This is a genomic window from Phormidesmis sp. 146-33, from assembly GCF_052939515.1.
The window spans coordinates 1-56,027 of sequence record NZ_JBJPHU010000030.1 but is presented as its reverse complement, the minus strand read 5'-3'; the positions used below and the strand labels follow the sequence as shown (position 1 = coordinate 56,027).

The 56,027-nt window shown below is 47.6% G+C and carries 58 protein-coding genes (1 of these 58 running past the window's edge); 24 read left to right on the top strand and 34 right to left on the bottom strand.

What is annotated here, in order from left to right:
* Nucleotides 1-896, bottom strand: the 5' portion of a protein-coding gene (locus tag ACJ2PR_RS14330) for an o-succinylbenzoate synthase (protein ID WP_446877498.1). 31 nt of this gene lie to the left of the window's left edge; 896 of the gene's 927 nt are visible here — the first part of the coding sequence; its start codon is at nt 894-896; its stop codon lies beyond the left edge, outside the window.
* Nucleotides 893-1,795, bottom strand: coding sequence for a 2-carboxy-1,4-naphthoquinone phytyltransferase (gene menA / locus ACJ2PR_RS14325; protein ID WP_446877497.1), 903 nt, complete (start codon nt 1,793-1,795; stop codon nt 893-895). Before menA ends, ACJ2PR_RS14330 begins: the two co-directional genes overlap by 4 nt.
* A gap of 212 nt (nt 1,796-2,007) precedes the next feature.
* On the opposite strand from menA, the gene ACJ2PR_RS14320 reads away from it, so the two are divergent.
* Complete coding sequence (locus ACJ2PR_RS14320; protein WP_446867114.1) at nt 2,008-3,591, top strand: glucose-6-phosphate isomerase; 1,584 nt, start codon at nt 2,008-2,010, stop codon at nt 3,589-3,591.
* Nucleotides 3,592-3,733: 142 nt separating this feature from the next.
* On the opposite strand, the gene ACJ2PR_RS14315 is transcribed toward ACJ2PR_RS14320, so the two are convergent.
* Entirely contained in the window at nt 3,734-4,549 is an 816-nt protein-coding gene (locus ACJ2PR_RS14315; RefSeq protein WP_446856556.1) for a C39 family peptidase, read from the bottom strand.
* A 286-nt stretch (nt 4,550-4,835) separates the two neighbouring features.
* Between ACJ2PR_RS14315 and ACJ2PR_RS14310 the strand changes: the two genes are divergently transcribed.
* Nucleotides 4,836-5,258, top strand: a complete 423-nt coding sequence (locus ACJ2PR_RS14310) for a hypothetical protein (RefSeq protein ID WP_446877496.1) — start codon at nt 4,836-4,838, stop codon at nt 5,256-5,258.
* A gap of 111 nt (nt 5,259-5,369) precedes the next feature.
* Here the strand turns inward: ACJ2PR_RS14310 and ACJ2PR_RS14305 are convergent, their stop codons facing one another.
* Entirely contained in the window at nt 5,370-6,278 is a 909-nt protein-coding gene (locus ACJ2PR_RS14305; RefSeq protein WP_446856554.1) for an AAA family ATPase, read from the bottom strand.
* Nucleotides 6,279-6,435: 157 nt separating this feature from the next.
* Nucleotides 6,436-7,353, bottom strand: coding sequence for a bifunctional riboflavin kinase/FAD synthetase (locus ACJ2PR_RS14300; RefSeq protein WP_446877495.1), 918 nt, complete (start codon nt 7,351-7,353; stop codon nt 6,436-6,438).
* A 250-nt stretch (nt 7,354-7,603) separates the two neighbouring features.
* Here ACJ2PR_RS14300 and ACJ2PR_RS14295 point away from each other — a divergent pair, with 250 nt between their 5' ends.
* On the top strand, nt 7,604-8,530 hold the full coding sequence (locus ACJ2PR_RS14295) for a ChaN family lipoprotein (protein WP_446877494.1): 927 nt from the start codon (nt 7,604-7,606) through the stop codon (nt 8,528-8,530).
* Here ACJ2PR_RS14295 and pgsA read toward each other — a convergent pair.
* From pgsA to ACJ2PR_RS14280, 3 genes are all read right to left on the bottom strand, one after another.
* Nucleotides 8,527-9,048 (bottom strand): CDP-diacylglycerol--glycerol-3-phosphate 3-phosphatidyltransferase, encoded by a 522-nt coding sequence (gene pgsA, locus ACJ2PR_RS14290; RefSeq protein ID WP_446877493.1) that lies wholly within the window; start codon nt 9,046-9,048, stop codon nt 8,527-8,529. The genes ACJ2PR_RS14295 and pgsA overlap by 4 nt on opposite strands.
* Before the next feature lie 101 nt (nt 9,049-9,149).
* Nucleotides 9,150-9,926 carry a sugar transferase gene (locus tag ACJ2PR_RS14285; protein WP_446877492.1) on the bottom strand — a complete coding sequence of 259 codons (777 nt, stop codon included), beginning with the start codon at nt 9,924-9,926 and terminating at the stop codon, nt 9,150-9,152.
* 270 nt (nt 9,927-10,196) lie between these two features.
* Complete coding sequence (locus tag ACJ2PR_RS14280) at nt 10,197-11,492, bottom strand: hypothetical protein (protein ID WP_446877491.1); 1,296 nt, start codon at nt 11,490-11,492, stop codon at nt 10,197-10,199.
* Nucleotides 11,493-12,432: 940 nt separating this feature from the next.
* Here ACJ2PR_RS14280 and ACJ2PR_RS14275 point away from each other — a divergent pair.
* Nucleotides 12,433-13,134, top strand: a complete 702-nt coding sequence (locus tag ACJ2PR_RS14275) for a Crp/Fnr family transcriptional regulator (protein WP_446867106.1) — start codon at nt 12,433-12,435, stop codon at nt 13,132-13,134.
* Nucleotides 13,135-13,160: 26 nt separating this feature from the next.
* On the opposite strand, the gene ACJ2PR_RS14270 is transcribed toward ACJ2PR_RS14275, so the two are convergent.
* Nucleotides 13,161-13,928: an MBL fold metallo-hydrolase gene (locus ACJ2PR_RS14270; RefSeq protein WP_446877490.1), complete on the bottom strand. Its 768-nt coding sequence runs from the start codon at nt 13,926-13,928 to the stop codon at nt 13,161-13,163.
* 219 nt (nt 13,929-14,147) lie between these two features.
* On the opposite strand from ACJ2PR_RS14270, the gene ACJ2PR_RS14265 reads away from it, so the two are divergent.
* Genes ACJ2PR_RS14265 through ACJ2PR_RS14255 form a run of 3 tightly spaced genes read left to right on the top strand, consistent with a single transcriptional unit; the run spans nt 14,148 to nt 17,382 of the window.
* Nucleotides 14,148-15,644, top strand: coding sequence for a site-2 protease family protein (locus tag ACJ2PR_RS14265; RefSeq protein ID WP_446877489.1), 1,497 nt, complete (start codon nt 14,148-14,150; stop codon nt 15,642-15,644).
* A 7-nt stretch (nt 15,645-15,651) separates the two neighbouring features.
* On the top strand, nt 15,652-16,974 hold the full coding sequence (locus tag ACJ2PR_RS14260; protein WP_446877488.1) for an ATP-binding protein: 1,323 nt from the start codon (nt 15,652-15,654) through the stop codon (nt 16,972-16,974).
* A complete protein-coding gene (locus ACJ2PR_RS14255; protein ID WP_446877487.1) occupies nt 16,975-17,382 on the top strand; it encodes an acyl-CoA thioesterase in 408 nt (135 codons plus the stop codon).
* 160 nt (nt 17,383-17,542) lie between these two features.
* Here ACJ2PR_RS14255 and ACJ2PR_RS14250 read toward each other — a convergent pair whose 3' ends face one another.
* Both ACJ2PR_RS14250 and ACJ2PR_RS14245 read right to left on the bottom strand, forming a co-directional pair.
* Nucleotides 17,543-19,003, bottom strand: a complete 1,461-nt coding sequence (locus ACJ2PR_RS14250; protein WP_446877486.1) for an isochorismate synthase — start codon at nt 19,001-19,003, stop codon at nt 17,543-17,545.
* 78 nt (nt 19,004-19,081) lie between these two features.
* Nucleotides 19,082-20,494: a cytochrome P450 gene (locus ACJ2PR_RS14245; RefSeq protein ID WP_446877485.1), complete on the bottom strand. Its 1,413-nt coding sequence runs from the start codon at nt 20,492-20,494 to the stop codon at nt 19,082-19,084.
* A gap of 179 nt (nt 20,495-20,673) precedes the next feature.
* Between ACJ2PR_RS14245 and ACJ2PR_RS14240 the strand changes: the two genes are divergently transcribed.
* Both ACJ2PR_RS14240 and ACJ2PR_RS14235 read left to right on the top strand, forming a co-directional pair.
* Nucleotides 20,674-21,168 (top strand): hypothetical protein, encoded by a 495-nt coding sequence (locus tag ACJ2PR_RS14240; RefSeq protein ID WP_446877484.1) that lies wholly within the window; start codon nt 20,674-20,676, stop codon nt 21,166-21,168.
* 18 nt (nt 21,169-21,186) lie between these two features.
* Nucleotides 21,187-22,104: a toll/interleukin-1 receptor domain-containing protein gene (locus ACJ2PR_RS14235; RefSeq protein WP_446877483.1), complete on the top strand. Its 918-nt coding sequence runs from the start codon at nt 21,187-21,189 to the stop codon at nt 22,102-22,104.
* A gap of 136 nt (nt 22,105-22,240) precedes the next feature.
* Here ACJ2PR_RS14235 and ACJ2PR_RS14230 read toward each other — a convergent pair whose 3' ends face one another.
* Both ACJ2PR_RS14230 and ACJ2PR_RS14225 read right to left on the bottom strand, forming a co-directional pair.
* The gene (locus ACJ2PR_RS14230) at nt 22,241-22,387 is read right to left on the bottom strand and encodes a hypothetical protein (protein WP_446877482.1); all 147 of its coding nucleotides are present in this window, start codon (nt 22,385-22,387) and stop codon (nt 22,241-22,243) included.
* A 131-nt stretch (nt 22,388-22,518) separates the two neighbouring features.
* Nucleotides 22,519-22,725, bottom strand: coding sequence for a hypothetical protein (locus tag ACJ2PR_RS14225; protein ID WP_446877481.1), 207 nt, complete (start codon nt 22,723-22,725; stop codon nt 22,519-22,521).
* 482 nt (nt 22,726-23,207) lie between these two features.
* On the opposite strand from ACJ2PR_RS14225, the gene ACJ2PR_RS14220 reads away from it, so the two are divergent.
* Nucleotides 23,208-23,432 carry a hypothetical protein gene (locus ACJ2PR_RS14220; RefSeq protein WP_446877480.1) on the top strand — a complete coding sequence of 75 codons (225 nt, stop codon included), beginning with the start codon at nt 23,208-23,210 and terminating at the stop codon, nt 23,430-23,432.
* Entirely contained in the window at nt 23,429-23,797 is a 369-nt protein-coding gene (locus ACJ2PR_RS14215; protein ID WP_446877479.1) for a PIN domain-containing protein, read from the top strand. The genes ACJ2PR_RS14220 and ACJ2PR_RS14215 overlap by 4 nt, the downstream gene beginning before the upstream one ends.
* A 78-nt stretch (nt 23,798-23,875) precedes the next feature.
* Here the strand turns inward: ACJ2PR_RS14215 and ACJ2PR_RS14210 are convergent, their stop codons facing one another.
* Nucleotides 23,876-24,142, bottom strand: coding sequence for a cytotoxic translational repressor of toxin-antitoxin stability system (locus ACJ2PR_RS14210; RefSeq protein WP_446877478.1), 267 nt, complete (start codon nt 24,140-24,142; stop codon nt 23,876-23,878).
* Nucleotides 24,143-24,292: 150 nt separating this feature from the next.
* Between ACJ2PR_RS14210 and ACJ2PR_RS14205 the strand changes: the two genes are divergently transcribed.
* The 3 genes from ACJ2PR_RS14205 to ACJ2PR_RS14195 all read left to right on the top strand — a co-directional run bounded on the left by ACJ2PR_RS14205 (nt 24,293) and on the right by ACJ2PR_RS14195 (nt 25,167).
* On the top strand, nt 24,293-24,511 hold the full coding sequence (locus ACJ2PR_RS14205) for a hypothetical protein (RefSeq protein WP_446867090.1): 219 nt from the start codon (nt 24,293-24,295) through the stop codon (nt 24,509-24,511).
* Nucleotides 24,508-24,777: a ParE family toxin-like protein gene (locus ACJ2PR_RS14200; RefSeq protein ID WP_446867088.1), complete on the top strand. Its 270-nt coding sequence runs from the start codon at nt 24,508-24,510 to the stop codon at nt 24,775-24,777. Before ACJ2PR_RS14205 ends, ACJ2PR_RS14200 begins: the two co-directional genes overlap by 4 nt.
* 72 nt (nt 24,778-24,849) lie before the next feature.
* Nucleotides 24,850-25,167 (top strand): type II toxin-antitoxin system Phd/YefM family antitoxin, encoded by a 318-nt coding sequence (locus tag ACJ2PR_RS14195; RefSeq protein WP_446877477.1) that lies wholly within the window; start codon nt 24,850-24,852, stop codon nt 25,165-25,167.
* Nucleotides 25,168-25,178: 11 nt separating this feature from the next.
* Here the strand turns inward: ACJ2PR_RS14195 and ACJ2PR_RS14190 are convergent, their stop codons facing one another.
* Together ACJ2PR_RS14190 and ACJ2PR_RS14185 are read right to left on the bottom strand one after the other, a co-directional pair.
* The gene (locus ACJ2PR_RS14190; RefSeq protein ID WP_446856540.1) at nt 25,179-25,481 is read right to left on the bottom strand and encodes a cytotoxic translational repressor of toxin-antitoxin stability system; all 303 of its coding nucleotides are present in this window, start codon (nt 25,479-25,481) and stop codon (nt 25,179-25,181) included.
* Nucleotides 25,478-25,696: a hypothetical protein gene (locus tag ACJ2PR_RS14185; RefSeq protein ID WP_446856539.1), complete on the bottom strand. Its 219-nt coding sequence runs from the start codon at nt 25,694-25,696 to the stop codon at nt 25,478-25,480. The genes ACJ2PR_RS14190 and ACJ2PR_RS14185 overlap by 4 nt, the downstream gene beginning before the upstream one ends.
* Nucleotides 25,697-26,115: 419 nt before the next feature.
* Here ACJ2PR_RS14185 and ACJ2PR_RS14180 point away from each other — a divergent pair, with 419 nt between their 5' ends.
* The gene (locus ACJ2PR_RS14180; RefSeq protein ID WP_446877476.1) at nt 26,116-27,429 is read left to right on the top strand and encodes a branched-chain amino acid ABC transporter permease; all 1,314 of its coding nucleotides are present in this window, start codon (nt 26,116-26,118) and stop codon (nt 27,427-27,429) included.
* A 42-nt stretch (nt 27,430-27,471) separates the two neighbouring features.
* Entirely contained in the window at nt 27,472-28,239 is a 768-nt protein-coding gene (locus ACJ2PR_RS14175) for an ABC transporter ATP-binding protein (protein WP_446877475.1), read from the top strand.
* Nucleotides 28,240-28,292: 53 nt separating this feature from the next.
* Here ACJ2PR_RS14175 and ACJ2PR_RS14170 read toward each other — a convergent pair whose 3' ends face one another.
* Nucleotides 28,293-28,664, bottom strand: coding sequence for a hypothetical protein (locus tag ACJ2PR_RS14170; protein WP_446877474.1), 372 nt, complete (start codon nt 28,662-28,664; stop codon nt 28,293-28,295).
* A gap of 617 nt (nt 28,665-29,281) precedes the next feature.
* Here ACJ2PR_RS14170 and ACJ2PR_RS14165 point away from each other — a divergent pair.
* The 3 genes from ACJ2PR_RS14165 (at nt 29,282) to ACJ2PR_RS14155 (ending at nt 31,486) form a co-directional block, all read left to right on the top strand.
* Nucleotides 29,282-29,440, top strand: a complete 159-nt coding sequence (locus tag ACJ2PR_RS14165; protein ID WP_446867080.1) for a hypothetical protein — start codon at nt 29,282-29,284, stop codon at nt 29,438-29,440.
* Nucleotides 29,437-30,597, top strand: coding sequence for a Shedu immune nuclease family protein (locus ACJ2PR_RS14160; protein ID WP_446877473.1), 1,161 nt, complete (start codon nt 29,437-29,439; stop codon nt 30,595-30,597). Before ACJ2PR_RS14165 ends, ACJ2PR_RS14160 begins: the two co-directional genes overlap by 4 nt.
* Before the next feature lie 193 nt (nt 30,598-30,790).
* Nucleotides 30,791-31,486, top strand: coding sequence for a Uma2 family endonuclease (locus ACJ2PR_RS14155; protein WP_446877472.1), 696 nt, complete (start codon nt 30,791-30,793; stop codon nt 31,484-31,486).
* A 4-nt stretch (nt 31,487-31,490) separates the two neighbouring features.
* Here the strand turns inward: ACJ2PR_RS14155 and ACJ2PR_RS14150 are convergent, their stop codons facing one another.
* From ACJ2PR_RS14150 to glpX, 3 genes are all read right to left on the bottom strand, one after another.
* Nucleotides 31,491-34,361 (bottom strand): UPF0182 family protein, encoded by a 2,871-nt coding sequence (locus ACJ2PR_RS14150; RefSeq protein ID WP_446877471.1) that lies wholly within the window; start codon nt 34,359-34,361, stop codon nt 31,491-31,493.
* 265 nt (nt 34,362-34,626) lie between these two features.
* Complete coding sequence (locus ACJ2PR_RS14145) at nt 34,627-35,919, bottom strand: glutamyl-tRNA reductase (RefSeq protein WP_446877470.1); 1,293 nt, start codon at nt 35,917-35,919, stop codon at nt 34,627-34,629.
* A gap of 114 nt (nt 35,920-36,033) precedes the next feature.
* On the bottom strand, nt 36,034-37,071 hold the full coding sequence (gene glpX, locus ACJ2PR_RS14140; RefSeq protein WP_446877469.1) for a class II fructose-bisphosphatase: 1,038 nt from the start codon (nt 37,069-37,071) through the stop codon (nt 36,034-36,036).
* Nucleotides 37,072-37,563: 492 nt separating this feature from the next.
* Between glpX and ribBA the strand changes: the two genes are divergently transcribed.
* On the top strand, nt 37,564-39,267 hold the full coding sequence (gene ribBA / locus ACJ2PR_RS14135) for a bifunctional 3,4-dihydroxy-2-butanone-4-phosphate synthase/GTP cyclohydrolase II (RefSeq protein WP_446877468.1): 1,704 nt from the start codon (nt 37,564-37,566) through the stop codon (nt 39,265-39,267).
* Nucleotides 39,268-39,454: 187 nt separating this feature from the next.
* Here the strand turns inward: ribBA and nblS are convergent, their stop codons facing one another.
* Nucleotides 39,455-41,365 carry a two-component system sensor histidine kinase NblS gene (gene nblS, locus ACJ2PR_RS14130; protein WP_446867168.1) on the bottom strand — a complete coding sequence of 637 codons (1,911 nt, stop codon included), beginning with the start codon at nt 41,363-41,365 and terminating at the stop codon, nt 39,455-39,457.
* A gap of 123 nt (nt 41,366-41,488) precedes the next feature.
* The gene (purD, locus tag ACJ2PR_RS14125; RefSeq protein WP_446867073.1) at nt 41,489-42,802 is read right to left on the bottom strand and encodes a phosphoribosylamine--glycine ligase; all 1,314 of its coding nucleotides are present in this window, start codon (nt 42,800-42,802) and stop codon (nt 41,489-41,491) included.
* Nucleotides 42,803-43,345: 543 nt separating this feature from the next.
* On the opposite strand from purD, the gene ACJ2PR_RS14120 reads away from it, so the two are divergent.
* A complete protein-coding gene (locus tag ACJ2PR_RS14120; protein WP_446877467.1) occupies nt 43,346-44,629 on the top strand; it encodes a tetratricopeptide repeat protein in 1,284 nt (427 codons plus the stop codon).
* Between the two features lie 28 nt (nt 44,630-44,657).
* Here the strand turns inward: ACJ2PR_RS14120 and ACJ2PR_RS14115 are convergent, their stop codons facing one another.
* The 3 genes from ACJ2PR_RS14115 to ACJ2PR_RS14105 all read right to left on the bottom strand — a co-directional run bounded on the left by ACJ2PR_RS14115 (nt 44,658) and on the right by ACJ2PR_RS14105 (nt 46,549).
* Nucleotides 44,658-45,308, bottom strand: a complete 651-nt coding sequence (locus ACJ2PR_RS14115; RefSeq protein WP_446856528.1) for a response regulator transcription factor — start codon at nt 45,306-45,308, stop codon at nt 44,658-44,660.
* A 389-nt stretch (nt 45,309-45,697) separates the two neighbouring features.
* Nucleotides 45,698-46,138: a (2Fe-2S) ferredoxin domain-containing protein gene (locus ACJ2PR_RS14110; RefSeq protein WP_446877466.1), complete on the bottom strand. Its 441-nt coding sequence runs from the start codon at nt 46,136-46,138 to the stop codon at nt 45,698-45,700.
* Nucleotides 46,139-46,234: 96 nt separating this feature from the next.
* A complete protein-coding gene (locus tag ACJ2PR_RS14105; RefSeq protein ID WP_446856526.1) occupies nt 46,235-46,549 on the bottom strand; it encodes a helix-turn-helix domain-containing protein in 315 nt (104 codons plus the stop codon).
* Nucleotides 46,550-46,799: 250 nt separating this feature from the next.
* On the opposite strand from ACJ2PR_RS14105, the gene ACJ2PR_RS14100 reads away from it, so the two are divergent.
* From ACJ2PR_RS14100 to rpoD, 3 genes are all read left to right on the top strand, one after another.
* Complete coding sequence (locus ACJ2PR_RS14100) at nt 46,800-48,008, top strand: M20 metallopeptidase family protein (RefSeq protein WP_446877465.1); 1,209 nt, start codon at nt 46,800-46,802, stop codon at nt 48,006-48,008.
* A gap of 52 nt (nt 48,009-48,060) precedes the next feature.
* A complete protein-coding gene (locus ACJ2PR_RS14095) occupies nt 48,061-48,288 on the top strand; it encodes a hypothetical protein (protein ID WP_446877464.1) in 228 nt (75 codons plus the stop codon).
* A 206-nt stretch (nt 48,289-48,494) separates the two neighbouring features.
* Nucleotides 48,495-50,477 carry an RNA polymerase sigma factor RpoD gene (gene rpoD, locus ACJ2PR_RS14090; RefSeq protein ID WP_446877463.1) on the top strand — a complete coding sequence of 661 codons (1,983 nt, stop codon included), beginning with the start codon at nt 48,495-48,497 and terminating at the stop codon, nt 50,475-50,477.
* A 53-nt stretch (nt 50,478-50,530) separates the two neighbouring features.
* On the opposite strand, the gene ACJ2PR_RS14085 is transcribed toward rpoD, so the two are convergent.
* From ACJ2PR_RS14085 to ACJ2PR_RS14045, 9 genes are all read right to left on the bottom strand, one after another.
* Nucleotides 50,531-50,725, bottom strand: coding sequence for a hypothetical protein (locus ACJ2PR_RS14085; RefSeq protein ID WP_446867063.1), 195 nt, complete (start codon nt 50,723-50,725; stop codon nt 50,531-50,533).
* A gap of 78 nt (nt 50,726-50,803) precedes the next feature.
* Nucleotides 50,804-51,766, bottom strand: a complete 963-nt coding sequence (locus ACJ2PR_RS14080) for an ABC transporter ATP-binding protein (RefSeq protein WP_446877462.1) — start codon at nt 51,764-51,766, stop codon at nt 50,804-50,806.
* The gene (locus ACJ2PR_RS14075) at nt 51,767-52,570 is read right to left on the bottom strand and encodes an ABC transporter permease (RefSeq protein WP_446877461.1); all 804 of its coding nucleotides are present in this window, start codon (nt 52,568-52,570) and stop codon (nt 51,767-51,769) included.
* A 50-nt stretch (nt 52,571-52,620) separates the two neighbouring features.
* Nucleotides 52,621-52,884, bottom strand: coding sequence for a GNAT family N-acetyltransferase (locus ACJ2PR_RS14070; protein ID WP_446877460.1), 264 nt, complete (start codon nt 52,882-52,884; stop codon nt 52,621-52,623).
* 54 nt (nt 52,885-52,938) lie between these two features.
* Nucleotides 52,939-53,145, bottom strand: coding sequence for a hypothetical protein (locus ACJ2PR_RS14065; protein WP_446856520.1), 207 nt, complete (start codon nt 53,143-53,145; stop codon nt 52,939-52,941).
* 29 nt (nt 53,146-53,174) lie between these two features.
* Nucleotides 53,175-53,630: a DUF2141 domain-containing protein gene (locus tag ACJ2PR_RS14060; protein WP_446877459.1), complete on the bottom strand. Its 456-nt coding sequence runs from the start codon at nt 53,628-53,630 to the stop codon at nt 53,175-53,177.
* A gap of 232 nt (nt 53,631-53,862) precedes the next feature.
* Nucleotides 53,863-54,024: a hypothetical protein gene (locus ACJ2PR_RS14055; RefSeq protein WP_446867057.1), complete on the bottom strand. Its 162-nt coding sequence runs from the start codon at nt 54,022-54,024 to the stop codon at nt 53,863-53,865.
* Between the two features lie 519 nt (nt 54,025-54,543).
* Nucleotides 54,544-54,897: a phage holin family protein gene (locus tag ACJ2PR_RS14050; protein WP_446856517.1), complete on the bottom strand. Its 354-nt coding sequence runs from the start codon at nt 54,895-54,897 to the stop codon at nt 54,544-54,546.
* A gap of 52 nt (nt 54,898-54,949) precedes the next feature.
* The coding region (locus tag ACJ2PR_RS14045) for a PQQ-dependent sugar dehydrogenase (protein WP_446877458.1) at nt 54,950-56,027 on the bottom strand (1,078 nt) is incomplete at its 5' end.

Sequence of the window (56,027 nt, the reverse complement as noted above, 5' to 3'; positions counted from 1 at the left end):
TCCATCAAGCTATCAAACCAGTAATCTGTTCCATATCCAAAAGCACGATTCTTGACGGAGAGTTCTGCTGCAAGGCTTAATCCAGCTTGTCGTCCGATCGCCGTTTCAAACACTGAAGAAAATACCGCCTCGATCGAGTGTTCTTGACAAAACTGACGAAGGCGAGAAGGTGAACCAGCAATTGCGGGTTTGACGACAAAAATTCCGCGCCAACCTTTTTGATAGCAATCTTTGAGTTGATTAAGTGTGGCAATGGACTCGTCGATCGCTAGAGGCGTACTATATTTCTGGCTCAGTTTTAACATTGCGTCGAATTGATGAATTGAAAGTGGCTGTTCTAAAAATTCGATGTTAGTTGAATCACAAATTTGTAGCCATTTCTCAGCTTCTAAATCGCTCAAACCTCCGTTAGCATCTAGTCTCAAAAGCGCGTCAGATGGTAAGTTTTGAATGAGTTGGTCAAAGAGATCGAGTTCTTCTGAAATCGGTGTAACGCCAATCTTCCACTTGAAAGTTTGATAGCCTTGTTGCCAAAGATTTTGCCAAGATGCCAGGGCTTTTTTTCCGGTGGGAAGCAGGGCAGCCATTGACGATCGCGCCACAGATTTTCTTGACCAATCGCTAACTAAAGACTCAAATCCAAACTGGCAGGCAGGGAGACGATCGGGAATATTCAAAATTGTCTCTACATCGACTTCACCTGATAGCTGATTACAAAAATCTAAAGCTTGATCAAAACTTTCTGAACCAAACCATTCCAGAGGCGCAATTTCACCAAAGCTGACCTTTTCACCCTCAAGCCGCAAAATAATCCCTTCCCGCACCCGCCACAAGCCATGACTCGTTAGCAACGGTTGCCGAAAGGGACGACGGTAGGTGCGAAACTCAAACTTCATCCCGGTAGCACAAAGCCCAAACCCAACATCAAACCTGCCCAAAAGTGAAGCTCGACCGCGATCAATCGACAGAATGTGAGCTTGTGGGGTTGGTCGTGCTGCGATCGAATAAATCGACACAACCTCCGAGCCGCGGGCACACTAGCAAAAATCAGCAGCGTCCAGATTGGAAACAGATGCAACATGACAAACAAAGCGGTCAGCGCATAGAGACTGCCACAAATCCAGGGCAACAGATCCGCTGATCGCTTCGTACCCAACCGCACTACGGGAGATTTTTTGCCGATCGCGCTGTCATCCTTAACCTGATTGAAGTGTGAACAAAACAAAATCAAACTGGTCGCAATGCCAACAATAATCGACGCTGCAAAATTTGTACTTGACCAGGCTTTTGTCTGACTGTAGTAGGAAGCGGCAAATGCCAGCGGCCCAAACGCAAAGAAGCAGAGAATTTCACCCACGCCTTTGTAGCTGAGACGAAAGGGCGGCCCCTGGTAGATATAGCCGATCGCACAGCACAGCAAAATCAGTCCGATTACCGTAAAGTCTTGTTGTTGAGCGGCGATCGACCCAATCCCAAACAAGCCCAACGCCAGACAAAAATTACTGATCCAAAAAATCAGCGACTTATTGCCCGTCATGTTGACAAGGGAATTTTTCTTATTGACATCAACGCCTGTTTCCGAGTCAAACACGTCATTGCTGAAATTTTCCCAGGCCAGGATCAAAATAGCAGATATTAAAAATGTTAAGAAAATTGAAAGGTTAAACCGGGTGGTTTCAGCGAAAGCAACGGCAGACCCGACCCAAATCGGCATGATCGCCACACTGTACATGGGAGGCTTAATCGCCGCAAACCAGAGCTTTCTGTTGACACGCTCGATCGTCCTGGTTGTCATTAAAAAAACTCCTGTAATTGCCAGAAAGCTTACAAACACTGTGTTTCCCAGTTTCCCATCTGATCCGAAGCAACCGCAGTCTGTTATAGAAACGTTACACGCTTTCCGGTTTCGCTTTACTAACCTTAAATTTCCCCCTTCAGTTTCACGCCCCTTGACGATTGCCTCGATACACTGTTCAGTGGCAGATAACACGCGGGGAGAAGATTTTTATGAATGCTGCTGCACTCTGGCAACGCTATCAAGACTGGCTTTACTATCACAAAGGTCTAGAATTTTATCTTGATGTCAGTCGGATGCGGTTTGATGATGACTTTGTAGACCAGCTAAAACCTAAGTTTGAAAAGGCTTTCAAGGATATGGCTGCCCTAGAAGGGGGCGCGATCGCCAACCCCGACGAAAACCGCATGGTTGGTCACTATTGGCTGCGTGATCCCGATTTGGCCCCGACGGATGACCTCAAACAAGACATTGTAGGAACGCTGGAAGACATTGAGACCTTTGTTGAAAAAGTCCATTCTGGCGAAGTGGCTCCCCCCAATGCTGAGAGATTTACAGATATTTTGTCGATCGGCATCGGTGGTTCTGCTCTGGGCCCCGAATTTGTCGCCGAAGCACTTTCTCCAGACTTTCCGCCGCTAAACATTCACTTTATTGACAACACTGATCCCGCAGGCATCGATCGCACCCTGGCAAAAATGGGTGATCGGCTCAACAGCACCCTCGTTCTGGTCATCTCCAAATCCGGCGGCACTCCCGAACCTCGCAACGGCATGATCGAGGTGCAACATGCTTTTGCAGCCCACAATCTGGACTTTGGCAAACAGGCGATCGCCATCACAGGCAGAGGCAGCAATCTGGACAAAGTGGCCGAGTCTCAAGGCTGGCTGGCTCGTTTCCCGATGCACGACTGGGTGGGAGGACGCACTTCTGAATTTTCAGCCGTTGGGTTAGTGCCTGCTGCGCTGCAAGGGATTGATATTCGGGCGATGTTGGCTGGGGCAAAAGAAATGGATGCCGCCACTCGTCAACCTCAGATCAAAGGCAACCCCGCGGCACTGTTGGCGCTGGCCTGGTACTTTTCGGGCAACGGTAAAGGCGAAAAAGATATGGTGGTGCTGCCCTACAAAGACAGTCTGCTGTTGTTTAGTCGCTATCTTCAGCAATTGGTGATGGAATCGTTGGGCAAAGAAAAAGACCTCGACGGCAACACGGTTTATCAGGGCATCGCCGTTTACGGCAACAAAGGTTCGACCGACCAACACGCCTATGTTCAACAACTGCGCGAAGGTGTGCCCAATTTCTTTCTGACGTTTATCGAAGTGCTGCGCGATCGCTACTCCCAACCCGTCGAAGTCGAACCGGGAGTCACGTCGGGCGATTATCTGTCTGGACTGCTTCAAGGTACTCGTCAGGCGCTCTACGAAAATCATCGCGACTCTGTGACCGTCACCATTCCCGAAGTCACGCCTCACAACGTTGGGGCCTTGATTGCCCTGTACGAACGCGCTGTCGGCTTTTATGGCTTTCTCGTCAACGTCAATGCCTATCACCAACCTGGAGTAGAAGCGGGCAAGAAAGCAGCAGCCGCTATTCTCGATCTCCAGCGCAAAGTAATGGAGGTTTTACAGCAAGAAAAGACTCCCATCCCATTAGGAACTCTAGCAATTAAAGCGAATGCTTCTGATCAGGTCGAAGCGATTTACAAAATCGTCCGTCATCTCGAAGCCAATCACCGCGGGGTCAAAGTAGAAGGTAGTTTAGGTGATCCTGGCAGCCTGACGGTGAGCCTCTAACAGTTTGGGTTATTTTCAACAAAAGCGGAGAAGCTACCTTGAAGTTCAATATTGCAAGATCTTCATTGCCAGATCTTTGAGGTAGCGTCTTTAGTAAAGTCAAAAGTAAAGTCAAAGTTTACTGCGCCTTCAGCAATGATCGTTACGCTTTGGAGAGTCGGTGCAGCCACATAAAATTGGGCCCTTCGGGTGAGCAGACACGCTGAATTAAACCGTAAGAATAGTGTAGATTTTCGCCGGACAAGTCTTTGCGGTATCCATACTGTGTCCATTCGCCGTAAGGATCGTTGACAAAGCAGCCCGATCGGTCATATCCCCGCAGCACAATAATGTGACCAAAGCTGGTGAAATAGCCGTGAATAATACAGGGACGACCTTCAGCGATCGCTTTTTGAATGTCAAACATGCGACCTTGCAGCGTCAAGTCATCCCTTAACCCATAGTCAGCGGCCATTTTTGCTAAGTCTCCGGGGTCGTGACGGCTCAACCCTTTATTATCCATGTAGCGATAAAGCTCATCCTCAAATTGGACGGCGTTCGTCTTGCGAGGAATTTTGAAGTAGCGCATCACCATCGCAAAACAGGTGACATTGCAAGCCCCACCCGGATTCTCTGAGTTGTTTAATTGATTGTGGTAAGGCACTCCCAGAGACTTTGTAGCAGGCAGACGAGCAGGCAGACGAATGGGAAGAGACGGCGTTCGTGCGGTTGAAATGACCTTCCCCTGACTGTTGAGCACTTGGACATGCGGCATAAACACAAACCAGGTATTGCGGGGAGGAACGCCCAAAAAACCATCGACGATCGCGATTTTGAGATGATTTCTGCCGACAGGCTTCCACGAGTGAATGTTCAATACTTTGCCCGCTTCGACAGTGACTTTATCTTGAGGCGGCAGTTTTGAAGAATCATCTGCGGATTGCTTGAAAAACGTCGTCTGAAGAACTTTGATTCGCATAGAATTTCTCCAATTCCTGATTCTGCTGAGTTTTAGGCTTTTCAATTTTGATTGACGGCGATCGACAGAAAACTACTCATGCGCGATTGCTCATTCCTGATTTCCCGAACCTAGTGTACCTACCCGCACAAAGAGTAGCTTTGCCTCAAGGGAATAACTCTCCGTTAATTCCGATCGAGTTGCCTGCTTTGACTCAAGGTTTTGTAAAGGAGTTCCGTTAATTTACGCAGGGAGATATTTCGGTTGTCCAGCCAAAATAAAGGCGCACCAGGGATTTTACTCAAAAATGCGTCTACTTAACTTTTGCTTTACGATCGCTCTCATCACACTCGGAGCCAAATCTTTTGAGTTGCTGCCTGCCAACTCTCAAGGCGAAACTTCTCCCCTCAGTCAGGCGTTTGTCTCAGTTCCCATCCCTAACGAAGCGGTCAAAAAGCCTTATCAAGTGCTGATTTATAGCGCCACTGGCGTACAGACTCAAACATTAGTTGATCGACTTGCTACGCTCAAAATTCCCTATCAACTCACGTCCTCGATTTCTCAAACCCTGGACGCAGACGACCATCAGGGACTCGATCGCTTTCAACAACTCAAGCATGAAAAGCAGCCGATCGTATTCATCTACGGCAAGGCTAAGTCAAATCCACGCGTCGAAGAAGTGATCACCGAATATCAAAAAATGACGGGTGAATCGCTGATTCAAAAGTGAGTTCGACTTTAATCAAGGACTTCCAGAACTCTTATCTGAAAATCCTCCCAAATTGAGACGCTGGCGGGCAGAAGACCCAAACAACGCGAAAAACCTGCATCGTATCCACTTCTAAGGAATTGAGACAGACCGAAGAAGGCGATCGACAATTCCTCTGGCTCTGCGTCCCCCCGCCGGAATTAGGCGATGAGCCAACACATGAGGCGCAAGCTCCTTCACATCATCGGGGATTACGTATTCTCTGCCTTCTAAAAACGCTAACGCCTGCGCTCCTTTTTGCAACGCAACCGTTCCTCTAGGACTCACGCCCAACGTCACTTCTTCATCCTGACGAGTTGCCCTTACCAGATTGAGAATGTATTGCTGTAGAGAAGTATCAATTTTTACTTGACGACAAAGGCGCTGTAACTCCTGGACTTCTGCTAGTGAAATGCAAGGTTTGAGTTCTTGAATCGTATGCCCTTCTTGAAGGCGCTGTAACATCTGCATTTCTTCCGATTCGGTCGGGTAGCCCAGCGACAGCGACAGCGCAAATCGATCCATCTGCGCCTCTGGTAGCGGAAAGGTGCCCTGATACTCGATCGGGTTCTGAGTCGCGATTACAAAAAACGGACTGGGAACTTTACGAGAATTGCCATCCACCGTCACCTGCTGTTCTTCCATGACTTCGAGAAGGGCAGATTGGGTGCGAGGAGTCGCCCGATTAATTTCATCAGCCAACAAAACGTTCGCAAAAACTGGCCCTGACAGAAACTCGAACTCACCCGATCGCGGATTCCAAATATTCGTGCCTGTCACATCCGTCGGCAACAGATCAGGCGTACACTGCAATCGCTGAAACCGACCGTCGATCGACTTGGCCAAAGACTTCGCCAGCAACGTCTTTCCAACGCCCGGAACGTCTTCTAACAAAGCATGACCGCCTGAGAGTAAGGCAACCAGGACAAGCCGAATCGCCTCAGACTTGCCGACGATCGTTTGGCTCAAATTTTGGGTTAGTTGCTCAATGCGCTCTCTCATGTGCAGGTTTTCGCCCCTAGAAGACTTTCGTTCATCATACTCAGGATGCCCAAAAATGGAGTTGAACGCTGAACTATAGAAGACTTTGGACTCTGAACTCTGACTGTCATTTGCGTTTTCAGTCTAGGGTCTCTGATTTAATGCCTTTGCCTCGATACTAGGAGACAGGAACGCACATCGTTCTAGCGGTTTCACAATCGGCTTTAATTTGGGCTTTTAGGTCATCTAGCGAGGCAAACTTTTGCTCAGGGCGAATAAATTGCTCTAGCTCAACGGTGAGTGTCTGCCCATACAGGTCGCCTGACCAATCCAACAAGTGAACTTCGATCGTTTGCTTAGTTCCATTCACAGTTGGACGGTTGCCAATATTCATCACGCCCAGCTTGTGATCGAGGCCCACTCCCGAAACCCTCACACTGTAAACACCCTGCTTGGGAATAAATTTTTCGGGGGGCGGCTGCAAATTAGCGGTCGGGAAGTCGATCGTTCGTCCCAACTGCTGACCCTGTACAACTTCGCCAACAAGACTGTAAGCCCGTCCCAACATTCGATTTGCGCCCTGCAAGTTTCCGTTCTCAAGCGCCTCACGAATGGCAGAGCTACTAATCCGCTCTCCGTGAAAAGTCAGCAGCGGCACGATCGTGACATCGATCCCAAACTCAGCCGCAATCGCTTGCAAATCTGCTGCTGTCCCCGATCGCTTGTAGCCAAATCGAAAATCTTGCCCAACGCTCACGCACCTTGCTTGCAGGTGATGGATCAGAATTTCCTCGACAAACTGCTGAGGAGTCAAAGCTGCCAGTTCGCGATTAAACGGCAAGAGAACCAATTGCTCAACGCCGATCGCGCTCAGTTGCAGGGCTTTTTCAGAATGAGGAGTCAGCAGTTTGCGCGGTTGCCCTGTAAAAAACTCTTTGGGATGGGGCCAAAAACTAACAACTGTAGAGCGAATTTGAGGATCGTTACTGATGACAGGCGAAATTACCTGGTGATGCCCTTGATGAATGCCATCAAAATTGCCCAGGGCAACCACAGTCGGAGTCAGCGCGTTAGTGAGAGAAGAAGTTATCCACACGCTTTACATTTTGACATACATTACTCAGCGATCTGCAAAAGCCCATCTAAGCGAGTTGGCTGAATTTTGTAGTTTTCACGGGCAAACTGTCACTTTAGGAGACAAATTGGGCGCAACGAGAGGCGATCGCCCCCATCCCAACTCTTTCAACTTAAGGTAGGCTTCCCACGTTCAGAAAGGCTTTCTAACTTTCGCCGCCTCTTCTCTCAGTCAAATCCTGGCAAAATAGAGTCAGGCTGTAGCGTAAAGCATGACAAACCACTTTCTCTCAAAGTTTCGGACAACCCTCTGGGCATGGTCATTGGGGTTGACTTTGCTGTGGATATTGCCAGCCTATGCTGAGACAACTTCTGTTTCTCTGACTGCCTCCAGGGTGTCGGTATCAAGTCCCAAAAAACAGAGCTATGATCCCCAGGCAGTTCTCACTCAACTGTCCCAGTCTTCAGTCGTCTATCTGGGCGAAACCCACGACAGCCCAGACGATCATCGTGCCCAACTTGAGATTATTCAATCCCTGCATCGCTCAAATCCCAATATCGCGATCGCACTGGAGATGTTTCAGCGCCCTTATCAGTCGGTGATCGATCGCTATCTAGCGGGTGAGATTACAGAACCCCAACTTCAAGAACTCAGCCAATTTCAGAAACGCTGGGGCTTCCCGTGGGAGTACTACGCCCCCATTCTCAGATTTGCCAAAGCGAACCGTTTGCCCGTGATTGCGCTCAACACGCCTTCTGAAGTAACGCGCAAAGTGGCTCGTGGGGGGTTAAAAAGTTTGACGTTGAGCGATCGTCGCTTTATTCCGCCCCTTTCTGAGATTCGCGCCGAGCCAGAGGCTTATCGTCAGAGAATGCGCCAGATTTATGAGCAAATTCACCAAGGTAAAGGAAGCAGCGATCGGTTTGAGTCGTTCTTTTTGGCGCAAATTCTTTGGGATGAAACGATGGCCGATCGCATCAGTCAGTTTCTTAAGGCAACTCCCAAAACTCAGGTGATCGTGCTGGCAGGTCAGGGACACATTCTCTATGGCGACGGGATTCCCAGCCGAGTTGCGAGACGAATGCTCAACAATCCCCAGTTTTCTCAATCACTGGTCTTGCTCAACCCACCTACTGAATTCACCACCCCACAAGACCGTCCCATTGCTGACTTTTTTTGGAATCAGTCCACTCCTTAGCTCGTCAACTTTTTGGGAAACAAGTAGATTACGCCTGAAATCCAGGTCAGAGCAACAGATACCCAAAAGGCTCCCAGAGGCAACATCCAATCACTAGGCAAAGGTGCGATGAGAAGGGCGATCGCCACAATTTGACTCACTGTTTTTAGCTTGCCCCACAGATTTGCGCCTTGAATACTCTCTCCCTGCAAACTCGAATCAACGCGCCAGCCTGCGATCGTCAGTTCTCTCGCCAAGATCATAAACACCCCCCAAGCGGGAACTTGCCCCAACTCAACCAGAGACATCAGGGGAGCCAAAACCAGCAGTTTGTCAACCAGGGGATCAAGAAATTTTCCTAAGTCTGTCACTTGGTTAAGCTTTCGAGCCAGGTAGCCGTCGAGCCAGTCTGTCCCGGCTGCCAATAGAAAGATCGCCACCATGATCCAGCGAGTCTCCGAAGTGGGATGGTGCAAGCCGTAGAGCAAAAAAGGAACTCCGAATAGGCGCGAGACGGTGATCCAGGTGGGCAGATTCATAAGATTTGAGCAAAGGGCACTCGTTAAGCATAAAAAAATAGGGCCAATCCGAATAGGATCAACCCTAAAATTCAACAACTCCAGGAGATAAACTCTGGCTTTTAGCAAGCCCCATGCTTATTGAGAACTACCCAGATGGTTTTAAAGATCAGGCGCAGGTCATACGCGATCGACCACTTTTTCTGATACTCCAAGTCAAGTTTGACGACATCTTCAAAATCGGTGACATTCGATCGACCGTTGGCCTGCCATTCTCCTGTGATTCCAGGTTTGACGTTGAGACGTTGCCAGTGGTGCGGCTTGTATTTGCTGACTTCATCCGCCGTAGGGGGACGGGTGCCAACCATGCTCATGTCGCCCTTCAGCACATTCCAAAATTGGGGAAGCTCATCTAGACTGGTACGCCGCAAAAAGGCCCCGATCCGCGTGATTCGAGGGTCGTTCTTGCTTTTGAAGATGTTGCCCTTGGCTTGATTTTGCACCAGATGTTTGCGCTGGTCAGCATCGATCACCATCGAGCGAAACTTCCAGATGCGAAAAGGCTGCCCCTTGACTCCACAGCGAATCTGACTGTAAAAGATTGGGCCGGGATCATCGCGCTGAATGGCGATCGCCACTGGAATAGCCACCATGGCCGTAATCACCAGACCTACCAGGGCACCCGCAATGTCGATCAGTCGTTTGAGCTTGCTGTTGACGGAGGGGTGAAAAGGTTCGGATTCGATTGGGGTCAACAGGTCTGAAGCAGAAATATTTGCTTCTTTGGCGCGTTCAAGCAAGGCGAAATAGAGAGATGAAGGAATGTCAGAAGTCGTAATCACAGGTTGCAGCCGGTTTTTCTTAAAGGTTGACCTCACTCGACCACTATATTCAGCCACACCTACCTATCGTTAGGGAATTGAAGGACGTTTGCTTAATCTTTGAACTGCCTTAGACTTTTATGAAGATCTGGTATGTTGTCCGAAATGTAGACCAAATGAGGGTTGTGCGCCAAAGGTTCTGTCGCGTGAGATGGACAGGAGTGGGGCAAATCCAGGTCTTGTGCAGCCCTCGATCGCTCAGTTAATGAAAATCCCTGAGACTCTTGTTATGTCTGAGCTTCATCAGCTTTTTCATTTGATTCAGCAATTCGTCTGTACTGTTCTGAACTACGATTCTGATTCGGGAGGAGCATCTTCTACAAACAAGTCATCCATCCCCTCCAGATTAAAGACTGAGTTGATTTTGGCAGGCGAATCTGAGGAGGTGCTGCTTTTTATCGGAGGAGCAGTTGGTGAGGAGATTTCACGCGTTTTGTCTAGATTTGAGAGATCCTGACTAAGTTGGTGCAGGGTAGTCGAGTCAAGCGTTAGCTCTAAGTCTGGATTTTCGGAGACTGGCGGTGTGGGCAATAAATTTTCTTCTGGCGTGTAGGTGGCTTCGGCGAGCGATCGCACATCTGAGGCCGCAGACTCGATCGCAGGCGGACTCACGGACACGACATTCAACGGCTGGCTGGCATCCGCAGATAACTGCTCCAAAAGATCGGTCAGTGCATTGATAGTGTCACGGTGAGGCGGTGTCTCTAGAGGCGGTGGGGCTGGATTAGTAGAAATCGCAGTCTCTTCAGGGGGTAAGGCAGGACTGGCAAGACCTGTGGCTGCTTCGAGGGGTTGTGCAGGGCCGCTGGGAATTTCGGTGCCGGGATAGGGGAGTGAAATGGGAGTAGACGCGACCCCTTGCGGGTATCTCACAGCGATCGACTCGGATTGGACGGGCTTTCCGGGTTGAGGCGCGGCTTCTGAGTTTGTAGATTCTAAGTTTGTAGGCTCTCCTTCCTGGGCATGGAGATAAGAAGACGCTTCTCGTCCCAACTGCTCGGCTAATCGATTGACCAGCGTCGAGAACATGACTTCTCCCTGCTCACCCAAATGATGAAGCTTATCTAGCCCTTGAGCCAGCGAATCCTGGTAAGCATTGATATCTTGTTGCAGGGATTCAAACACGACTTTTAGCGTAGTGTCTAGCGTTGTGAGCGCCTGATCGGTTTGATCTTGTATTTTCTGGATCTGCTCAACACTTGGCGAGGGAGAAGCTGATTGCTCTGTCTGGTAGCTTTGGCGGTGCGCCTCTAGCCTGCGAATTTCCCGAATCAGGGCATTTCTCTGCTGGGTCAAGGTCGCAACTTCAGACTGCAAAGGGCGAAGTAACCCCGATCGCAGCTCGTTCATTTCTTGCACAACGGATTGCATCACCTGCTGCGCGTCGGCTTGTGAGGAGTCTGAAGTCTGGCTAACAGGGGTCGATCGCTGTTGCATCATCAAATAGATGCGAAGTCTCTGTAAGAGTTGACGCTGTTGAGCCACTTGCCCACTTGCCGCCCAGGGAAGGCGAGAGGCTGCTTTTTGCAGCACCGCATCAATTTCGTGAATGAGCGTCTGAATTTGATCCTTCTGAGAAGTCACGATCGAATCCTTGATGAAGATTTTGCAAAATGGATGAGACCAATTCAACTGATTGCTAGGTTGCCCATAAGAGCATACTCTCACCCAGCGTTTATGAAGCGGATACCCCTGACTTAGAAAACAACAAATGGATTGTTTACTCAGGATAGTTTATGGGCTGCGTTGTCGAGGCAGCAGGCAGGTCTTAGTCCAAGTTTCTCAACAGAGCGTAGAAAACTGCAAGGTGGTTAAGGTTGGTAGTTAAGGTTGATCAAGTCGTCGCCGACGTAGGAGCCGTGAAGGCGATTAAAATCCAATAAAATCTAAGGGCAGCGATCAAGTTTTTCCTAAACCCTGAGCTAAAAAATGACGAACTCCTTTCTTTTTTAAATGCGGGTGGCGCTACAAATTTTTGTCTCAAAAACTTTCAAGAACTTAAAAATTCGCAGGATCAAGAAAACGACAGATAGAAATATGACCGTCCAAAAGTCTAAGTGTTAAAAAGCTATAGTCTAAAATAATACCTGTTTGTGAAGCTTGTAATGGGATACTAGTCAATAGATCACCAGATCTTGAATTGGCTCGATCGCTGAGGCTTTACGAAAGGCGATCGTAAGTTCATCAGTTTTATCTAGCATTTGTTAAGCTTTAGGCTATGATGGCGATTGGTTTTGGCGATTAACCAAGTTTGAGGCTTATCAGTTTATAACCTCAACCCTGTTTTGGCCTGCGCCTGTCAAGTGGATTAATACTGAAATCAAAATTCTGAGACTAAAGTATAAATTAACCTAGAAGAAGCCAACAATTTAATTGCAAACTGGGATCGTGCGCTCGTCTTGTGCACGTCATATTACTGAGACTGACGAATAGACTTTGGTCACTAAATTACAACTCCACTACGTTTTATAAAATTTAATTCTTCACCTCAGATGGCTTAAACCTCCCTCAAAACAAAACCTCAATGGAAGATTGGTATAACCTACGCGACCAGAATTCTGATGTATCGATTCGTTCGGCTCCTTTCTTTGAAGGATTGCCAGAAGCAGTGGTCGAAAAGGCAATTTCTCATGTTGTTACGCGGAGTCATCCGGCCAATCAGGTGATCTTGCTCGAAAACGACTGGGGCAGTTCGGTCTATTTTATTTTGAATGGCTGGGTGAAGATTCGCACCTACAACCTGGATGGCAAAGAGGTTACGCTAAACATTTTGGGCAAAGGAGAACTGTTTGGCGAGATGGCTCCGCTAGATGAAGTGCCCCGATCGACGGATGTGATTACGCTGGCTCCGACGACGATCGGCAACATGCCTGCTCAAGATTTTGTGCAACTGCTTAGTTCAGAACCGCAAGCGGGAATCCGGTTAGCTCAACTGATGGCGCGTCGTCTGCGTCAGGTCAATCGTCGTCTGCGGCTGCGCGAGTCTGATAGCACGTCACGAGTGGCTGACATTCTTTTATTTTTGGCAGATGGGCAGGGCAAACGTGGCCCCAATGGCACCGAAATCCCCAATTTGCCGCATCGAGAACTGAGCAGTCTGAGTGGGCTGGCGCGAGAAACGGTAACGAGAGTCTTGAGCAAACTCGAAAAGAAAGGGCTGATTGTGCGCGATCGTGACACACTTTGCATCCCTGATCCCCATGCCCTAGAACGAATGATGATCTAGCGTTTAGCCAAAGACTTACTAGAAACTTAGAGAAGAGGTTGAGTGGTCAAGCAGGCAGCCAGATCGAGTTGAGCGAGTTTTGTGTAAGCGTCATCGATCGTCTGTTTGCCGCGTAAAAACCCCAGACTGGCACCCGGACAGATAAACCGCAGCGTTTCGGGTGTGAACTGATCCAACAACTTTTGCACGTTGCGGATTTGACGTGGCCAATGAAAGGTTTTAGCTGTTCTCAAGGGCGCGGGATGGGCAGAGCGATCGGGCAACAAATGCCGCCCGGTAAACAAGATTCCACCGAATGGACGATAGAGACAAGACGCTCCGGGAGAATGACCGGATGTCCAAATCAGGTGATGAGACGCGACCCCATGCGGGTCACTCGAAGAGATTGTACAGTCCTGGTGAAACGAACTCACCTTCAGATTAGGCAAAAGGTACGCTTCCTGCTCTTGAATCACCACCTCACAGCCCATCTTCTGCTGAATTTCTCGCACTTTTCCCAGTCCGCCTCGATGCGTTATGACCAGCCAGCGCACGCCCATTTTTTGCAGAAACTGCTGATTGGTCTCATCCCAGGCGGGACAGTCCACTAGAATGTTGCCTTCTGGCTCGACGATTAGATAAGCCGTGCCGCCCAAGGTGTCTCGGTTGGGAGGGAATGCAAAAATAGAGTCAGCACCCGGAACATCGTATCCATCCAGAACAAGACGAGGGAGTTTGAGCGTTCCCTTGTGGCTGGTTGAGATAGGCTGAGAGAGTGAGGAGTTTGTCGATCGCTCGGATGGAGTTTGAGTCATTACACGCAGGTAAGCAGAACGAGAGGCGGAGTCATTCAATCTTCGATGATCTTGGCAGATTGAAACCATGACCCGCGAATGCCAATAAAATGTTATGTCTCGGTACTGCTTTTTTTCGCGCTTCAAGCAAGAATCAACGCTGCGATTGCTCCAAGATTCCTCAAAAAGTCTGAGTTTGCGATCGCCCACCCCTGCATCGTCAACCCCAAAATTTAGCGCATGATCTGGCTACTCTTACTCGGACTGATTACCTACTTTATTGTGCAAAGGGTGACTGGCATCACTCGCACTCCCATCTGGGCGCTGTGGTTTGTAGCGATGCTTCCCGCATTCTCGCTGGTCGGGTGGACTTTAGCCTTCCGGGGACAACGGCCCATGCCGCCTGAGTTGGTGATTTTGATGTTTGTGCTGTGTTTGTCGCTCTACCTGTATTTGATTCAGCGCGGACGGATTTCTCCCACTTCGCCGATCGATGCCGTTCCTCAAGGTCAAACGCTGGGCACCGAAACGCCTGCTGATCCCCAAAGTGAGCCGCCCGTCTCACGACCGATCAACAAGGACGAAGAGAGCAGCCTACAAACCTGTTTTCCCTGGTCGGTGTATTACTTACAAAATCTGGAGTATCGTCCCCAGGCGGTGATTTGTCGGGGACAGTTGCGAACGACTCCTGAAGTGGCTTACCAGACGATTCGAGAAAATGTGGAGTCTAAGTTTGGCGATCGCTTCTACGTGGTTTTTCAGGAGGGCCTGAACGATAAGCCATTTTTTGCGCTGGTGCCCAACCCACAAGCCAGTGGAGAAGAAAAGCAAACGCGCAAATCGCTGGCTCGTCCTGGAATTGCGATCGGACTGGCGGTGATGACGCTGTTTACAACGACGCTGGCAGGTTTGCAAATTATTGGCAAAGAGTTGGACACAGATTTGTCTGTTTTGCCTCAAGGGTTGCCCTATGCGATTGCGTTGATGACATTTTTTAGCGTTCGGGCGGCTGGGCATTATCTAACAACTCGTCGCCATCAGATTGCGGCCACGTTGCCTTATTTTATTCCCGTGATTCCTTTGCCGTTGTTGCCTGTGGGCACGGTGGGAGCCTTTATTCAGATTCGATCGCCGATTCCTAGCCGCAAAGCTTTGTTTGATTTTGGTGTGGTGGGGGCGATCGCGGGTTTGGTGATTGCGCTGCCGCTGTTGTTGTGGGGATTGGATCATTCCACTGTTGTAAACTTGCCGCAGCGCCCCGGATTGTTTGACTTTCAGGCGTTAAGTCCTCGGTTTTCTCTATTGCTGGCTGTGTTTAGCAAGCTGGCCTTGGGCGGTGAACTGGTGGCTGAACGAGCAATTCGTCTGCATCCTGTGGCGGTGGCGGGCTGGATTGGGCTGATGTTTACGGCGTTTAATCTGATGCCTGTGGGCCAGTTGGATGGTGGGCGAATGGTTCACGCGATGTTTGGGCAACGGACAGGGGCGGCGATCGGGCAAATTTCTCGCTTGTTGTTGCTGGCGCTGGCGTTTGCTCAACAGATGGCGTCTTCTCAACAGCACTTGCTGGTTTGGGCGATTTTGCTGTTGTTGCTGCCTGTGACGGATGAGCCTGCTTTGAATGATGTGACGGAGTTGAATAATGCTCGTGACGTGATTGGGCTGATCATTCTGGCGATGTTGCTGATGATTGTTTTACCCGCTCCTAAAGTTGTCCTGGCATGGTTAAATCTCTAGAAACACGATGTCGAAACGGTCTCAGCCCAGTCCAGCCTACGTTTTGTATCGCGATCTGCAATCTTTGCTGATCTATCGAGAGATTTTTGGCGATTCTGTGGGGCAGGCGTTTCTAGAAGTGCTGCAAGCGATCGCCCTCTCCGACTCGCTACACATTCTTAAAGCCTATGGCGGCTGGTTTGCAGCGTTGGCAACTCAAAATCGGGGCTGGCAAGATTATCTGCTCGATCGCCTTCTGACCGCTGACAATCCTTTCTCACGTCAGGTTCAAAAAACGGCTTTAGAAGAGTTGCCTGTTGCCTTGATTCAAGCGGTGAAACGGGACTTGCGATCGCTTCAATCCCTCTACGCTTGCAGGGCTGAGAAAATTTGCGACTGGATCACTCAGCAGGTTGATTCTTCGGAAGGGTTGATCCCCTGGGCGGATCAGTTGCCTGCAAACGCAGAAAGTCCTGCTAAAAAAGCGGCTTCGCAGTTGAGAATTCGGTTAGAAGGGCTGACAGATTGGGCCGATGCGCTGGCGGATTTAGCTGATTATTATCGCCAATTTGGAACGGGGATTTTTGCTGAATATCAGGCGTTTCGCTGGCAGGGTGGGCAGCTAGTAACGATCGCTCATCCTGATCCCGTCCAGACTGGGGATTTGTTTGGCTATGAGTCTCAGCGTGAGACACTGCTCAAAAATACAGAATTCTTGTTGTCAGGCAATTCGGCGCTGCATGTCTTGCTGTATGGCAGTCGGGGATCAGGGAAATCTTCGTTAGTCAAGTCACTGCTGCATGAATATGGCGATCGTCATCTGCGGTTGATTGAGGTTGCCAAATCTGAGTTGACAAATTTGCCGATCATCGTGGAGCAGCTTCGCGGTCTGCCTCAAAAGTTCATCATTTTTGTGGATGACCTGTCGTTTGAGGAAGATGAAGACGCTTATAAGGCGCTCAAAGTCGTTCTCGAAGGCAATCTCACCGCTCGTCCGCAGAATGTGGTGGTGTATGCCACTTCCAATCGTCGCCATCTGATTCGTGAATTTTTTGGCGATCGTCCCCGTCCCAGAGATGCTGATGAGGTTCACAATTGGGATACGGTGCAGGAAAAACTCTCTTTTAGCGATCGCTTTGGACTCACTCTAACTTTTGAGCCGCCCGACCAAACCACGTATCTCAAGGTCATCCATCATTTAGCGAGTCAAGCTGGGATCGCCCTCAGTTCAGAGGATTTAGAATTTCGGGCGTTGCAGTGGGCGACTCGTCACAATGGGCGATCGGGCAGAACGGCGCGTCAGTTTGTTGATTTTTTGCGATCCGATTTGAGCGTTTTTGGACAGGCTTAGATGTCATTCACTCATGAGAAAATTGTTCGATTTCAAGACACCGATGCGGCGGGAGTCGTCTACTTTGCTAACGTTCTAACTATCTGCCACGAGGCTTACGAAGCGTCTCTAATGGCGGTTGAAATTAACTTAAAGGAATTTTTTAGCGGCTCCAAAACGGCAGTTCCGATCGTTCACGCTGACGTAGATTTTTTTCGTCCGATGTACTGCGGCGATCACTTGTCGATTCAACTCACGCCTCGCGCAATTAGTGACAGTGAATTTGAGATCTTCTATGAAATTCGCTTAACGAATCAGGAACGATCTACCTGCAAAGCGCACACCCGCCACGTTTGCATTCATTTGGAAAGCCGATCGCGCCACCCGTTACTGTCTGACCTAAATTCCTGGCTAAAGGCTTTTGCGTGACGATCGTTCCAAAACAGGGATAACGCAATGTGCGATTTCTCTAAGTTCCCTTTTCAAGGCTACTTTGCTTCGTTGTTTGGCGCTTCTGCCCCCAACCCCCCAATTCTGGGGGACTTTGAAGCACCGCCTACAAAAACGCGGGATCGTTTGATCCAGAATTCTAAACTAAGGCCTGTAAGAGTGCCTGGAGCTTGAGTTGGACTTCGGTGAGTTCTTTTTCGGGAGTTGAGCCAGCGACGATTCCGGCACCCGCAAAGAGGCGAGCATGACAGCCATTGAGCAAGGCAGACCGAATGCCAACCGCAAATTCTCCATTGCCCTGGCGATCGACCCAGCCGATCGGAGCCGCATACAGCGATCGCTCAAACTGCTCAAAATGACGAATCTGATCACAGGCAAGCGATCGAGGTGCCCCCGCAACGGCAGGCGTAGGATGAAGCTTTGCAACCACATCTAACAAATGCACACTCGACGGAACATTTGCCTGAATTGGAGTGTGTAAATGCTGAATATTGGGAAGCTGTAAAAGTCGAGCCGACGACCTTTTTGAGTTACCCGCAAGGAGCCGCTTTGAATTATCTGCCAGAGGCTGCCGCGCCTTTAATCCCAGTTGTGACAAATGTTGAGTAATCGAATCAATCACAACTTGATGTTCGTGCAGTTCTTTAACACTTGATAACAGATCATTGGCTAATCGGACATCCTCACTAGCCGTTTTGCCACGAGGCGCAGAACCCGCCAGCGCATCCGTTTCTAATTGGCGATCGTGAATGCTCACTAATCGTTCTGGACTTGCACCGATAAATGTCTGCCCTTTGCCGCTGCTGGCTGAAAAAATATAGCAGCTTGAATAGAGTTTTCGTAAATTGTTGAGGGAGGCAATCAGATTAAAAGGAATCGGGGAAGTCACATCCAAAGCATGAGCCAAAACAACTTTGTGAAGATGTTTTTTTTGAATTAAATCAAGAACTGAAGAAACAGAATTTTTGAAATGATTAGTGTGAGAAACGTTTTGTTTTTTAAGTAAGTTTCTGTGACCGATCGCCAGATCAATCGCCTCATGTCTCACCGATCGAATCATATCAAACCGTCGCCAAACCAAGCTTGCCGCAGCGTCTGGGTCAAACTGCTGATCGATCACTAAGTTAGCAACAAGGGTTGAACGATCGCCCTGACGACAGACCTGCCAGCGAGGTAAAAAGATCGAAGCAGACGGGAAAAAATCAGTTTCAGAAATGTCGTCAAAGAATGAAAAATTACAGAAAAAATGTGCCCCAGAAAATGGAGCCTCTAATTCACCAATTTGAGTTGTTTTTGACAGCGTATCTTGAATGAATTCTTTAGCTTGAATAAATCGATTTTTCCCTTTCGTTTCTAACTGAATGGCTGCCCCGATCGCCAACACTGCTTCTTGCTGACCCTTCTCAAAATAGAAATGTCGCTGGTTAGATCGAACAATTGATTGTAAAACTGCAAGCGGATCGATTGGATCAATTTCTAAAGAAATGCTGGCAATTTGTAGCGGAGAATTTCTAAAATTAGCGGGTCGAAACGTACGGAGAAACTGAGCGAGATCTTTCTGATTTTGCAAGCGATCGAGACGGTACGGGATAACAGGCATGAGTACGCAAGTATCGAGGTTTGTTTGAAACAGACATTTTGAAATGACAAAAGCTGGAACCTAGTCCCTTAGCTGATTTTAGTAGACTTTGGGAGATGAAGGACGCGACAACTCCGATCTCTTTGGGTCAGGTCGCCGTCCCACGACCTTTAGGCGAAAGTCATCTGGCGGTACAAACGTGATGCCTCGACGAGACGGCCGCACCGGGCGATTTTCATTAGTCTCAAATTGATAATGAGCCAGAACGGTTGCCAAAATCAGCTTCATCTCAAACAGCGACAACGCCATGCCCACACAGCTTCGACTGCCGCCGCCAAATGGGAAAAATTCATAGGGTGAAAACTTTTGCGTCATAAAGCGATCGGGATTAAATTGCCCCGGTTCTACATAAGTCTCGGCTCGACGATGCGCCAGATAAATGCAAGGAACGAGAATGGTCCCCGGTTCAAACGTGTAACCTTCTAGTTCAGTCGTCTGCTTGACTTTGCGCGGTTGGGAAATGAGGGCGATCGGATACACCCGCAGCGCTTCTTTACAAACGGCAGTCAGGTAAGGCTGTTGAGAAAGGGCGGTCGGATCGAGGCTTTGATTTTGAATTTCTGGCAGCAGGCGATCGAGTGAGTTCTGATTTCGATGAATCCAATAAAACGCCCACGCCAAACCAGAGGCCGTCGTTTCGTGACCGAGCAGCAAGAGCGTCATTAACTGATCGCGCAATTCTTGAGTGTCCATCGATTCGCCCTGGTCGTCACGGGCAGACATCAACACCGAGAGAATGTCCGATCGCTGGCTGAGATTCTGTGTTCGGCGCTCTTCAATTTCGGCGTAGATCAGAGCATCAATTTGCTGTTGTTGATCTAAAAAGCTGCCCCAGGGACTCCAGCGCCCCAAATTTTGTTGAAGCGGCGGAAAGAAAAACTGAGTCGAATAAAGCGGAGACGTAATCGATTCCAACAATTTGCCCAATAGCTGTCTGAGCCGTTGATAGCGGTCACCCGGCACCATGCCAAAGACGACCTGCAAAATCACCTGAAGCGAAATCTGAGACATTTCCTCCCGCATATTCAGCGACTGTCCGGGCTGCCATTGTTGCATCTGTTCGCTGGCTAGATCGCAGATCAGTTGACCTTGACGATAAAGCTGTTCTCGATGCAAAGCAGGCATTAACAACTGGCGCGATCGCAAGTGACGCTGACCTTCCTGCATAATCAACGAGCGATCGCCCACCAACGGCCGAAACACATGAGTCACTTTGCCCAACTCCAGCGAGTCTGCCAGCGTCGTAAAAATCGCCTGAATCGCATCCGGATGACTAAAAAACACCACAGGCGGCGAATTTACGCCCAACACTCTCAAGGTAAAGGTGTCGCCATACTTCTGAGCGCAGGCTTCGAGAAAATTGATCGGTTGAGCGACGATCGATAAGGTTTGGAGCAGGGAGGGCGATCGCGATCCATCAGGCAGTTTCATCAGACTTGCTTGTGTAGACACTTCTCGCTCTAGTTTAGAAGGCAGAGCCAGCAGAAGTCATAAATGGACAGGCATAGTGTGACACATCTCACCACAGTAAATACTGAGACATCGGTATAATTTTTGTGTCCCTTCAACCTAACCTGACACCCAACTGAGATTTCGCCTCTACCCAGTCCAAATAGGAATTAAAGGTTTTTATGGCAAAGCAAGATGCTGTTTTGAGAGAAGTATCCGTCAGTCTGCCGTTTGGCATTGGCTCTGCCAGATGGGAAGCTGACCCGACCGAGCAAAATGCGGCATGGTCACTGTACGTGGAGTTGGTGACTCGGATCGCGGTGCAATCTTTAGGATCAGAGCAGGGCTTGCTGCGGGAGGCGCTCAACTCGCTGTATACCTTATTTGGTACAACGAGAGAGATACTGAAATTAGCAGGGCCGAAAGTAGGTGCATCACGGCATTCGGTGGGAGGAATCGCGATCGCGGTTTTGAACGATGGCTTGCGTCCATTTATGACCCGTTGGCACCCAGCGCTAGAGGAATGGGAAGTGCAGCGCCCCGACAACATGAGCAAAAGAGTGCATGAGCAGCATTGGTCGGAAGTCGTCCAGATGCGTCAGGAGTTAACGCGATTGCGGAATGATTTGGAGCAATATGCGATTGCATTAGCCAAGATCGCGGGCGTTGAACAGTAACCCAGGGGTGATTGAATAATGGAACAGAATCCATCCAAATTCGATGTTTTCCTATGTCACAATAGCAAGGACAAACCAGAAATAAGAGAAATTAGAGATCGCCTAAAGCAAGTTGGGCTAAATCCTTGGTTAGACGAGGAAGAGCTTCTTGCAGGTGGACGTTGGCTAGAGTTGCTACAAGAGGAGATTGTAAAAGTTCATTCAGCGGCGATCTTTTTTGGAAGTCATGGTATTGGTCGTGTTCAAAAGCAGGAAATAGAAATTCTTTCAAATGCAGCTATGGAGAGAGATTTTCCACTCATCCCAGTGTTTCTCACCAATAGCGTGATGGATAGGTCAGAACTCAGCCCTATTTTGAAACTACGGGGATGGGTGGATTTTCGTGAGCCTGATCCAATTAAAAAGCTTTTTTCGGGAATTAAAGAAAAATCAGTTAGTGTTTATCTTCAAGAGCTTGGTACAAAGAGGAAACTACTAGAGCAGCGGCTTCGAGAAGTTGAAATAGAGATTGAAAAGGTAACGCACTCGTTGAGTAGAGACATTGACCCAAGTTTAAATGCAGTTTTAGAGTGGCTGAAAGGAAGAGAGGATCTAGCAAAAAAATATGGAAATCTAGTTTTAAGAAACAATCTAGACCTGAAGAAGGAACTGAAGAAAAGAAATGAGATTGAGCCATTTTATGTAGAGATTGACAGTTGCTTAGAATTGATTTTCTATGCTCTTCTAGAAAATGATGAATCTCTTCTACATGAACCAGGAACACCAATGCTAATGGACGATGAAAACTACCAATTCTCAATTTCTGAAATACATGGTGTGTACAAGAGCGTTTTTGACACTCTGAAACGAGACATACCTAACTTTGAGACCTCTGTAAGACTCAAACTAGAATCCTATATCGATCAGTTAGTTAATAGGTTTCTAGTTGACATCTAAAAGAGCGTTTAGACTGGTGCAAGGCTAAAGTTATCTCAGTAGTTATACTAGAAATCGTAGAAGTCATATTTTTGTCACACTAATCATAAAACCCAGCACTGTAGGTCATTAGCTGATTTATAAGAATATTTAAACCTCAGTCTTCATAATCCTTGAGCTTTATCTTTAACTCAATTTTTATAAGTCGGTTGAGGTATTTTGTAACAGTTTCCTCATCTACTGTTAAACGAGCAATTTCCATGCGTAGTCGCTTTTTCTCAGCGAGAAGTTCACGTAGTGACATAACAAGTTCATGGTATCAATTACACTTCATATTTACCGAACAACTAGTGAATACCCGGACGAACCTGAATCAACCATATGAACTTCAAGCAAGAAACCTTCAAAATCAAGACTCAATAAGAAAATATGAGTTTATCCTGATTGACTTGTATTATTTTGTAAGTGATCGATTTGCTTTTCTGTTTCTCTAATCTGCTCTTTCACTTGCTGTCTTTCCACAAGCAGATTCTTGAGTTTTTCGGAAAGTTCGTTCTTTGAATTTGCCTGTGAGCTACTGTTTTCTGGCATGATCTGAATGTCATAGTACATTTTTACTATACGAGCAATTTTCCCAATCATCAGGATGTTTTTCAAGAAGAAACTGAGGTAGCATTGTGGCTGCAAGGCTTATTTGCTTAGTGCCAATCATTTTCTGGAATAGCTCAGAGAAGACTCATAACGGGTCAAATTCCGGGAATGCTTGGCACCGCCAATCAAGAAATGCAACCAGAAATTGCAGTAAGGATCTAGTATGTGTCTCGTTAAAAGCTGCTCTGTAGTAATTCACGTTCAGACATCTGGACTCATGCAAAACCTGCAAAAATTTGATGATTTTTCCCCTGATCTCAATGAAAATCAGATAATTATTCATCATGAAGCGATAGAAAATTTTGCTGGAGCCATTGGGCTGAGATTCTGATAAGTCTTACAATTGACTCGTCCCCCTGAGTAGTCGATCGCACAAGAGGTCATGGCTAAACTGGAGGCAGCGATGGCAGGACTACAGAGAATTCTGCAAGAATTGGGTGAAGCAATCCGTTTATAGGAATGGAGTTGAAATCATGCACAGCATCATACTAAAATCTCATATCGGTAGCGATGGTCTCTTAAAGGTTCATTTACCTGACATGAGAGATACAGATGTTGAGGTTGTCATTGTCTATCAAACTAGACTGTCTAAAGAGGTTAGTTCTCAGTCTTTAGAACAGTTTTATGGCTGCATCCAGGATGACTCGTTTTTTAGACATCCCCAATCCGAACAGCCTGAACGCGAAAGCCTGGAATGAGATATCTTCTCGATACCAACGTCTGCATCATTTATCTGAAAGGCAGAAACCTGAACTTAAAGCAGAGGCTGGAGGCAGTCCCGGTTCAAGAAATTACTGTATGTTCGATCGTCAAAGCAGAACTTTGTTTTGGAGCCATGAAAAGTGCTGATCCAGAACGCAATTTTGCTCTACAACAGACTTTCTTGGAACGGTTTGTCTCACTTCCATTTGATGATTTTGCCGCTATGACGTTTGGAGTCATCCGAGCACAGCTAGAAACTAGAGGAATGCCCATTGGTGCATACGATTTGCAAATTGCAGCCATCGCGCTTGCTAACAATCTAACCTTGTATCACATAACACGCGAGAGTTTAGGCGTGTAGATGGGTTGCAGATTGAGGATTGGGAAGTTAAGACGTGAGTAACCAAACCATAAGGATAGTTACCCCTCGCCTGGGTCATTAAACATCTGGCTTGGGCAAAACTCGCAAAAATTTGATGATTTGTCCGGTGATTTCGATGCAGATCAGATACTTGTCTAGCGTGAAGCGATAAAAAATTTCGCTAGAGCCAACAGGCTGAAATTCGCACAAGTCTTGTAGTTGACCCATCTGAAAAAACTCGCCAAACACAAACTGCTGAATTCGAGGAAAGGCAGAAGATTCAAGACTTTTGAGATCGATCAAGAAGGTACGATCGTAGCGGACTTCGAGCCTCGCCGGAAGCATCAAACCACCTATTGAGCTTGGCTTTATCGTGTTCATCGCGATCGGTGCGGTTAAACAGCATTCCAAGACTATGTTCAAACTGTGCTTAACTTGCCGTCAAGAAGCGATAATAGATAAGAGACTATTTTCATTGTCAGAGTATGGTTAGCCATGACTGAATTACTTGAACGTGCGATCGCCAGGCTAAAAGCTTTACCTACAAGAGAGCAAGATGCGATCGCATCAATGATTCTGGAAGAACTTGAAGACGATCTGCGCTGGGATGAAGCATTCTCCCGCTCTCCAGATACACTTGCCGAACTCGCTGCTACAGCAATGGACGAGTATCACGCAGGCAAGACTCAAGAACTCGACCCAGAGACACTGTGAATTCACGCACCACAATCCAGTTCCGTAAACTATTTGCTGATTTATCTGAGCAAGTTCAACAGCAGACACGCGCGGCATATCTCCAGTTCAAGGAAGACCCAAGCCACCCAAGCCTGCGTTTCAAGAAAGTACATCCAGATTTGCCAATTTACTCTGCTCGGATTAGTAGAAATTACCGGGCAGTTGGTCAGTTAGATGGAGACACGGTGATCTGGTTTTGGGTTGGTTCACATGCGGAGTATGACAAGTTTCTGGGGCAGGTGTAGCAACACAGGGTAATAGAAGTAACGTTTACAGTCAGCAGACAAAAGATAGAAAGCGTTGTTAAGTGGAGGATTATGATTCCAGTCGATAAAGCTCAACAGCAGTTAGAGGATTTGATCGATGCAGTGAGTCAGTCACATCAGCCGATCGTGATTGCAGGACAGCGTAGCAATGCAGTGCTGTTGTCTGAAGCTGACTGGACATCGGTGCAAGAAACACTTATCTTCTTTCAGTTCCAGGGATGCGAGAATCGATTCGGGAAGGACTGGCAACGCCGATCGAGCAGTGCAACAGTATATAAACTGGTGAAGCTGGAATCTAATACCATTTCAAAGTCCCCCAGATTGGGGGATTTAGGGGGCGAGGATCTGTATCACCAACAAGTAGATTGAATATAACTACTCTAAACATCAGGCTTGGGCAAAATTCGTAAAAACTTGATGATTTGTCCTGTGATTTCAATGCAGATCAGATAGTTGTCTAGCGTGAAGCGGTAGAAAATCTCGCTAGAGCCAACGGGTTGAAATTCTGATAAATCTTGAAGTTGACCCATCTGAAAAAACTCGCCAAACACAAACTGCTGAATGCGGGGGAAAATAGACGGTTCTAGACTTTTGAGATCGATCAAGAAGGTACGATCGTAGCGGACTTCGAGCCTCGCCGGGAGCATCAAACCACCCATTGAGCTTGGCTTTGTCGTATTCATCGCGATCGGGGTGCAGGTTGAATGAGGGGTAACAGACGCAGCGCTTCTTCACGGGTCAAGGTGTCTCCGGGATTGTGGCACTTCTTAGACGCTTGGATCGCTTTCATCACATAAAGGTCATAAAACAGCGTTTCTAGCTCGATCCAGGTGCTTGCTAGTTCTTCGTCGGAGAGGCGATCGATCAAATGATGGGCGCGACTGCGAAATAGGTTCATAACTGATTGCCAACGAAAAAACATCGAACTCAACTGAGACAAACCCAAGTCAGCACAAAGCTTTGGACTGCATTTAGAATCTGCGTTCAGAATGCCCAAGTTGCGATCAAATCTCGCCTCGCAAATTGAATTCAAACGCCAAACGCTGAAGCCTAACTCAACGTGAATTCGACAGAGTTTTTTCGCTTCGTGATTCAGCACTTTCGCCCCCCAACCCCCCAATCTGGGGGACTTCCGGATGGGATTTTTTGCTCAAAGTCCCCCAAACTTGGGGGATTTAGGGGGCTGCCCGGAGCGATCACCGCAGCGAAGGATTTCATCGAATTCACGTTAACTCAATGTCGTTTGGCTGTGTTGATCGCTACGATTCCGGTTCCCTAGTAAGATACGATTTCATTACTCCACGCCTTTCTGAATTTATGGTTGGTTATCTCGTTTCACTGATTGTCTTTACCGCTGTCTATGCCCTGTTTAGTTTGGGATTGAACCTGCATTGGGGCTTTACAGGCCTGATCAACTTCGGACATGCGGCCTTTTTGGCGATCGGAGCCTATGCGACGGTTCTTTTGAGTTTGGCAGGAGTGCCGATGATCTTCGCGGTCTTGATTGGAGGCGCACTGGCCGCCCTGTTGGGACTGCTAATCGGATTCTCAACGCTGCGACTGCGCGAAGATTATCTAGCGATCGTGACGATCGGCGTGTCAGAATTAATTCGGTTGGTGGCGCTCAATGAAGAATGGCTGACCAAAGGATCGTTTGGCGTTCAAGGTTACGACTTGCCGCTGGCGAATTTTCGGCCTACGGTGGCAACTCGAATTGGCATGATTGCGATTTTTACAGCGATCGCGGTTCTTGCCCTCTGGCGATTGTGGAAGTGGACGGCGAAACGGCTGAGAGGAGTCGATCGTTCTCAACTGCTACAAAATTCGCTGATTTTGACGGGATATTCTGGCTCTCTGTTGGCTTTGATCTATGGCGTTGGGATGACTTCTCGTGCGCTAAAGCTGGCAAATTCGCTACCGGGCGGTGTGTTGATTGCGCTGCTGATGGGATCGCTGGTAGCAGTCGGTTGGATTTATACCTGGATTGCCAAACGGTTAATTTTGCCAAAGATGCCTAATTGGAATGCGGGTGTGGTGTTGCTGTCTACGATCGCTCTCTCGATTTTTGGCGTTTGGCTTTATGGAGTCAGTGCTGTGGCGCTTTATAACTATCGAGAAAATCCGGCGAGAAATGGGCTGCTATTCCTCTCAGTCATTACGGTAGCTGTCACGTTTTGGGCTTTGGAACGGCTGGTACGATCGCCCTGGGGACGAGTTCTCAAAGCGATTCGAGAAGATGAACAGGTGGCTAAAGCGTTGGGTAAAAATGTCTTTGCCTATAAACTGCAATCGTTTATGATTGGCGGCTTTATTGCAGGTGTGGCGGGTGCCTTTCTCGCGTGGCAACTGAGTACGGTTTATCCTCGCAGTTTTGAAACACAAATTACCTTTGATACCTGGACGATTATTGTATTAGGCGGGGCTGGCAGTAATGCTGGAACGCTTTTAGGAGCAGCCATTTTTTGGGGATATACAACTTTGACGCGATCGCTTGATCAGTTCATTCCCTTGGCGGCCGATCAAGTGGGAGCATTGCGAATTATGCTAATCGGTCTATTGCTCATGTTGCTAATGATTTGGCGACCTCAAGGAATTTTGGGCAACAAAGACGAATTGACACTTGGCAAGTAATTAATCTTTGAATTGAATATGAACAGTGAAGATATAAACCATATGAATTCTCAAATGCCCGTCTTGTCGGCCACCGGATTGATGAAGAGTTTTGGTGGCGTAACGGCGGTAAATGATGCGGCGATCGCAGTGACTCCCGGCAGTATCACTGGATTAATCGGCCCCAACGGTGCAGGGAAAACCACCTTATTCAACTTGCTGTCTAACTTCATTCATCCCGATCAGGGGCGAGTCGTCTTTGATGGCGAACCGATTCAAAATTTGCAGCCGCACGAAATTGCTCAACGGGGGATGGTACGCACGTTTCAGGTTGCTCGCGTCTTGTCGCGTCTGTCAGTTTTAGAGAATATGTTATTAGCCGCCCAACATCAAACAGGCGAGAACTTTTGGAATACCTGGTTTGCAGGCAGACGAATTGCCAAAGAAGAGAAAGAAGCGTGCGATCAAGCAATGGAGATTCTCGCCTCAGTCGGTTTGGCAGAAAAGGCTCAAGACTATGCAGGCGGTCTTTCTGGCGGACAGCGCAAACTATTAGAAATTGCACGAGCCTTAATGACGCGCCCCAAACTAGTGCTGCTGGATGAACCTGCTGCTGGAGTTAATCCCACGTTGATCAATCAGATTTGTGACTACATTCACTATTGGAATCGTCAAGGACTCTCTTTTCTAATCATCGAACACAACATGGATGTGATTATGTCATTGTGCGATCGAGTTTACGTTCTAGCAGAAGGCAGCAATTTGGCCGTCGGCACACCCAGCGAAATTCAAACCAATCCTCAAGTATTAGAGGCCTATCTAGGGCAGTAAGAGAGAGCCGCACGAAAGACGATCGACGACTCCCTAACCTCTTACAGTACCTCCTACAGTTGAATAGTTTCTTTGTCGTACAAATCCTCCAGGTGAATCAGTGAGCCATTGCCCATAATGATATTGAACTTCATTAGAGAACGTTGAACTTGATATCTAGACAACACTTGAATCACTTGATATTCAGTGGTTCGATCGCGGGTGCCATCCCATTTGAGCAGGGCCAGTTTTGTAGACGCAATCTGACTCAGTTGTGACACAAATTCGTCAATAGAATCGATCACATCCGAAAGAACGCCAGAGGACATAAAAATCAAACGCTCCTGCAAATCCAACGTCACCATGACTTGATATCGTCTGACTGATGAGCATCGCAACTCAAAGCCAAACGAAACCGAGTCAGGAAGGGGATTCCTAACAGCCATATTGTTTGTCTCCTCCAATAATGCAAAGAGGATGGGAACGCTGATTGTTCAAACGTCCCCCGATTATGTGAGTAGTATGCGGGATCTTGATTCCAGCGTTTCAAGATCCCATCACAAAGCTGACGGTGTACAATCATATACGCCTCTGAAGTTACTCTACTTAACTTTAGATGGAAGTCCTCGGAGGTCTGATCTGCGAAATCAAATTTCCGGGGCGCTTTACCCATCTGCGGAGTATTTTACACAAATTTCTGGTTTTTTGGAATCCTGAATTTTAATTGAGGAACGATTCGTTTCGTCTAAAGCAAAGTATTGGAGTTTTGGGGGAGCGATCGACGGGCGATCGTCAGGTTAAGATCAAATCACTCCTCATCTTCTAACCCGGTACCATGAACCTCACGCCAGATGGAAAGCTGAGCATTCCCTCTGAGAATCCGCGAACAATTTGGGATTTCACCCGAAACTGAACTCGAATTAGCAATCGAAAATAACCGACTTTACATCAAGAAAAAACAGCCCGACGAGCCTATCTCAGATTGGATTAACACCATGCGCGGCACACTCGATCGCTTGACCACCGACCAAATCATGACCCTTACCCGCGAAGACGAAGCTCCATGACCGTCCTTGTTGATAGCAACATTATTCTCGACATCCTCACCAACGATCCAAATTGGTTTAGCTGGTCATTCCATCAACTTACGACCTACGCCCGTCAAGATCAACTCGCGATCAATCCCATCATCTACGTTGAATTAATGAGCTTTTTAAGATGACAGAGCAGAACAACTCTCTAGTACCTGGGACAAAATTGATGGTAGTTGTCAAATCAACTACTAAAGACGAAAAACTATGCTCCTTTCTCTATAAAGACCTAGAGATTCTAGAGGCGGACGGTAACCCTTTTGTAGAGTTAGTTCTAAAGGATTATTTACAACTGAAACGCAACACAGGGAATTTGCGGGACTGTACTTGCTCTATCCCCGCTCTTCAAAAAGATGCTAAAAGCATCAACCATGCTGCAACTTTAATCTCAGAATCTTTTGAGACACACCGTAAAAGTCACACTATGGATGTGTTTAGAGAAGCTTACTTTCAAGACAGTGATAATGTTTGGAAATCTTTAGATAAGTGGAGAGAAAAGGTAAATCCTCTTTTTAGCGAAAGTAAAAACATTAGGGACGTAACAACTAGGCTGAATAAAAAAGCCGATAGCCCTAGCGATTTCAACCAAATTTTAGAACTTATCAACGTTTCAAAAGAGATGGCTCAAGCGGTAGTAAATTTGCAAGAAGAAAGCGATAGTGATAGGGATGCTAAAGTTCAGAAGATATTAAACGCTTTAGTTGGAGTGGATAAGCTCAAACAGATCTTTAAAGTTTGGAAAACTAACCAAAACAACTCCAGTGAATTATTCTGGCAAAAGCTGCTATCAGAAAATTCTTGTGTTCTTTCACAAATTTTCTCTACTCCAGTGACTATACTTTCTTCAGAGGCATATGTTGGTGGTAGGGAAATGGAAAGAACTGGTAGCAAAATTATAGATTTTCTTATGGTCAATAACCTAACTAGAAATACTTCGCTAATAGAAATTAAGACTCCAACCAGTCGTCTTCTCGGAAAGGAATATAGGAAGGGAGTTTATAATCCTTCTAGCGATCTGGTGGGTGCTGTAACTCAAGTATCTACAAGTAGAGATTCTTGGATTAAAGACCACGCTAGACTGGTTAGCCTATCAGACAGCGATTTTGAAGCCTTCAATCCTCTCTGTATTGTTATTTCAGGTCATGCAGGTAATGAACTGTTAGATAAGTATAAGAGGAGATCTTTTGAACTTTATAGAGCCGACCATAGAAATGTCCAGATTGTTACATATGATGAGGTTTTTGAAAAGATAAAAACTTTGGTCGAAATTCTAGAGGGCAAGAATTAATTCAACATTCATTTGTCTAATGCATTTGCATCAGTCTAGTGGTGATTGCTGCGCTCTAATAATTCCGGCATTGAGAGCCTTAAACACTTTGAGTGAGATAGCCTCAACCCGTAAACCTGGATTAGTCATTCTATACTTCTGACTCATCGCTCATCCTTCGCTAAAATTTAGGAAGCCAAACGGGGAAATCGCCATGCTAGAGTACAATCCCTTACACTGCTATCCGTCTTCCGAAGAACTGCCCGACTCAGACGATACCCCCGTGGATAACGAGCTTCAAGATCTGATTCCGACCCTGCTAAAACTGATTCTCGGCTACCTCTGGAAAGACCGGATGGATTGGTTTTTTGGCGTTGATATGGGAATTTACTACGATCCTGAATTGCCAGCCGTAGTGCCCGATGGCTTTCTGAGTTTGGGAGTCGATCGCATCATTGATGAAGACCTACGCCTCAGCTACGTTTTCTGGGAAGAACGAGTCGTTCCCATCTTCGCTCTAGAAGTCGTTTCTCAAAAATATCGCGGCGAATACAGCAAGAAAAAAGAACTCTATCGACAGTTAGGCATTCAGTATTACGCGATTTATTCAATCTACCGCCGCCGCAAGGCCAGATTGGAAGTTTATCGCTTGGTGGACGATGCTTATGTACTGCTATCAGGAAATCCCATTTGGCTGCCAGAAATTGGGTTGGGGTTGGGCACTGATCGCGGACTGCATCAAGGGGTCACACGAGAATGGCTCTATTGGTACGACGAACGAGGCGATCGCTATCCCACCCCAGACGAACGAGCAGAACAAGCAGAACAACGGGCAGAACAGGCAGAACAATTGTTTCAAGATTTGGTTGAGCGATTGAGAGCGCAAGGGATTAATCCTGAACAGCTTTGAGACGTTACTCGACAGGACGCACGATCGCAGGCGTTTTGGTCGGTTTGGACTGAAAAACTGCCTTGAGTGCCTCATCTAGCGTGGCTGCCATTGCAATCCGATTCTCATAAGCGACAATTACCCGAACGAGTGTAGGCAGACTGTTTTGTTCGGCTTCGAGATAGAGCGGCTCGACGTAGAGAAGAGACTGCTCGATCGGAATCACCAACAAATTGCCCTGAATGGCTCGTGATCCGGCTCGATTCCATAACGAAATCTGTTGGGAAATTACGGGATCTTGGTTAATTCTGGCTTCAATTTGCTCAGTTCCAAAGACTAATTCTTGTTTGGGAAACGTGTAGAGGAGAAGCTTTCCATAGTTTTGACCGTCCGATCGCGCCGCTAACCAGGCAATTAGATTGGTTCTTTGGTTGGGCGTGTAGGGCAATAACAGAATAAATTCTTCACGGTTGACCGTCGTTGGAAGATTGGTAATTAAATAATAGGGTTCAACAGGCTGCGCTTTATTCCCATAAATTTCATTAGGCACTTGCCACTGGTCTTCTCGGTTATAGAAAACTTGTGGATCAGTCATGTGATAGGTGATCAAACGATCGGACTGACCATTAAACAAGTCTGCTGGATAGCGCAAATGGTTTCGCAACGCAGCGGGCATGGCATCCAACGGTTTGAATAAATTGGGGAAAATCGCTGCCCAAGTCTGGATCATCGGGTCTTGAGGATCTGCAATATAGAAATTCACCGACCCATTGTAGGCATCAATGACAACTTTGACTGAATTGCGAATGTAATTAAATCCCAATTGACCAGGATCAGAATAAGGATAGCGATCGCTCGTTGTATAGGCATCTACAATCCAATATAAATAGTTTTGGGTGGGGCTTCGTGTCGGATTTCCCGCATCGGCTACAACAAGATAAGGATCTTGATCAAATTTTAGAAAGGGAGCGATCGAGCGAATTCGCTGATTGATATTGCGGCGAAACAGAAGCTTTGTGTCGGGAGTAAAGTCGCGAGTAAACAGCATTTGCCAATCATTGAGGACTTTAGAAAAAGCCAGTTTTCGCCAGAACGATCGGATCGAAACGCCGCCCTGTCCGTCATAAACGGTGTAAGCGTTCTCGTTGCCGCTGGGGTAGTCAAACTCGCGCACCCTTGTCGAAGTCATGACGTAGGTGTTAGCAATTTCACCGTAATAAAGGCGAGGATTGGCGATCGGAATACTCTCTCGAATACGATCGTTGGCCAACCCCAAAGCACTTCCACCTCGATTGGCATCCGCCCCAATATCTCGCACTAAATAATCGGGTAATCCACCAGGCGCAACTTTATTCACCGGACTAACTGTAAAGCCATATCCATGTGTATAAACTAAGTGTTCATTAACCCATGTTTTCGCTTCAGCAGGAACGTTGTTATAGTCGAGTTCTCTCGCCGCGATCAGAACTTGTTGGTTTGCAGAAGAGTTTGGGCCAGTGGGTAGACTGTAGCGATCGATGTCGGCATCAAAAAATCGATAATAAGGGCGAATTTGCTGAAGTTGACGGTTGGTTTCTAAAAGAGGGCGCGTATCCCAAAGCCGAATGTTTTGAACAGTTAAACTATTTCTTTGCAGGTCAGCAAAGGTGAGATTGTTCTGCGGATCGAAGGTTTGTGCGTCGATCGCGGTGAGATTAAAAGCTTCCCTCGTTTTAGCAATGCTGCGTTCAATATAGGGGCGTTCTCGCGCTAATTCATTAGGCTGTACGGCCAGTCTTTGAACGGCGATCGGGAGCAAAAAACCAACCACTACGACCGCCAGTAAGTAACCAGAAAAAAGCGTGGTGTCTTGTATTCTATGTTTTGAGCGAGTTTGGTAGAAAAGATACAAAGAAATTACCAGTGCGCCAATACTTAAAACGGTGTTTGCGGGCAATTGCACTATTGTATCTGTGTAGCTTGCACCATAGGCAACGCTGCGAGTTGAATAGAGTAATTCATATCGACTGATCCAGTGAGTCAGGGCGATCGCCATCATCCAACATCCGCCCAATCCTGCAAGGTGTCGCTGTTGCGGTACAGAAAGTTTGTGAACTCGACCTTCACTCAAGCTGTTATCGGCAAGTAAGTAGCTTAGATAAACCGAGACGAATCCATAAGTAAATACTCCAATAAACCAGAATTCAAACAGTTCGATAACTGGCAAAAAGAATATATAAAAACGGATGTTTAAATTAAAAAGTGGATCAGTTTGATTAAACGTCGTCGCATGAAACAACTGTAAAAAGTTACCCCAATAATGAGAAAGCGTAAATCCAAGAGACAAACTGAGAACAACCGCTCCAACTTTCAACAAAAACTTTGGATAGATTAGAAGTGCGATCGCTCCACCCAACAGCAACAACAATTCGACAGAAGCCAGCCAGCCATCCCAAATCGAGCTAATTAATTGGGTTAAAGTTTGAGCGATCGCCCCCAACCGAAACTGCGTCGGCAACGCTGGCGTAATACTGGGAACCGTCCAATCAATCTGCCAATTTGTGATGGCTCGACCGTAGTGCAGCAGCAGCAATCCCAGCAAAAAACTCATGCCAAATGTGAGCAAAAGCAGCCAGGGGAGAGCGTTGGGAGGGGGTGAGGAGTGAGGAGTGAGGAGTGAGGAGTGGGACTTGAATCGTTGGGCTAAAGAGAGGTTGATGAGCAGGAATGCGATCGAAGCAACGGTGACGATCGTCCAGATGGCTGCTTGAGTACCGAGCCTGAGCCAGAAAACCGATCGATAATTGACTTCCTGAAACCAAAGACTCTCCACGACAAAATGGGCCAGCCAATCAAAGCCAAACCACAGTCCCAATAAGATGACGATCAGTTGAGAAGCTTGATTCCAGAGGCGCATAAATTTAGGTTAGCCTGAGCGCTCCATGAGAAATACCACCATTCTCAAACAAATAGACCACATACAGACTAGAATTTTGGGCATTGCTGAATCGTGGGATGAATTGCCCCAAAGCGGAGAGAAACCCAATGTTCAAAGTCTCCCAAAATTGGGGGATTTAGGGGGCGAAAAGATGGACACTTCCCACGCATTCATCCCTCCAATCAGCAACGCCGAATTTTGCTTCTACCTGCACAGGGCCTACTTGATTAGATTTTCGGGATGTCTAAACTCTCGCTTGACTCGACGGCTTCTCTAAATTAAACAGCAGTTCTAATGTCTGCATCGCTTGACGACGAGCCTCAATATCTTGCTGGGCGCGAAGCTGCACCATCGGATCGTGCAAAATTTTGTTGACAATGCCGCGAGTCAGCGCTTCGATCACTTCTTTGTGACGATCGCCAAACTCCGTCCCCAATCTCGAAAACGCCTTCTCCAACTCTTGAGCGCGAATTGCCTCCACTTTGTCTCGCAAACTGCTGATCGTAGAAACTGTTTCCAGCGATCGCCACCACACATCAAAACTGTCTACTTCTTCATCCAGCAGCGCTTCCGCTTCCATTGCCATCTGTCGCCGACTTTCCTGATTTTGCGCCACCACCGCCTTCAGATCGTCCACATTGAACGCTTGAACGTGATCCAACTCATTCACATTGGCATCCACATTTCGCGGAACAGCAATGTCAAACACCATCAACGGCTGATTGGGTTCCAAAATCGTCTCTAGCTTGGAGCGATCGAGAATCGGCTCGGTCGAAGATGTACTCGTGAATACAAGGTCAGAATGCGCGATCGTCGGCATCATTTCCGCCAAGGTCAACAGATTTAAAGTTGCATCGGGAAACAGTTTGGCGAGTTCTTGAGAGCGCTCCAGCGATCGATTCAAAATCGTAATATTCGTCGCCCCTTTAGACAAAAGATGCTGCACCAAGAGACGAGACATTTTGCCAGCGCCAACGATCGCCACCCGGCAAGCCGCCAGATTTTGCGCTTTGATCTGAGCCAACTCCACCGCCGCCGAACTGATCGAAACCGCCCCCGTCCCAATACTGGTTTCTGTACGAACGCGCTTCCCAGCCGTAATTCCCTGCTTAAAGAGTTGATTGAGAATCCGCCCAACGCCGTTATGTTGTTGACCGAGTTTGTGACAATGCTTCACCTGAGCCAAAATCTGCCCTTCGCCCAGCACCAGACTATCTAACCCAGACGATACCCGCATCAGGTGCATCACTGCATCTTGGTGCAGCAGCGTGAAGAGATACTGACGTAGGTAGGGCGCAGGTAGCTTGCTGTGTTCTGAAAGAAATTGAATAACTTCGCGAATGCCCTGATCCGTCTCGTCCGTGACAATGTAAATTTCTAGACGATTACAAGTGCTGAGAACGGCGACTTCTTGAAGGTGAGGATAATTACATAACTGAGCGATCGCCTTATCATACACAGGCTCCGGAATACTCAGCTTTTCGCGAACTTCAACCGGGGCAGTTTTGTGACTTAACCCCACAACGGCAATGTTCATCTTAAATCACTCTATTATTTTAAACCGCCACGATGTAAGAGTTTGAGCTTTTAGTTGAGCCTGCCTTCCACCAAAAGCGCTTCCAACAGGCTCAAACCTCATAGCTTCTTGAACTTAACGCACTTGAATGGTCTTGGGTTGGTTAAACATGTGAATCGTATCCACAAATCGCGCCGTCTTAGACTGGTTTGAGATGACCAGAGACTGGGTTCTCGCGCCACCCTTAAAGAAGCGCACCCCTTCCATCAAGTTACCGGGCGTGATGCCACAGCCTGCAAACAACACGGTGTCGCCCGATGCCAGCTCTTCAGCGCTGTACACTCTGTCAGCGTCGGTGATGTTCATGCTTTTGAGGCGATCGAGGTTTGCTTCTCGGCTTTCCCCAATCAGTCCCGTTTTGACGACGGCCGGATCGTAGATCAGTTGTCCTTGAAAGTGACCGCCCAAAGCCCGCATCGCTGCCGCCGAAATCACGCCTTCAGGAGCGGCCCCGATGCCCATCAGTCCGTGAATGTTTGTTCCCGCAAAGCCGCAGGAAATCGCAGCGCCCACGTCACCATCACTGATTAATTGAACTCTGGCACCTGCTTCCCGAATTTCAGCAATCAGGTCATTGTGGCGTTCGCGCTTCATGACCACGATCACGAGTTCTTCGATCGACCGATCCAAACACTCAGACAAAATCTTTAGATTCTCGGTCGCAGACTTATTGATGTCTACTTTGCCTTTTGCAGCCGGAGGAGCCGCCAGCTTCTTCATGTAAAAGTCGGGAGCCGCAAACAACCCACCTTTCTCAGAAATGGCCATGACCGCCATCGAACCGGGCTGACCATAGGCGCAAAGATTGGTTCCTTCGCAAGGGTCAACCGCAATATCGATCTCGACCAGTTCATCCGGGTTGCAGAAATTTTTGGCATCTTCCTGGGTACAAACGCCGACTTCTTCGCCAATGTAAAGCATGGGTGCGTCGTCGCGTTCCCCTTCTCCAATGACAATGCGACCGCGCATGTAGATCTTATTCATCCGCTCCCGCATGGCTTCGACCGCCACATGGTCAGCCATATTTTTGTCACCCTTGCCCATCCAGCGCGCGGAGGCGACCGCAGCCTGCTCAACCACTTCAATAATCTCTAAACCCAGCGTGTTTTCCACGAAGTAAGTCCTCCAACTGCTGATTTTGCGCCCTTTCGTTTAGCGCTCTCAGTTTTTAAGTCTACCAAAAGGGGGTGATGCCTTCTTGGATGTCTCTGTGTTAAGTTTTGCGTCTTGATCAGAAGCGTCGAGTCAAGAAAAAAATGCCTATTTGGTGATGAAGCGATGAGTTGAGCGCCGATCGTCACCCTACTTCATCGTTTTTCAGTCATTCAAGTGAGGAAATTGCGCTAATCGCTCAATTACCATTTCTAAAGGAGGAATTTACAATACGAAAATATCAGGATGGTGTGCGGTCATTGACGACTTTTGATTTTTTGGGCATTTTCGGCACATTGGCTGATTTTTTTCATCCGTAATGGCTTGCCTTTCACCCTGCATCCAGGAGATTCTTTCTCAAAAGAATTACTATCAAAGATAGGTATGCTTCCGAAGTCAAAGGAATTACAATCAAGATAAAGTCGCTTCAAAAAACTTTACGGTGTTATCGCCTTGAACCTCTCCGTCAACACTCAACCCCTGTTAAACCATCCATTTTCCTTCGATCCGATCGATGAAGCTCTGGCTGACCTCAAAGCGGGCAAATCGATCGTCGTCGTCGATGACGAAAATCGGGAAAACGAAGGTGATGTCATCTGTGCCGCCCAGTTTGCCACCCCCGACATGATTAATTTCATGGCCGTCTACGCAAGGGGCTTGATTTGTCTGGCAATGACGGGCAACCGATTGGATGAATTAGATGTGCCTCTGATGGTGCGTGAGAATACTGACAGTAATCAAACTGCCTTCACGGTGAGTATTGATGCCTCTCCACGGGTGGGGGTGACGACGGGCATCTCGGCAGACGATCGCTCTCGAACGATTCAAGTGGCCCTCAGCCCAGACACTCGACCCAGCGATTTGCGCCGTCCAGGTCACATTTTTCCGATTCGAGCGAGAGAAGGCGGCGTTTTAAAGCGGGCCGGCCACACCGAAGCGGCGGTTGATCTAGCTCGATTGGCAGGTTTGTACCCGGCGGGTGTGATCTGCGAAATTCAAAATGCGGATGGCTCAATGGCGCGCCTGCCAGAACTGATCGAATACTCCAAGCTCCACGGCCTCAAGATTATTAGCATTGCCGATTTGATCAGCTATCGGCTACGGCACGAGCGCTTTGTCTGCCGAGAAACGATCGCCGACTTGCCCTCCCAGTTCGGTCGCTTTCAGATTTACGCTTATCGCAATCTGTTAGACAACTCTGAGCATGTCGCGATCGTCAAAGGCAATCCTTCTCAATTCAAAGATCAGCCTGTGATGGTGCGCGTTCATTCAGAATGTTTGACGGGAGATGCGCTGGGTTCTCTGCGCTGTGATTGCCGAATGCAGCTTCAGGCCGCGATGAAGATGATCGAGAATGCGGGGGCTGGGGTCATCGTCTACCTGCGTCAAGAAGGGCGAGGCATTGGTCTGGTCAACAAGTTAAAAGCCTACTCGCTGCAAGATTTGGGGCTAGATACGGTCGAAGCCAATGAGCGGTTGGGCTTTCCGGCTGACCTGCGGGACTATGGCGTAGGCGCACAAATTCTCAATGACCTGGGTGTGAAGAAAATTCGCCTGATTACCAACAACCCTCGCAAAATTGCTGGACTCAAAGGTTATGGCTTAGAAATGGTCGATCGCGTTCCTCTGCTAATCGAGGCGACGTCCTACAACTCCAACTATCTGACCACCAAAGCCGAAAAGATGGGTCACTTGTTTTTGCGAACCTATCTGGTGACGATCGCGATCCACCTTCACGACGAGGTGGAAACCGTCACAGAGCGCTATGAACGTCTAGAGAAACTCAGATTTTTGGCGAAGGCCCACGATCTGATGCTGCAAGAAGAAGCTCGACCTGTCGCCTCTGCTCTCTTTGGGCAGGCTCCGCTGATTGTCAATCTGGGCTTTGAGCAGGCGTTGGTTAGTGATGCAGATTGGTACAAGGCTCCCGGACATCCCTATATTGGGTCGATCGCACAGATTCTAGATACTCTGATGCAATGGTCGTTTGTTGAGCAGCTAGAATTCATGATCTCTCCAGGCTCCGATCCGTTGACTGGCTTACAGGTACAACTCGATCGACGCACCTTTGAGATCGGACAGCAGCCCTCATCGATCTGCACTGCCTTAGAAACGCAAACGATTTACAGCTTCCGCAAACAGGAGTTTGAGGAGTAGTTCAAATGTTTAACGCTTAGGGTTGAAAACTTGTTCAAAAAGCTTTGTCTCTACAAGTCCTTCTCAATTGTTTTAACTGAGAACTGCTGAATCTGAATCGTTAAGATTGAAAGTCTGGAAGATCTCCAGAATAGCGGCAGAAGCGTCAAACACCAGAGCGAAAAACTTCATCGAATTCACGTCATCGTTAGCCTTCGATCGCTTCCAATACCGGAGTCTCTAAAGTCGGTGAGGGTGTGATTGCGGGTTCGTCTTGATAAACTGCCAGGTCAAACCAGAAGGTTGTCCCGACTCCGACTTCGCTAGTTAGGCAGACTCGACTGCGGTGCCGCTCAATGATATTGCGAACGATCGACAGTCCCAGTCCAGTGCCTTCCAGGGTGTGAACTCGATTTTCAACGCGGAAAAATCGCTCAAAAATGGCATCCTGGTCTTCCTGGTCGATGCCAATTCCTGTATCGACAATCTCAATTCGGACTCGTCTCGAAGGAGGAGTTACCTCAAGACCAGACGTTGACTCCTCAAGCGCTTCCGCAGGCAACAGATGGGCCCGCATCGTGACCTTGCCCCCGGCTTCTGTAAACTTGAGCGCATTGCCGACTAAATTGGCAAACACTTGCAGCAGGAGATCATAGTGACCCAGAACAGGCGGCAGATCGGGATCAATATCTTGCAGTAGCTCGATCCCCTTGTCTCTGGCATTGAGTTGGTAGGTGCGAAGAATTTGCTCGATCGGTTGTGCTAGATCCACCGCCTCAAAGTGATAGACCTTGCAAGATTCGAGGCGAGACAGATCCAGGACATCGTTAACCAAGCGGGTGAGGCGATCGGTTTCTCGGTTAGCAGTTTCCAAAAATTCTTGTCGTTCAGCGTCGCTCAGATCTTCCCCATATTCGTAGAGGGTTTCGATAAAGGACTTGATGTTAAAGAGCGGCGTTCTCAACTCGTGGGAGACATTGCTGATGAACTGGCTCTTGGCTTCGTTTAACTCCGCTTCGCGCGTGATGTCTTGTACCGTGACGGCAATGCCTTTGATGTTTTCTTTGTAGAGATCGAGAACCCGATTGAGCAAAATGCGAATGGTGCGATTGGTCGGCTCAGTAAACGTGATGCGAAATTCAGCTTCCTCTTTGAGTTCTCCTCTAGCCATCTGATAAAGCGGTCGCGTCAACTCAACCTGAACGGCAACCGGGAAAGAGTAAAGCGCATTGGTGCCTTCGATGACTTTTCCTTCCCAACCAAAAATGCGACGAGCCGTAGGGTTAACCAGCACGATTTGCAGATTGGTATCTAACAAAACGGCTCCATCCGCGATCGTCGAAACCAGCGTTTCTAGTTTTGCCTTTTCTGCGGTCAATTCTTCAATATTTTGTTCTTCGTAGCGCTCTAGCCGTTCTGCCATTTCGTTGAAGCTGGCGATCAGTTCGCTCAACTCAACCCCGCCCCCTACGGGGAGATCGACGCGCTGCTTAAAGTTACCTTTGGCGATATTCTTCACGCCCACCACAAGTTCTTTAATCGGCTTCGTAATCTGTAGGGCATTAAACACCGCGCCCAAAATCACCATTACCCAGATCGAGACAAAAACCGCGATCGTCACATCGCGAGTCAGGTGAGAAGAAGCCACGGCGGTCGGATTGGGATTGGTACCGATCGCCAGCGCCCCCAGATATTTCCCTTCATAAACCAGCGGCACGAAAACATCCGTCACTTCTCCATCAGGTGTGATGTGCTGCCGAACCAGGGGCAAGTCGGAATGATTGGCAAAATCGTCCGGGAGTTGAATGCGTCGCCGGATTGTCAGAGAATTTTGAACTTCTGAATCAGAGAAGGGAATGCCAAAAAAGATATTGCCGTCAGCATCGGCATAGATCATGTAGCGGACGCTAGAAGTGCTGCTGTAAAAGCGATGAGAAAACCGCGCCAGTTCTGTCCGATTGTCTTCTCCGACTAAAGGAGCCACGTTTGCCGCCAGCAATAGACCCAAATCGCTGCCAAATCGAGTATCACTGAGGCGAGCATCCTGCTGAATCGTATTGACTGCCCAAAAGGTCAGACCGCTCATGATCAGAGAAACCACCAGGGTCGCGGCAGCCATGAGCTTAGTCTGGAGGGTAAATTCTGACCACCAGCGAATGAGAACGTCTTGAATGGATTTGAGGATAGACAAGGTGAATGACGGCTGGAGGGCTGTTCTGACAGAGCTTATCTTAATATTAGGCTAATTTGGAGTCGAGCCGACGGTACGAACGCGATCGCCGATATCCCTTCGATAGTACATGCCTTCAAATTGAATGCGACTGATCGCGGCGTAGGACTGGTCGATCGCTTGTCCAAAGTCTGCACCGACTGCGGTTACTCCCAGCACACGCCCACCATCCGTCACCAGCACATCCTGCTTGCGCTGCGTCCCCGCTTGAAACACTTGGGCACCTGTGGCTTCGGCCTGCTCTATGCCTCTGATCTCAACGCCTTTGGTAAAGCTTTCGGGATACCCTTCTGAAGCAACTACCACACAGGCGGCGGCTCCTGGCTTCCATTCAATCTCTGGCAAGGTCTCTAGTTGGCGTTGGGTGCAGGCTAACAGAATTTTTTCGATCGGCGTTTCGAGCAGGGGCAAGATAGCCTGAATTTCTGGATCGCCAAATCGACAGTTAAACTCAATGACTTTTGGGTCACCTGCGGGTGTAATCATCAGTCCCGCGTACAAAACGCCGCGATAGTCGATTTCTCGGTCTCGAAGGGCCGCGATCGTCGGTTCTAAAATCTCGGTCTGAATGCGGGACATCAAAGCAGGGGTCGCGATCGGAGCAGGCGCATAGGCACCCATTCCTCCAGTATTTGCCCCAGTGTCACCCTCTCCGATCCGTTTGTGGTCTTGGGCAGGCAGCAAAGGGCGAATCGTCAAGCCGTCTGTGACCGCCAAAATAGAAACTTCTTGCCCCGTCAGACATTCCTCGATCACCACCCGCTGACCCGCCTCGCCAAACTGCCCCTCAAAACAAGCCTCGATCGCAGCGACCGCGACATCAATGGTGGAAGCTACGGTGACTCCCTTCCCAGCCGCAAGCCCATCTGCTTTAATGACGATCGGTGCACCTTGCGATCGAGCGTAGGCTTTGGCAGACTCGGCATCGTTGAACACCTCAGCTGTAGCCGTCGGAATCCCAGCTTGACGCATCAAACCTTTGGCCCAGGCTTTACTCGACTCGATTTGTGCGCCTTCGCGAGTAGGGCCAAACACCGTCAAATGCTGCTGCTTGAGATAGTCGGTGATGCCTAGCGCTAGTGGCAGTTCGGGGCCGACAATAATCAGAGCTATGTTGTTGACCAGCGCAAATCGAGCAATTCCTTCAAAGTCATCTATCGATAAAGGTAAATTGCTACAGCGATCGAGGTGAGCAGTTCCTCCGTTACCCGGCACGCAGACCACCTGTTGCATCTGCGGCGACTGTAGTAGTTTCCACGCCAGGGCATGTTCACGTCCCCCATTGCCAACAATCAAAACCCTCACATTGCCCTCACTCAATCTCACAAGTGTTGTTAATGGTGTAGCGATGGATGAGATTAACCCACGCGACACACAGCGGTCAAGCGATATTACTCAAACCGTCTTCAAAATTTTGTCTATCTAAAATACTAAGCTTAACGGTAAACTCTCCAATACGGACGAATGGCATCTCATTATGTCATGGGAGTGTTGAGGTTTGAGTTATCAGTTGAATAAAGCTCAGGTTCGACTTATTTTGTGGCAGTAGCTTTTATCATTCAGGTGAATTTCGGTTTATTTTCCTCTAACTTTTATTGTGGTCAAAAACTCACTTAATCTTCCTACTTTCGGTATCAATAGACCCTTAACTTGCGGCCTTACTCAGCGCTCACTTCTGCTTAGATAGAAGTTATTAATCCAAGGATTGACTGGCTCAGTCGGCTAACTACTCAGTAATTCTTGAAAATTTAATTTTTGAAACTTTCGAGAGCCGTTTCACTTCTGCTAACCAAAGGGTTGATGAAAAATCTGCCGTTTAATTTGCTGTTTTTTGCCGCTTAAACATTTACACCAAGGTCGATCGTGCCTATGACAGTCAAGTTTTCTGACTTCTTAATCTGGGTCAGTGCAGGAATCGTAGTTTCGAGCCTAAATTTTGGCGTTTCTGCCCAGTCGGCCGAGGCTCCCCAACCAAAGCCTTCACCCACCACACAGCCGACCGCCAAGCCTCCCCAAAAAGATGAATTCCCGCCCAGTCCGCTGGAGCTAACTACGCCTGATCCCTTACTGCCAGGTGGTTTAAAGACTCCCTTGAGTGCCGTCGATCGCTCCCGTCTGACGATCGCGCTGGATGCCCTCAATCAAGAAGCCCTGGTCAAATTAGCGGCTCAACAGCCTCTCGAAGCCTTTGGGTTGTGGAATCGAGAACTGCGGCTGCGTCGTGCATTGGGGTTTGTAGAAGAAGTGAAGGCGCTGGGTCGAGTCGGCGATCTAGCCTGGAAACAAAATCAACCTAACCAGGTGCGGGTGATCACACTTCGACTGCAATCGATTCAAACTCAGGTGCAGACCGGGAAGCTGGATAAGATCCCTCCGCAACCCGCCTTCGATCGCACTCAACTCTTCTCTGGATTAGGACTCGCCTATCAGCAAGTACGATCGCCCGGACTCGCCCTCAGCGCCTATGACACATTGTTGACCGAAGCTCGGCAGCGCAAAGATGTCACCCAGGAAATCAGCTTGTTGAATACGATCGGACAGCTTCATTTAAGTTGGTTTGACTATCCCAAAGCGATCGCCACCTACACTGACCTGCTGAATGGCTCAAAGGCAAGGCGCGATCGGGCGAATGAAATTGTGAGCATCAGTCAACTGGCCTTTGCCCACGAGCAAGCCAAACAGCCCGCCCAAGCTGTGCCCTATCAGCAGCAATTGGTGCAGCTTTTTGAGCAAACTCAGCAACAGCCGCTAATTCCTCCGCTCAAGATTAAAATTGCCGACAACTACGCCGCCAGCGGACAAACTGCGTTAGCAGAGCAGACTTATCAAGAAGCGTTCACCCTGGCACAACCCCTGCTTCAGTTAGCCTACACCAAGGATGCCTTGCAAAAATTGGGAGCGCTTTACCGCAAGAACGATCGCCCAGACGCGGCCCTGAGAGTTTACGAATACCTGATCGGTTTTGGGCAGCAAACCTCTGACCTCTACAGCACAATGGATGCTTACGACAAAATTGGGCAAATCCAACTTGCTCGAAAGTCTTATGCAGAAGCCGCCACCGCTTTTAATCAAGGGCTAGAACTGGCAAAGAAGCTTAACTATCGGATGGATTACTTCACCACCCAGATTCAAGTCGCACAAAAAGGAGAGTAATTCGCTAATTTGGGTGAGTTGGAACCATCTAAGCCATGCTGTTTTCGATCGCCCAGCGCGCCAATTCTGTCCGGTTGTGCAGTCCGGTTTTGCCGAGCATGTTGCTAACGTGGCTTTCGATCGTGCGCTGGCTGACGTTGAGTTCTTCGGCGATCTCTCGGTTGGCCATGCCTCTCGCCACAAATTGCACCACTCGCAGTTCTGTGGGAGTTAGCTCGACATCAAACGGGACTTGAATTTTGGGCGTATTGTCTCCACCCTTCGCGTCTTTGTGTTGAATCAGGCGAGACGCTTGCTTGAGAGAAGACTCAACTTGGGCGACGAGTTCTTCTGGCTCAAAGGGTTTGACCATGTAGACATCTGCGCCGATGTTTAGGCCTTTGACGCGATCCTGGCTCTGCCCTTTGGCGGATAGAAATAAGACTGGAATCCAACTGGTTTTGGGATCTGAGCGGATGGCGCTGACGAGCGAATAGCCGTCCATCTCTGGCATCATCACGTCACAGATAATCATGTCTGGAACGTCTTGCTCTAGAACTTCTAAAGCTTCGCGACCGTTTTCTGCGGTGATGACCTCATACCCGCGAAACTCAAGATAGTCTTTGACTAGCAAAATCAAGTTAGGGTCATCGTCAATCAGCAGCAGCCGTCTATGATTCCCCGCGCTGGTTTCCTTCATGCTGTGATACTCGCTCTGCCTAATCTAGATTTGAATGGAAATAGAACCCTATGCATTGCCACATTCTACAGAATCAACCGTTTTATTTAACGGAAATCTAGCTAGAACCTAGCTTTTATTTTGGGAAGCTTCGATAAGGTGATAGAAAACTCAATCAATTGCAATGTGGACAATGGCGCAGATTTGTTGACCCTGTGTCTTGCGCCATTATATACGACTTGTCAAAAAAATTAACTTTATCGATCAGGTTTCCATCAAACGGTGGTGGATTAAGGACTCGATCGCGTGAGCTTTAAGAAGTTTGAGGAGCCAGGATTGGCAAGGTCTTGAGGGGCGGTTAATCGATCGTTTCTGTCCTACAATTCACGCCGCTACTGCGTCAAGATCCGTCATTCAGCTTGCCCAGAGAAATCGGCTTTGTGGCTGATTGGCTGTGGCAGAGGATGGGTGAGAAACGCATACTCTTTGACAATTTGGTTGCCAATCAAATGCTCTTGAATGATCCGTTCGATTACGTCAGGAGTCGCCGCCCGATACCACACCCCATCGGGATAGATGACCAGAATCGGCCCCTGATCACAGACGCGCAAACAGTTGGCTTTTGTCCGAAAGATGCAGCTCGGACGATCGGCAGTCGGTTTATCTAATTTCAGTTCTTGCAGGCGTTTCTTCAAGTAATTCCAGGACGCTAATCCCGTTTCTTGAGAGCAGCAGATCGGTTTTGTGGGGTCTGCACAGATCAAAAGGTGGCGCTGAATCTGGGGCAGTCCCAAGTTTTGAACACAATTTGTTAGAGACTCAGAGGTTGAGGGAATTGGAGAGGAAGACATGGACGATCGCAGGTTGAGTTTTTTAAGGTCTTTTTTAAGATCTTAAATTAAGCAAAAGAAAGAAAAATTGACGGCTGCAAAACAGGCTTTTGGCTTTCATCCCACTCCTTCTCGATCGGCATTTTGAGACCCCCGCTCTAGATACAGATTGATGAAATCTTCGGCAGCGGTTTCGTCAATCTGGCGGAGGGCTTTGATGATTTCGGTCACGGCTTCGGCGAGTGGATCACTAATTTCGTTGACCCATTGATGAACGGTCGATCGATTAATGCCCATTGTCACAGCCAGCCGATTTTGACTTAGACCGTAGGTTGAGAGGACGTGCTTGAGGGCCTTTCCTGCTTTTCCCATAGCTTGACTCACGGTAGAGGGCACACGAATAAAAGTCACATCAACGATGAGATTAGCCATTATAAACATGCGGTAAAACTCTAGGGAAAGAAACGGTAACGCTACGGCAATCTGACCGTTCTTCAAAACAATTTGATACCAAGAATGAACTCACAAGCGGTTAAGATAGCCACTCACGTTAACGCTTCTAAATTCGATCGAGGTAGACTTTAGCTAAGACGAGGATTGGAGACATTTTTAGACTGTCACGTTAAAATCGCCAAAGACTCTCAACCCTTTCATTTGTTATAAACCATTCACTGTTTCTACTATGGTTTCCACTTTTCTGAATCCGATCGTCGATGTCTCTCGCATTCGTTCTGAGATTAAGACGCTCCAGCCTCAACTGGTTGCCTGGCGGCGAGGGCTGCATCAACGTCCAGAACTCGGTTTTTGTGAGCATCTCACGGCAGAATTTATTGCCCAAAAGCTGACTGAGTGGGGCATTGACCATCAAACGGGTGTGGCGCAAACGGGAATTGTGGCAACGATCGCAGGACATCAACCTGGCCCTGTTCTCGCGATTCGAGCAGATATGGATGCCTTGCCGATTCAGGAGGCGAATCAAGTACCCTACAAGTCTCAACACGACGGCAAGATGCACGCCTGCGGTCATGATGGGCATGTGACGATCGCGCTAGGCACCGCCTATTATTTGTCTCAACATCGCGATTTTTGTGGGACGGTGAAGATCATCTTTCAGCCTGCGGAGGAAGGGCCGGGCGGGGCAAAGCCCATGATCGAGACGGGGGTTTTGAGGAATCCGGATGTGGATGCGATCATCGGTCTGCATTTGTGGAATCAGCTTCCTTTGGGAACGGTGGGGGTGCGATCGGGCGCTCTGATGGCGGCGGTCGAGACGTTTCGCTGTACGATTTTTGGCAAAGGCGGACATGGAGCAATTCCGCAACAGACGATCGACTCGATTGTGATCGGTTCTCAAGTCGTGAATGCGCTACAAACGATCGTCTCTCGCAATATTGACCCGATCGAGTCGGCAGTAGTGACCGTTGGCGAATTTCATGCCGGGACAGCGTGCAATGTCATTGCTAACACAGCTCAATTGAGTGGAACAGTGCGCTATTTTAATCCTAATTACGCCAATTATTTTAGCCAGCGACTTGAGCAAATTATTGCTGGGGTTTGTCAATGTCACGGTGCAAAGTTTGAGTTAGATTACCGATCGCTCTATCCGCCTGTGATCAATGATGGAGCGATCGCGGATCTGGTACGTTCTGTTACAGAAACAGTGATTGAGTCGCCGCTAGGAGTGGTGCCAAACTGTCAAACGATGGGCGGTGAAGATATGTCGTTTTTCTTGCAGGAAGTTCCGGGCTGTTATTTCTTTTTAGGGTCTGCCAATTCTGCCAAAGGATTAGATTTTCCGCATCATCATCCGCGTTTTGATTTTGATGAAACTGCATTAGGAATGGGGGTTGAAATTTTTGTGCGCTGCGTCGAAAAGTTTTGCAAACGGTAGGATTAGATTAGCAAATCTGGGCTTTCAATCAAATCACTCAAATTAAAGCAGTATGCAGACGATTTATCGCTTAAATGCTAATGAACTCGATCAAAATTTTTTAGACGGACTGAAGGCGACTTTTAAGGATCAGGAAATTGAGATTGTTGTATATGGTGTGGACGAAACCGCTTATTTGATGGCTTCTGCTGCAAATCGCGCACGCCTGCTGCAAGCAGTTGAGAACATTAAGCAACGCTCATCAACACTCATTGAAGTCAATCTGGATAATCTGGAGTGAAGCGTAAAGTTATTTTTGAACCCAGTGCTTTTGAAGACTTCACAGAATGGGCGCAACTAGATAAAAAGCTCTACAAAAAAATTGTTGGATTGCTTAAAGACACTCACTCTTCCATGTGCCGCCTATTTATCTGTATGCTACTCCGTCGTGGCAATTGGGCACCTTAACGTCATACTTTGCTGCGCTTATGACAAGCCTGATTACTTATGGGTCAAACGGATGAACTAACGCAATTTTTCACAGAATGCTGTGAAGCGCATAACCGCAGTCTTCTCGACAGCATTTTCGTTGATTTTAAGCAAAAACTTACACTTGCAGCTTTTGACTCTTTAAAGCGACAGGTTCTGACTAAATCTCTGCTGGCATTACGACAAAACTATGAAAGTCTGTCTTGGCTTTGTGAGTACATTTTATTTAGTAAACACTTACCGAGTGTTACACAAATTCTCGAAGCCACAGCATTACCAGCACGTAAACAAGGTGCAAGACTTTCTAAGCATGAATTTGAACTAAAAAAGGAACAAGCAAGAAACCGTGGCATTGCCGTACATAACCTAATCAAGCATTACTTGACTGGGCGTAGAAATGCTTCTTATTCAGCAGACTTAGTTCCTTGGGTTAATTCTGTTGAGCCTATTCTTCGCAAACTAAACTATGTTCGTCTTTTAGAGAAACCAATATTTCATCCAGAGTTACTTTATTCTGGCAGAGTAGACTGTGTTGCTTCTTGGTCTGGAATCGATTGTGTTGTTGAATGGAAAACATCGGAGAAATTAGATCAGTTTTCTCTAGATGAACACATTATTCAAGGGTCTGCTTACTTAGATGCAATTAACTCAGTTTATGGAATAGCACTGGAGCATTTGTTAATCGTTGTTGCTTTACCTAATCAGGCGGCACAAACATTTCTGCTAAATTGGCATACCTTAAAGCCGTATATGGAAACCTGGCACGCAAGAGTGAATGTTTATAACAATCCAAGACAGCGTATCACAAACCCGAATGGCTCATGTTTTGCAATTGTCAGTCCCTTCTATCAAGAGAATAGCTGTCCGCCGCTTATTCGCTACAAAGGAACTAACTTTTCTAGTAACAGAATTCATAGCAATAGCCATGTACCGTTTGATGATGAAAATGACACTGTAGGTGAACAGGAAGTACATCTGAAAGCTAATCAAGCAAATTCTAAAAGACGGATGAGAAGTCGGAACTACACTGAGGACTCAATTCGTCTTTATCTGCAAGAAGTCGGTCGCTATCGCCTTTTACGTGCTAGTGAAGAGATTGAGTTGGCGCAGAAGATTTCTGATCTACTACAGCTAGAGAGAGTTCGTATAAGATTGGCAGAGAAATTGAATCGTGAGCCTTCAGATAGTGAATGGGCACATGGGGTTAGTATGGCATTGCCAGCTTTTCGGCATCGCTTGTATTTAGGTCGCCGTGCTAAAGAAAAGCTGGTGCAATCGAACCTGCGTTTAGTAGTGTCAGTTGCGAAAAGATATATGAATCGAGGATTATCATTCCAAGATCTAGTTCAAGAAGGAAGTTTAGGGCTAATCAGAGCCTCAGAGAAGTTTGATTATGAGAAAGGGTATAAGTTTTCAACATATGCAACATGGTGGATTCGTCTAGCAATTACTCGTGCGATCGCGGACTATTCTCAAGCTGTACGCCTTCCCATCCATATCTATGAAACGATAAGTCGAATCAAGAAAACAATCAGGTTGCTTGACCAAGAAGTAGGAGGAGTTCGGACTGAATTTGAGGTGGCAACTCGCATGGGAATGAGCATTGAACATCTTCGATTCTTTCTGAGAGCGTCTCAACCTTTACTAACATTAGACGCTCCTACCAATGAACCTGAAGACCCTTGGACTGGCGAACAACGCAATCAGGGTTTGTTGTGCTGGGGTGATCAACTTGAGGCGGAGCAGCAACCCATTGACGAGGTGATCGGTCGCACCTTGCTACGAGAAGATCTAGAGGGTATTCTGGCTACGCTTTCCCCCCGCGAAAAGGATGTGTTACGCCTACGTTATGGACTAGATGATGGACGGATGAAAACGCTAGAAGAGATCGCCCAGATTTTTAAGGTGACTCGTAAAAGAATCAGGCAGATCGAAGCCAAAGCACTCCGTAAATTACGGCATCCTGAACGTAACCAAATCTTAAAAGAATTTATTCGATAGTTCAGAGTTGAACAAGAACGCATGGAAACGTAACTAACCAAATTTCTTCTGGCTTAGGATTCAACATCATAGATGTCTTCTTCCTCGTCGTTCCACTCCTCAAAACCCGTCTGTGACAGACTCATCCACTCATAAGACTGTAGCCGTTCTGCAATCTCATGGGACAGGGTTAATAAATCTTGGGCAGGAAGTTGAGCAATGATAGATTTAATCTGTTCGAGGCTCAAAGTAGGCACAGTTTGGGACATGAATTTTTCTCCATCTGTGATATTCAGACGAGGATACTTGAGAAATTGAGATGATGCTTGCATTGTAATCTGACCGACTTAGCAAGGCAATTCCTCAATTGGAATCAACTCAGGCTTATTACGATCGCGCTCAGAGTTCGTCTGTTTTAAATCGCCATTCAGAATTTCGTTGTAGATATGTTCGAGACGGACGGGCTGACGGGCGATCGACTCCAACGGAACCCCATCAAATCGGCTGATAATGTCTTTTAACTCCAACATTTCAGGGAGCCAAAAAGCTAAGTCGTCTCCATAGCGGCGGTAAGGAAAACCGAGAGATTGGGCACGCGCGATCGCTCCCTCTTCATCAGAAGTTTGCACGATCACAATTTCTTGAGCCGCAATACATTGACGCAGTTGGAGTAAGCTGCCTTCAGCCAAGAGACAGCCCTGTTTGAGAATGCCTAAGCGATCGCACAGTCGTTCAGCTTCGTCGAGCAAATGCGTCGTTAATAAGATGGTCATGCCTTGACTTTGCAGATTGCGAATCAGCCGCCAGATTTCGATCCGGGCTTCGATGTCTAAGCCAGTCGTCGGTTCGTCGAGAATCAGTAACTTGGGATGATGCACCAGGGCGATCGCCAAACTCAATCGTCGCTGCATTCCCCCGCTCAAGGTTTCTGCGTAGCTGTGGGAGCGATCGCACAACCCAACCGCTTCTAGACAAACCTGCACTCGTTCTCGCCTCTGTTTTTTTGGCAGTCCATAGAGCCGCGCAAAGAAGTTGAGATTTTCGGCACAGGTGAGACTGCGGTAGAGGAGATTTTCTTGGGGAACCAGTCCGATGAGAGATTTGGTCGCGTCTGAAATGGGCTGATGGTGAATGGTGACGCGGCCGCTATCCGATCGCAGCAGGTGACAGAGAATGTTGATTGTGGTGGTTTTTCCGGCTCCGTTGGCTCCGAGTAGTCCATAAATTTCGCCAGGAGCAATGCTGAGATTCAGGTTTTTGAGAACCGATCGTGACCCATAGGATTTGCAAAGATTTTCAATTTTCAGCAATTATCGTCTCCTTTCAGTTTCGAGCATTTGACGATATGAGAGCCACCCGCCACCCAGCATTAGCCCAGAAAATCCTACCAAAAACCAAAAGTGAGGCGCAATTTCAGCAAAGTCTTTTCCCTGAATGGACGCAGCAGAGAGCGCTTCAATCATGTGATAAATGGGATTGTATTGAGCAATGTCTCTCAGAGCTTTGGGAAAGAACTCGATCGGAATAAACGCCCCACTCAACAACAACAACGGAACGCCCAACGCTGCGATTAATGCATTCACATCTTCAGTGCGACGCGCTAATTTTGCCCCGATACAAAAGCCTGCACCCACATAAGCGATCATGCTGAGGAATGTAATCAGCAATCCTAACCCCAACGATCCTTTGAATGAGGCGTTAGCAAAAGTAGCAATGCTGTAGACTAAAATCGTTTGACCGACACCGATCGAGCCATAGGCTAAAAAGATACCTAAAAAGTAGGACGTGCCTCGCAAAGGAGAAGTCAACAAACGTTTGAGGATACGCTGTTCTCGCTCTGCGACGATCGTTGCAATACTGCCGCCCAGACAGCTAAAAAACAACGCCGTTCCGACTAAACAGGGAGCCACCGATCGCGCAAACGCTTCTGCGACCGAGAGACGCGCCTGTTCGGACAGAATCATGCCGTTGATGATCAAAATCGACGCGGGAAAGACCACCCAACAAATTAGACTAACTTTTCGCCGCCACAGTTCAAGCAGAATGCGTTGAGCGATCGCCGTTGTTCCTGACCAGTCTCTCGCTAACAACCGTTTCTCCTTTGTGTGCATCATGCGTGAATTATTTTATCCAATCGTACTGTATCCGATCGGGTGTGCTGGTTTTAACTTTGTTTGAGCATCCTTCGGTAAAAGTGCGTGTCACCTGACATGACGGGAAATGAGAGAGGAAGATCAGCGCGACCGACGCTCCGAAACCCATTCTTTTGATAAAATCGATGCGCTGCTTTAAAGGCTGCAACAGTTCCTAAGTAGATGTCTGTGATGCTCCGTGTTGCCCAATTGTATAAAGTGTTCAATAGCTGTTGACCAATCCTGACCTGGAAGGGTTCCCGATCGACCATTCGATAAGCCGATGCAACAAACATTTTACGGAGAGCAAGCTGGTAATTTTGGATGTCAATAGCGGCGATCTCTTCGAGTTACCCGCAAGGGGTCGTGCCAATCACCTGATCATTCTCGACAGCAATCCAAAAGTTTCCATTTCCCTGTTGATAAACCGTTGGAATATCGAGTAAATCAGGTTGATCTTCGAGGGTAATTGGCAATCCAAATTCTTCGCGTTGAATCTGCAAAATCAACTTAACCACCTGCATTTGGTACTGAGGTTGATAGGTCAGGATTTGCATTTTAGCTACAGTTTTAATTACAGTTCTAATTACAGAAAGTATCTCAACTGAACCTTGATGTTCGTCTTTTGATTGACAAGGGCGATCGCTGTTTCTTTAAAACTGGGCGCACTGGTGAGAATTTTGGGATTACGAGAAAAGCCAAATCCTTCTTTAGGAATTCCGAAAAGTCCAGTGTTCAGTTTACCGTCTTCGTTGACATCATGAATGACTGCAACCGCATAATTGCCTGCATTCAAGTTGTTAAACGTCACCGATGGCGCAGCAGTTTTGGCACTCACACAGCGAGAATCAAGGGCACGATCGACTCCATTGGGAAACCCCTGATCTTTAGCAAACAGGCTCAGACAAACAATTCCCTTCTGATTTCTCAATCCATCTACGGTGACTGTTAGAGCATAGTTGGGCATAGCTTCAGCATTCAGTGACAAAAGGTTAGCAGTTACAGTTGTAATCAAGAAGCTAGTTAGAAGGCGTTGCATCATCTGTTGATCTAAGTGTAATTAGTGTTGTAGCAAAGTAGCTCATATAACAATGTAATCAAAAATGCTCTGTAAAACCACTTCCGCAACGCATAGAAAAACATTCCCGACAACCATTCCCCACCCCCATCTGTTGCAGCCTAAGATTTAACATATCGTTCTTTTAAGGCTCTACCTACAACACATACTCAACGGTTCGAGAGAACCACCACGGTTTTTTCTACCAAACTCTTCCTTAGCCTCGCTGCCAGCGAATCCGGTTATGCTCTGCCTCAAATGAACGAATCCCACGGGTCGGAGTTGAGAAGTGACTGTCTCTTTCGATTACATGGCTAGAACCCGTGAAAATGGGTTGGCTATGAATCGTTTCCTGATGCAAAATCTGGCGTTCATACACGGTATTCCTCCCCTGTCGGTAGGTTACGACTTCTGCACCAACCAAATCGATCGTTAACTTTCCTGAGTTCGCGATCGGCTGCCTGGCTGCAAGTTCTCGATCACAATTCAGGGTGCAACGCTGTCCCAATCACAAGGGATACTTAGTATAACCGACCTGTTCGGTGGTCGAATACTGCTTTCTGTTAAATCTGAATGACCACGCCAACTATATCCATTGCAACGCTTACCAACGATAAGTAAAACACTCCAGAGATGACTAAGATAATACAGACGCGAAGAATAAAAAGAGTTTTGAGCAACAAAATAACGAACGCTCTTAAGACAAACTGTAATGGGAAACACTATCCAGGGAAGAATGAAGAAGTTTATAAAAAGAAGAAACCAAGCCAAGACCACGCTCAAGTCAGATGGGTACCCTGAGATCATCCATCCTTGCACGTCTTTTTGGGGAGAGTTGAGCGGCGCGATCGCATTGTTAGGCAATGTTTGGGGACTTTGAGAATTCATAGCAGCTACTCTAAGAGGGTTCAAGTCTGCCAAAGAACCAGTACACGACGGTAGATACGATCGTTAATACAATTGCACCCAACAGAGCAGAGAAAAATCCAGCAATATAGAATCCAGGGGTCAACGCTGCCACCAACCAGAACGTGATGGCATTAATCACAAATAAAAACAGCCCCAGTGTCACGATCGTCAACGGTAAGGTGAATAGGATGAGAAGGGGACGCACGATCGCATTCACAAATCCTAAGATCGCAGCCCCGATTAGAGCCGCCGCAAGGCTATCAATCCGAAACCCAGGCACAATGTAGGACGTGATGATTAGAGAAACAGCCGTCGCCAGCCAGGTCAAGATAAAGTGCAGCATGGTAGTTAGAATTTTTGTCTCGATGATAGCAGACCACACCGTTAACGGTAGGCTACTTTTTTGAGATGTAATAAATCACCCCTGAGTAGTCATCGGTTAGTAGAAATGCATCCTTGTCCACTCGCAAAATATCGACAGGTCTTCCGTAGATCGTGCCGTTTTGCAAAAAGCCGCTAATAAACACTTCTGATGAATTGTCAGCCTTCAATCGTGAGACTCGATAGCCTCGCTGCAATTTGAGCTTTGATCCCCCGTGAAGCACCACTAAAAAGGAATCTTTTAACTCGTCAGAGTTCGCTGAATCAAAATACTCCAATCCCAAAGGAGCGCTGTGAGCAGGAAATGTAGCGTTTGCTGAAGGAACCGTACTGCAATTTACTTTTTTAGTCGATCGCTTAAACTGATTATCCGCATAGATGCGAGATTGATATTGATAGCAATAGGGAAATCCATAGTTTTGACCGTTCCTGATTCTATAAAATGTCTCTTCTGGTTTGTTATCTCCTAAGTGATCGGCTCCCATATTTGTCGCGTATAGCTGGTCATTCACCCATTCGATCCCTACAGCATTTCGCAAACCATTCGCGTAGGGTTTTTGATTCTTACCATCAAGATCCATTTCTAGAATTGAGGCTCTGACCGATTCTTTTTCTTCACAAGCGTTGCAGCTACTTCCCAAAGCGACGTACACTTTATCGTTGTGAATGGCAACGGTTCGCGTCAAATGCCAGCCGCCGTACTTATAGCTCAACCCATAGTCAGGAAACTTGGCCAACACTTGAGGGGCACTTTTGGGAGCAGTTTCACCATTGCTGTAGCGATAACGAACTAAGCGATCGGTCAACGCCAGATATAACCACTGATTACCATTGGAATCTACATAAAACGCAACGCTATTAGGATTTCTAAGATTCGTCAAATAAGGCGTGATTTTACCAAATTTACCTGTTTTAGAATCGAAGCGATCGAGGACATAAACCTTGCCTTTCTGGTTGTCCGTCAGATCATACATATCAGTGACAAAGAGGCGATCGTCTGGACTTTTCGCCATAAATCGAATCCGCTTTAACCCCTGTGGGCGTTGCTGAACAAAGGGATGAATCAAGTGAGTACGGGTATTGACCAATACT

What these genes read in the sequence shown, in the direction of transcription:
- menA (WP_446877497.1), bottom strand. Translation starts at nt 1,795, where the DNA reads ATGACAACCAGGACGATCGAGCGTGTCAACAGAAAGCTCTGGTTTGCG.
- ACJ2PR_RS14320 (WP_446867114.1), top strand. Translation starts at nt 2,008, where the DNA reads ATGAATGCTGCTGCACTCTGGCAACGCTATCAAGACTGGCTTTACTAT.
- ACJ2PR_RS14315 (WP_446856556.1), bottom strand. Translation starts at nt 4,549, where the DNA reads ATGCGAATCAAAGTTCTTCAGACGACGTTTTTCAAGCAATCCGCAGAT.
- ACJ2PR_RS14310 (WP_446877496.1), top strand. Translation starts at nt 4,836, where the DNA reads ATGCGTCTACTTAACTTTTGCTTTACGATCGCTCTCATCACACTCGGA.
- ACJ2PR_RS14305 (WP_446856554.1), bottom strand. Translation starts at nt 6,278, where the DNA reads ATGAGAGAGCGCATTGAGCAACTAACCCAAAATTTGAGCCAAACGATC.
- ACJ2PR_RS14295 (WP_446877494.1), top strand. Translation starts at nt 7,604, where the DNA reads ATGACAAACCACTTTCTCTCAAAGTTTCGGACAACCCTCTGGGCATGG.
- pgsA (WP_446877493.1), bottom strand. Translation starts at nt 9,048, where the DNA reads ATGAATCTGCCCACCTGGATCACCGTCTCGCGCCTATTCGGAGTTCCT.
- ACJ2PR_RS14275 (WP_446867106.1), top strand. Translation starts at nt 12,433, where the DNA reads ATGGAAGATTGGTATAACCTACGCGACCAGAATTCTGATGTATCGATT.
- ACJ2PR_RS14270 (WP_446877490.1), bottom strand. Translation starts at nt 13,928, where the DNA reads ATGACTCAAACTCCATCCGAGCGATCGACAAACTCCTCACTCTCTCAG.
- ACJ2PR_RS14265 (WP_446877489.1), top strand. Translation starts at nt 14,148, where the DNA reads ATGATCTGGCTACTCTTACTCGGACTGATTACCTACTTTATTGTGCAA.
- ACJ2PR_RS14260 (WP_446877488.1), top strand. Translation starts at nt 15,652, where the DNA reads ATGTCGAAACGGTCTCAGCCCAGTCCAGCCTACGTTTTGTATCGCGAT.
- ACJ2PR_RS14255 (WP_446877487.1), top strand. Translation starts at nt 16,975, where the DNA reads ATGTCATTCACTCATGAGAAAATTGTTCGATTTCAAGACACCGATGCG.
- ACJ2PR_RS14250 (WP_446877486.1), bottom strand. Translation starts at nt 19,003, where the DNA reads ATGCCTGTTATCCCGTACCGTCTCGATCGCTTGCAAAATCAGAAAGAT.
- ACJ2PR_RS14240 (WP_446877484.1), top strand. Translation starts at nt 20,674, where the DNA reads ATGGCAAAGCAAGATGCTGTTTTGAGAGAAGTATCCGTCAGTCTGCCG.
- ACJ2PR_RS14235 (WP_446877483.1), top strand. Translation starts at nt 21,187, where the DNA reads ATGGAACAGAATCCATCCAAATTCGATGTTTTCCTATGTCACAATAGC.
- ACJ2PR_RS14230 (WP_446877482.1), bottom strand. Translation starts at nt 22,387, where the DNA reads ATGTCACTACGTGAACTTCTCGCTGAGAAAAAGCGACTACGCATGGAA.
- ACJ2PR_RS14225 (WP_446877481.1), bottom strand. Translation starts at nt 22,725, where the DNA reads ATGATTGGGAAAATTGCTCGTATAGTAAAAATGTACTATGACATTCAG.
- ACJ2PR_RS14220 (WP_446877480.1), top strand. Translation starts at nt 23,208, where the DNA reads ATGCACAGCATCATACTAAAATCTCATATCGGTAGCGATGGTCTCTTA.
- ACJ2PR_RS14215 (WP_446877479.1), top strand. Translation starts at nt 23,429, where the DNA reads ATGAGATATCTTCTCGATACCAACGTCTGCATCATTTATCTGAAAGGC.
- ACJ2PR_RS14210 (WP_446877478.1), bottom strand. Translation starts at nt 24,142, where the DNA reads ATGCTTCCGGCGAGGCTCGAAGTCCGCTACGATCGTACCTTCTTGATC.
- ACJ2PR_RS14205 (WP_446867090.1), top strand. Translation starts at nt 24,293, where the DNA reads ATGACTGAATTACTTGAACGTGCGATCGCCAGGCTAAAAGCTTTACCT.
- ACJ2PR_RS14195 (WP_446877477.1), top strand. Translation starts at nt 24,850, where the DNA reads ATGATTCCAGTCGATAAAGCTCAACAGCAGTTAGAGGATTTGATCGAT.
- ACJ2PR_RS14190 (WP_446856540.1), bottom strand. Translation starts at nt 25,481, where the DNA reads ATGAATACGACAAAGCCAAGCTCAATGGGTGGTTTGATGCTCCCGGCG.
- ACJ2PR_RS14185 (WP_446856539.1), bottom strand. Translation starts at nt 25,696, where the DNA reads ATGAACCTATTTCGCAGTCGCGCCCATCATTTGATCGATCGCCTCTCC.
- ACJ2PR_RS14180 (WP_446877476.1), top strand. Translation starts at nt 26,116, where the DNA reads ATGGTTGGTTATCTCGTTTCACTGATTGTCTTTACCGCTGTCTATGCC.
- ACJ2PR_RS14175 (WP_446877475.1), top strand. Translation starts at nt 27,472, where the DNA reads ATGAATTCTCAAATGCCCGTCTTGTCGGCCACCGGATTGATGAAGAGT.
- ACJ2PR_RS14170 (WP_446877474.1), bottom strand. Translation starts at nt 28,664, where the DNA reads ATGGCTGTTAGGAATCCCCTTCCTGACTCGGTTTCGTTTGGCTTTGAG.
- ACJ2PR_RS14165 (WP_446867080.1), top strand. Translation starts at nt 29,282, where the DNA reads ATGACCGTCCTTGTTGATAGCAACATTATTCTCGACATCCTCACCAAC.
- ACJ2PR_RS14160 (WP_446877473.1), top strand. Translation starts at nt 29,437, where the DNA reads ATGACAGAGCAGAACAACTCTCTAGTACCTGGGACAAAATTGATGGTA.
- ACJ2PR_RS14155 (WP_446877472.1), top strand. Translation starts at nt 30,791, where the DNA reads ATGCTAGAGTACAATCCCTTACACTGCTATCCGTCTTCCGAAGAACTG.
- ACJ2PR_RS14150 (WP_446877471.1), bottom strand. Translation starts at nt 34,361, where the DNA reads ATGCGCCTCTGGAATCAAGCTTCTCAACTGATCGTCATCTTATTGGGA.
- ACJ2PR_RS14145 (WP_446877470.1), bottom strand. Translation starts at nt 35,919, where the DNA reads ATGAACATTGCCGTTGTGGGGTTAAGTCACAAAACTGCCCCGGTTGAA.
- nblS (WP_446867168.1), bottom strand. Translation starts at nt 41,365, where the DNA reads ATGGCTGCCGCGACCCTGGTGGTTTCTCTGATCATGAGCGGTCTGACC.
- ACJ2PR_RS14120 (WP_446877467.1), top strand. Translation starts at nt 43,346, where the DNA reads ATGACAGTCAAGTTTTCTGACTTCTTAATCTGGGTCAGTGCAGGAATC.
- ACJ2PR_RS14115 (WP_446856528.1), bottom strand. Translation starts at nt 45,308, where the DNA reads ATGAAGGAAACCAGCGCGGGGAATCATAGACGGCTGCTGCTGATTGAC.
- ACJ2PR_RS14110 (WP_446877466.1), bottom strand. Translation starts at nt 46,138, where the DNA reads ATGTCTTCCTCTCCAATTCCCTCAACCTCTGAGTCTCTAACAAATTGT.
- ACJ2PR_RS14105 (WP_446856526.1), bottom strand. Translation starts at nt 46,549, where the DNA reads ATGGCTAATCTCATCGTTGATGTGACTTTTATTCGTGTGCCCTCTACC.
- ACJ2PR_RS14100 (WP_446877465.1), top strand. Translation starts at nt 46,800, where the DNA reads ATGGTTTCCACTTTTCTGAATCCGATCGTCGATGTCTCTCGCATTCGT.
- ACJ2PR_RS14095 (WP_446877464.1), top strand. Translation starts at nt 48,061, where the DNA reads ATGCAGACGATTTATCGCTTAAATGCTAATGAACTCGATCAAAATTTT.
- rpoD (WP_446877463.1), top strand. Translation starts at nt 48,495, where the DNA reads ATGGGTCAAACGGATGAACTAACGCAATTTTTCACAGAATGCTGTGAA.
- ACJ2PR_RS14085 (WP_446867063.1), bottom strand. Translation starts at nt 50,725, where the DNA reads ATGTCCCAAACTGTGCCTACTTTGAGCCTCGAACAGATTAAATCTATC.
- ACJ2PR_RS14075 (WP_446877461.1), bottom strand. Translation starts at nt 52,570, where the DNA reads ATGATGCACACAAAGGAGAAACGGTTGTTAGCGAGAGACTGGTCAGGA.
- ACJ2PR_RS14070 (WP_446877460.1), bottom strand. Translation starts at nt 52,884, where the DNA reads ATGTTTGTTGCATCGGCTTATCGAATGGTCGATCGGGAACCCTTCCAG.
- ACJ2PR_RS14065 (WP_446856520.1), bottom strand. Translation starts at nt 53,145, where the DNA reads ATGCAAATCCTGACCTATCAACCTCAGTACCAAATGCAGGTGGTTAAG.
- ACJ2PR_RS14060 (WP_446877459.1), bottom strand. Translation starts at nt 53,630, where the DNA reads ATGATGCAACGCCTTCTAACTAGCTTCTTGATTACAACTGTAACTGCT.
- ACJ2PR_RS14050 (WP_446856517.1), bottom strand. Translation starts at nt 54,897, where the DNA reads ATGCTGCACTTTATCTTGACCTGGCTGGCGACGGCTGTTTCTCTAATC.